This window comes from Brachybacterium saurashtrense (genome assembly GCF_003355475.1).
In the GTDB taxonomy this organism is placed as follows: domain Bacteria; phylum Actinomycetota; class Actinomycetes; order Actinomycetales; family Dermabacteraceae; genus Brachybacterium; species Brachybacterium saurashtrense.
On record NZ_CP031356.1, the window covers coordinates 3,344,258 to 3,399,271 of the forward strand.

A 55,014-nucleotide genomic window follows, 5' to 3' on the forward strand; every position below is an offset into this window, starting at 1 on the left:
GGGCCGGCCGGGGCGCCGCCTCGCGGGTCGGGCCGGCGAAGAAATGTCACGGGACGATCGATGCGCGTGCTCGCATCGATCGTCCCGTGACATTTCTCTGTGCGGGAGGGGGAGGGGCCGCCCGCTGGGCGCCGGCAGCCGGGCCGCCCGCTAGGCCCCGGCAGCCGCGCCACCCCGCCGACCGTGCCGCGCTCCGGAGGCGATGCGCCCTCAGGGCACGATCCACCCTGCGGCGCGGAACAGCTCGTACCACTCGGCGCGGGTGAGCGGCACCTCGGAGCCCGCGGCGGAGTCCGCGACCCGCTGCGGGGTGGTGGTGCCGAGCACTACCTGCATCTGCGCCGGGTGCCGGGTGATCCACGCGGTCGCGATCGCCTCGGGCGCCACCTGGTACTTCGCCGCGAGGCGGTCGATCGCGGCGTTGAGCTCGGCGTGCTCGGGATGTCCGAGGAACACCCCGTCGAAGAAGCCGGCCTGGAACGGGGACCAGGCCTGCACGGTGATGTCGTGCAGGCGGCAGTAGTCGAGGATCCCGCCGCCGTCGCGCACCAGCGACTGGTCCGTGCCCTGCATGTTCGCGGCGATGCCCTGGGCGATGATCGTGGAGTGGGTGATCGACAGCTGCAGCTGGTTGGCCACGATCGGCTGCTGGACGTGCTTGCGCAGCAGGTCGATCTGGCGCGGGGTGTGGTTGGAGACGCCGAAGTGGCGCACCTTGCCCGCGGCGTGCAGCGCGTCGAAGGCCCGCGCCACCTCCTCGGGCTCCACCAGCGCGTCGGGCCGGTGCAGCAGCAGGATGTCGATGCGGTCGGTGCCCAGCGCTCGCAGCGAGCCCTCGACGGACTCGATCAGGTGCTCGTACGAGTAGTCGAAGTACGGGCCGTCGGTGACGATGCCGGCCTTCGTCTGGATCGTCACCTGGTCGCGCTCGGAGGGGCTGAGCTGCAGCGCCTGGGCGAAGCGCTCCTCGCAGCGGTGCAGCTGCCCGCCGTAGATGTCGGCATGGTCGAGGAAGTCGATCCCGGCCTCGCGCGCGGTGCGCACCAAGGTGCGGATCTCCTCGTCGGACTTCTCCGCGATGCGCATCAGGCCGAGCACCACGTTCGGTGCGGCGATGTCGGTGTGCGGCATGGTGAACTGCTTCATGGGGGCCTCGGCTCCGTCGGGGGCGGTCTCCCCGAGAGCGTACGCCGGCCGTGGACCGCCCGTGACGGACGCGCCGGGTGTGCCTACAGTGGAGCGGGTGACCGCTTCCCCGCCCCGCACCCCCGCCGGGGCGTCCCCTGCCGAGCCCCGTCGTGCCGGTGCGCGCCTCACCCTGACCATCGCGTCGCTGGCGATGATCGGCCCGTTCTCCATCGACACCGTCTTCCCCGCGTTCACCCGGATCGGGGCGGAGTTCGCGGCCGACGAGGTGGCGCTGCAGCAGCTGATCTCCGCCTATCTCGCCGCCTTCGCGGTGATGTCCGTGTTCCACGGGCCGCTCTCGGACGCGCTGGGCCGCAAGAAGGTGATGATCGGCGGCCTGGTGATCTACCTGATCGGGATGTTCGGCTGCGTGATCGCGCCGAGCCTGGGATCGCTGGTGCTGCTGCGGGTGCTGCAGGGAATGAGCGCCGGGGCGGCCACGATCGTCTCCCGCGTGGTGATCCGGGACCTGTTCGACGGCGCCGAGGCGCAGCGGCTGATGGCCCGGGTGATGATGATCTTCGCCCTCGCCCCGGCGATCGCCCCGCTGGTGGGCGGCTGGCTGCTCCTGCTGGGGGACTGGCGCTGGGTGTTCGCGGGCGTGGGCCTGTACGGGCTGGCGGTGCTGGCGCTCACCACCGCGCTGCCGGAGACGCTGCCGCCCGCGGACCGCACCCCGCTGCGGCTCCGCTCCCTGCTGGGCTCCCTGGTGCACGTGGGGCGCTCGCCGGTGATGCTGCGGGTCGCGGCCGCGACGGCGTTCGGCTTCGGCTCCCAGTTCCTGTTCATCGCCTCCGCCTCGATCATCGTGGTGCGCCTGCTGGGGCTGGGCGAGCAGGACTTCTGGGTGCTGTTCGCCCCGCTGATCGCCGGTCTCATGGGCGGCTCCTGGATGGTGGGGCGCGCGGCCGAGCGGATGCCGCGCAGCCGGTTGATCACGTTCGGCTTCGTGGGCACGATCGCCTCCACCGCGGTGAACCTGCTGCTGGTCTCCTTCCTCGACGGCGAGCCCGGCGAGCTCGCCCCGGTGCTGCTGCTGGCCGTGACCGGCCCGGCGCTGATCTCCTTCACCGTCTCGCTGTTCTTCGCGCCGATCCAGCTCGAGGCGATGGACCTGTTCCCGCACCAGCGCGGGGCCGCGGCCTCGCTGGGCACCTTCTTCGCCCTGGTGCTCAACGCCCTCCTCGCCGGCGCGATCGCCCCGCTGGTGAGCGACACGCTGGTGACCCTCGGCCTCACCGCCCTCGCCTTCGCGCTGCTGGGCACCGCCTTCTGGACCTGGCACATGCTCACCCGGCCTGCCCGGCTGCGGGGCTGAGCTCAGCTGTCCGAGGGCGAGAGCTCCCGCTGCAGGAACAGGGTGGCCGCGCCGAGGGCGCCCACGCCGTCGCCGAGCCGTGAGGACTCCAGACCCGGCGCGGTCCCGTCCGGGGCGGGGACGGCCGCGCGCCGCTGCACCTCGGGGAGCACGAGCGGGGAGAGCACGTCCCAGGAGGGGCCGCCGATCACCAGGCGATGCGGGTCGTGCAGATCGATCAGCGTGCGCAGCGCCTCGCCGAGCGCGGCGCCGTAGTCACCGACCAGTTCTGCCGCCACGGGATCGCCGGCGGTGGCGGAGGCGACCAGATGGGCGAGGCGCTCCGACGAGGCTCGCCCGGCTCCGCCGAGGGGGAGCCCGCGCGCCTCTGCGGCGGAGAGCATCGTCTCCACGTCGGTGTAGACGCTCAGGCACCCGTCGCGCCCGCAGCCGCAGCGCCGCCCGGTGAGTCCCGTCGGCAGGTGCCCGATCTCCCCGGCCTGCGCCGCCGCCCCGTGGTGGGGACGGCCGCGGATGCTCAGCGCGGAGCCCACGCCGGCCCCCAGGTACACGTACTGCACGGATTCCTCGGCCGGCCCTGCCACCGACCAGGTCTCCGCGGTCAGCGCCGCGTTGGTGTCCTTGTCGAGCACCACCGGCAGCCCGGTCTCGTGCTCCAGCAGGGCGGTCACGGGCACGTGTCGCCAGCCGGGCAGCCACGGCGGGGTCAGCACGATGCCGGCCGCGACGTCCACGCCGCCGGGGCTGGCCACGCCGATGCCGAGCATCGCCTCTGCGGCGCACCGGCCGTCGGGGGTGCGCCAGCCCTCCCTCTGCAGGTCCTCCTGCATCGCGCTCAGCTCGCGGGCGATGCGGGCGATGTCTCCCGGCGGGTCGTCGGTGGGCGGGGCGAGGGAGCGCTGGGCGACGGCCTCTGCGAGCAGGTCCACGATCACCAGCGAGATCCCGGCCGGGTCCAGGTGCACGCCGGCGGCGAGGAGCGCGGTGGGCACGATCCGCAGCACCGTGCGGGGCTTGCCCCGACTGCCCGAGAGGGTGCCGTCGGTCTCGATCAGGCCCCGCTCGCGCAGCCGCCGCGTGATCAGCGAGACGGCCTGCCGGGAGAGGCCGGTGCGGTGGACCACCTCGGACTGCGAGGTGCCGTCGGGGGAGAGGCGCACGGCGGAGAGCACCGTCAGCTCGTTGCGCCGTCCGAGGTCGAGCATCGTCCTGCCCTGCATCCGCGCACCTCCCGGTATGTCCGGTTCTCCGCCCCGGCCTCGAGGCCGGGCTCCGAGTATCTCCCGGGGAGCCCCTTCCATTTTGTCCATCGGTGTGAGTAATGTACGTCACGCCAGGCCGCTCCGGCGGCATCGGCCCGGGCGCGGGAGCTCGGGCCGGGAGGGTGCGAGAGGCGCCCTCCCCTCGGTCCGAGGTCGGGACCGAGCACCTCACCCGGCACGACACCGAGGTCGTGCCCGTCAGTGGAAGGAGGGACCGATGAGCTCATCGCTGGCAGCAGACCCGCGCACGGCGGGCCCCGGCGGCGCAGCCGGCGGGGCCACGGCCGCCGCGGATCCCGCAGGCCCTCGTCCGGGCAGGGCGACGGTGCGCCGCCGCAACCTGCGCACCGGACTGCTGTTCATCTCGCCCTGGATCGTGGGCGTGCTGATCTTCATCGTGTACCCGGTCGCCTACTCGATCGGCCTGAGCTTCACCCGGTACTCCGGGATGGAGGCGCCCACCTGGGTGGGGGTGCAGAACTACGTCACCGCCGCCGCGGATCCGCTGGTGCGCACCGCGGTGGGCAACACCCTCTTCTACGCCGTGATCGCGGTGCCGCTGGGCCTGCTGGTGGCGCTCACCCTCGCGATCGCGATGAACCAGAACGTGCGGGAGGTGGCGCTGTACCGCACGATCTTCTACGCCCCCTCGCTGATCCCCGCCTTCGCAATGTCGTTCATCTTCATCGTGTTCCTCAACCCCCAGTTCGGCGCGTTCAACCAGGTGATCAACCTCTTCGGGGGTCCCAACGTGAACCTGCTGGGCGATCCCACCGGGGTGAAGATCGCGATCATCCTCATGGCGCAGCTCGGCGCCGGCAACGCCGCGCTGATCTTCCTGGCCGGGCTGCGCAACATCCCCCGCACCATCTACGAGGCCGCGCGCGTGGACGGGGCCGGGCCGATCCGGCAGTTCGCCGCGATCACGTTCCCGCTGCTCACCCCGGTGCTGCTGTTCAACCTCATCACCGGCGTCTCCGGCGCGCTGCAGGTGTTCACCGAGGCGTACATCGTCACCAACGGCACCGGCGACCCCGATGCGGGCGCGCTGTTCTACATGATGTACCTCTACAAGAACGCCTTCGGCTTCGCCGAGCTGGGCTACGCCTCGGCGCTCGCGGTGCTGCTGTTCCTGGCGGGCCTCGCCCTCGCCCTTCTCATCTACTGGCTCTCGCGCCGGTTCGTGAACTACGACGTGGAGGCCGGCTGATGAGCAGCATGATGCGCACCGACACCCGCTACGACGTGCCCCGCAAGGCGGCGGACGCCGAGAACTACAACCGACGGGCCGACGGGACCGTCCGGCCCTGGTACTCCACCCTCACCGCGCGGATCGTGATGATCGCGCTGAGCATCCTGTTCCTGCTGCCGCTGTACTGGATGATCGCCTCGGCGCTGAAGAGCGACCAGGAGCTGGCGGAGTTCCCGCCCACCCTGATCCCGCGCAGCTGGGAGTTCGGGAACTTCGTCGAGGCCGTCACGGCCATGCCGTTCCTGACCTTCTTCGCGAACTCCGCGATCATCACCGTCTCCGTGGTGGTGCTCTCGGTGCTCTCGAACTTCGTCATCGCCTACGGCTTCGCCTGCATCGACTGGCCGGGCCGCAACACGATGTTCTACGTGGTGATCGCGACGCTGTTCCTCCCGTTCCCCGTCACGCTCATCCCGATGTTCGACATGTGGGCGCGGCTGGGGCTGGTCAACACCCTGTTCCCGTTGATCATCCCGGCGGCGTTCGGCTCCGCGTTCTACGTGTTCCTGCTGCGCCAGTTCCTGCTGCAGATCCCCCGCGCGATGCTCGACGCGGCCCGGGTGGACGGGGCGAGCGAATGGCGGATCCTGTGGACCATCGCATTCCCCACCTCCCTGCCGGCGCTCACCACGGTCGCGATCTTCGCCGCCGTGGCCTCGTGGAACGACTTCATGGGGCCGCTGATCTACCTGCAGGACGAGAGCGTGCAGACCCTCTCCATCGGCCTGCAGACGTTCCGCTCGGTGAACGCGCAGGACGTCTCCTTCAACCAGCTGATGGCGGCCTCGTTCCTGGTGATCCTGCCGCTGCTGATCCTGTTCTTCGTCTTCCAGCGGTACTTCATCCGCGGCATCACGATCGGAGGCTTCAAGTGATCTCGAGACGATCCTTCCTCACCGGGGCCACGGCCTCGTCCCTCGCACTGGGTCTCGGCTCCTGCGCCTCCTCCCCGGAGGCAGGCCCCGGCGTGATCCGCTACTGGGGCGTCGGCGCCGCGGACAAGGACAAGGACGAGCAGGTGCGCGAGGCCTTTCTCGCCACGGACGCGGGCCGGGACGTGGAGATCTACATCGACCAGGTGCCCTCCTCCGGGGTGGCGGACATGTCCTCGATCATCACGGCGGTGCGCGGCGGGACCGCGCCGGACCTGTGGTGGATGGACCGCTTCAACGCGGTGCAGAACGCGTCCATCGGTCTGCTCGAGCCGCTCGACGAGCTCATCGAGCGCTTCGAGGAGGTCTCCGTGCCGGAGTTCACCTCCCAGTGGATCCAGTTCGCGGTGGACGAGCTGACCTACGACGGTCGCCTGTACGGGCTGCCGTGCACCACCGACGCCCGCGGCCTGATGTACAACGAGGACGTGCTGCGCGACGCCGGCGTGGACCTGGACATGTTCGACCCCGAGCAGCACGTGATCACCTGGGACGAGCTGGGCGAGGCCGTCGAGAAGATCGTGCAGATCGACGACCGCGGCAACTACACGCGCTTCGGCTTCGCCCCCTGGCTGGGCGAGGGCTGGCCCTACACCTGGGCCTTCGGACTGGACGCGCAGGCGTATGACAACGACACCGCCACCGTCACCCTCGACTCGCCCGAGTGGGAGTCGGTGTTCCAGCTGTACGCGGACTGGGCCGAGCGCTTCCCGTACGCCTCGGTGGACGCGTTCTTCGCGACCTATCAGCCGCCGAACGCCCCGCCCACGCAGACGGCGATGTTCAGCGGCCGCCTGGGCATCGACACCACGGGCCCCTGGCAGATCTCCGGCAACGAGAAGTACGCCCCCGATCTGCCGCTGAAGTTCACCTACCTGCCGGTGGCGCAGGACGGCGACCCCACCTACACCTGGTCCGGCGGGCAGTGCCTGGTGATCCCGCGCGGTGCGAACATCACCAAGGCCCTGTGGGAGTTCCTGAAGTTCTACGCCGGCTTCGAGGGCCAGTCGATGGTGGTGCCCCAGTACGGGAACCTGCCCACCAACGTGCGCGCCATCGAGGAGGGGAACTACAACCCCGAGGCGGAGCTGTTCCGCACGATGCTGCCGAACTCGACCTCGCGGCCCCCGCTGCCGGTGGGCTCGGCGATGTGGGACACGCTCACCCGCACCCGCTCCTCGGTGGCGCTGGGGTCGCGCACCCCCGCCGAGGCCGTGGCGGACAACCAGGCGATGATCGCCCCCAAGATGGAGCTGTTCGAGGGCTACCGCATGCCGGACACCTACGGGCAGCCCAGCACCCGACTGGACCCCTGAGAGGACCTCACCCCATGACCCACCCCCTGCGCATCGCCGTGCTCAGCGCCTGGCACGTCCACGCCGAGGAGTACGGCCGCGCCGCGATCGACCACCCGGACACGGAGCTCGTGGCCGTCTGGGACGACGACGAGGGCCGCGGCCGCGCGCTCGCGGACCGCCTCGGCGTTCCCTTCGAGGCGGATCTCGGCGCGCTCCTGGCCCGGGAGGACCTCGACGGCGTCACGAACACCACCGCCACCACCGACCACGACGAGATCCTGGGCCGCGTCCTCGCGGCCGGGAAGCACGTGTTCACCGAGAAGCTGCTCTCGCCCACGGTGGCGGGCTGCGACGCCCTGATCTCCGCGGCCGAGGCCGCGGGCGTGCAGCTCACCGTGTCCCTGCCGCGCCTGGCGCACGGCTACGCCCTCGCCCTGCGCGAGGTGCTCGCCTCGGGCCGGCTGGGCCGCCTCACCTACTCCCGGGTGCGCCTGGCCCACAACGGCTCGACCGCGGACTGGCTGCCCGCGCGCTTCTACGACCCGGCCGAGGCGATCGGCGGCGCCTTCTCCGACCTCGCCGCCCATCCCGTCTACCTCACCCAGCTGATCCTGGGGGAGGAGGTCGCCTCCGTGCGCGCCAGCTACACCGACATGACCGGCCGCGGCGTGGAGGACAACGCCTCGGTCACCATCACCACGCCGGACGGCGCGATCGGCGTGATCGAGACCGGGTTCGTCACCCCTCGCAGCCCGTTCTCGATCGAGGTGCAGGGCACCGAGGGCACGCTGCTGTTCGACGACGCCGAGAACCGGCTGCGCCTGGGCACGGCCGACGGGTGGGAGGACCTCCCCCTGCCGGCCGACGGCCCCGCCCCCTTCGCCCAGTGGGTGGAGGCGATCCGCACCGGCACCCCCACCGCCGAGAACCTCGCCCGCGCCCGCGCGCTGACCGCCCTCACCGTCGCCGCCAACAGCGCCGCGACCGCCTGACCGCCGGCCGGCCGCGCCCGTCGGCCGACGTCCCCGCCCCTCGCCCCGCACACCGCAGTCCACCCCCTCGAAGGAGACCACCCATGACCGTCACCCTCCCCGTCCGCATCGGCCTCATCGGCGGCGGCGGCATCGCGAACGCCCATCTGACGGGCTACGCCGCCATCCCCGACCGTGCCCGCATCACCGCCATCGCGGACGTGAACCCCGAGGCCCTCGCCGCCCGCACCGCGGAGACCGGCGCCACCGGGTACGCCGACTTCCACGAGCTCGTGCAGGACCCCGAGGTCGACGCCGTCGACATCTGCCTGCCCCACCACCTGCACCGCGACGCGATCGTCGCCGCCGCCCGGGCCGGCAAGCACATCCTGTGCGAGAAGCCGCTGTGCCTCAGCGCCGAGGAGGCGACGGAGGTGCGCGAGGCCGTCGAGGCGGCCGGCGTGACCCTGATGTGCGCCCACAACCAGCTGTTCATGCCCGCCGTCGCGGAGGCGAAGAAGGTGATCGACTCCGGTGCGCTGGGCACCGTGTACGAGGTGCGCACCACCGACTCGTTCCACAACGACTTCGACCCCTCCACCATGGGCTGGCGCGCGCACGCCGCGACCAGCGGCGGCGGCGAGTACATCGACACCGGGTACCACCCCACCTACCTGCTCATGCACCTCGCCGGCGGCACCCCGGTGCAGGCCTTCGCGATGATGTCCACCCACCGCCTCACCTTCATGGAGGGCGAGGACTCCGCGCAGGTGCTGGTGCGCTTCGACAACGGCTCGGTGGGCCAGCTGGTCACGTCCTGGGCGTACGACGCCGCCCCCGGCACCGATCGCTTCTCCGTGGTGGGGGAGAAGGGGTCGCTCTCCTCCGACGGCTCCACGCTGCGCGTGAAGCTCCGCGGCGAGGAGGAGCAGGTGATCGCGCACGAGCCGATCGACACCTTCGCCGCCGAGATCGCGGACTTCGTGACCTGCCTGGAGACGGGCCGCCGCCCGCTGAACACCGAGGCCGAGGGCATCGCGGTGCTGGGCATCATCCTCGCCGCCTACGAGAGCGCCCGCAGCGGGAAGGCGGAGGAGGTGCTGTCCGTCTGAGGGAGGCGGCCGCGGCACCTCCGCCGTGCCCCGTCCGGGACGTTCCCGGGCGGGGCACCGGCGGGGTCGGCTAGAGTCGGAGGCGCACGTCAGGCAATGATCGGCCTGTCGCCAGGCAGGCCGCCGACTCCGCAGCCGTTCTCGTCCCGAGGAGCCCTCATGACCAGCCCTGCCCCCGCCGCCCCCGATCGCAACCTCGCCCTCGAGCTGGTGCGCGTCACCGAGGCCGCCGCCATCGCCGGCGCCCGCTGGGTGGGCGCCGGGGACAAGAACCGGGCCGACGGCGCCGCGGTGGACGCGATGCGCTCCTTCATGGACACGGTGCGGATGGACGGCACGGTGGTGATCGGCGAGGGCGAGAAGGACGAGGCCCCGATGCTGTTCAACGGGGAGGCCGTGGGCGACGGCACCGGCCCCTCGGTGGACGTCGCCGTGGATCCGATCGACGGCACTCGCCTCACCGCGCTCGGCTACAACAACGCCCTGGCCGTCCTCGCCGTGGCGGAGAAGGGCAGCATGTACGACCCCTCCGCCGTGTTCTACATGGAGAAGATGGTGGTGGGGCCCGAGGCGGCCGAGTTCGTGGACCTGCGCCTGCCGATCGAGCAGAACATCAAGCTGGTCGCGAAGGCGCTGGGCAAGCCGGTGAACCAGGTGATCGTGTGCGTGCTGGAGAGGCCGCGCCACGAGGCGCTGGTGCGGGAGATCCGTGCGGCCGGGGCGCGCGTCAAGTTCATCATGGACGGCGACGTGGCCGGGGCGATCGCCGCGGCCCGCGGCGCCGGGGTGGACATGCTGCTGGGCATCGGCGGCACCCCGGAGGGCATCATCGCCGCCTGCGCGGTGAAGGCCACCGGCGGCATGCTGCAGGGCCGGCTCGCCCCCACCGACGACGCCGAGCGGCAGAAGGCCCTCGACGCGGGCCTGGACCTCGAGCAGGTGCTCACCACCGACGATCTGGTCGCCTCCGACAACTGCTACTTCGCCGCCACCGGCATCACCGACGGCGACCTCCTGCGCGGGGTGCGCTACCACCAGCACCACATCGTCACCGAGTCGATCGTGATGCGCTCCGCCTCCGGGACCGTGCGCCTGGTGGAGGCCGAGCACCGCGCGGAGAAGTGGGACCGCTGGATCGCCGAGTGAGCCCGACGGATCGCTGGTCGGGGCGCCGGCGGCGTCCCGGTCGGTCGGCCGTCGGTGCCTGCCGGCCGCCCGCCGGACTCCGCGGGCACCTCGACCGTCCCGTCATTACCTGTGAGTCCGTACTCCAAAAGGTGTCACAGTGACCAGAACTCCGCATATCGTGGATGCATGGCCGCCTCACCGTCCGAGACCACCTCGCCCGAGATCCGCGTCGCCGTCGACCTGATCGTCCTCACGCTGCGCGAGGGGGCGCTGAGCGTGCTGCTCATCCAGCGCGACGACGAACCGCACCGCGGGGCCTGGGCGCTCCCGGGCGGCTTCATCGCGCACGGGGAGGACTTGGAGGACGCCGCCTATCGGGTGCTCTCCGACGAGGCCTCGCTGGGCAGCGGTGCCGTCCACCTCGAGCAGGTGCGCACCTTCGGCACCCCCGGTCGCGACCCGCGCGGCCACGTGGTCTCGGTGGCGTTCATGGCGCTGGGGGCGGATCTCCCCGACCCCCGCCGCGGGGAGGATGTCGCGGATGCCCGCTGGTGGCCGCTCTCCGACCTCTGCGCGGTCACCCTCGCCTTCGACCACGCCACCGTGCTCGACAGCGCCGTCGAGCGTGCCCGCAGCAAGCTGGAGTACACCACCCTCGCAGTGACCTTCCTGCCCGAGGAGTTCACCGTCTCCCAGCTGCGCGGGGTCTACGAGAGCGTCTGGGGCACCACGCTGGACGCCGGCAACTTCCATCGCAAGGCCACCCGCACCGAGGGCTTCCTCGAGGAGCTGGACCGCTATGCGGCGCCGACGGGCGGGCGCCCTGCACGCCTGTACCGGGCCGGCGCCGGCACCTCGCTGGTGCCGCCCCTGCTGCGCTCCGGCGACTGACTCCTGCGGCGGTCCCCGGCCGTCGCTTCCGCCTCTTCCTGTCGCTCCGGAGGCCCAGCGCACTCTCCCGATGGTTGAATCGTCAACCAAAGTGAGGCAGAATGGAGCCATCGACCTCCTGACGAAAGGCGCACCATGACCACCTCTCCCGCCCCCGCTCCCGCCGTCGACGACCGGCACTTCTCCGGCGACCTCGCCATGGACGCCGTCACCCTGCGCGTCGGCGACCTCGAGCTGATGAGCTCCTACTACGAGAACGCCCTCGCCCTGCAGCCGATCGAGGAGCGCGCCCGCGTGGGCGGGGAGGTGCACCGCGTGCTGGGCCGCGGCGGCGTGCCCTTCGTGCGCCTGGTCGCCACCCCGGGCCTGCCCGGCGTGGACCCCCGTCAGGCCGGGCTGTTCCACACCGCCTTCCTCTTCGAGGACGAGGCCTCGCTCGCCGGCACCGTGCTGCGCGCCGCGCAGGATCCGCGCTCGCGATTCGCCGGCAGCAGCGACCACCTCGTCTCCGAGGCCTTCTACTTCACCGACCCCGAGGGCAACGGCATCGAGCTGTACCGCGACCGCCCCCGTGACCGGTGGCAGTGGACGAACGGCCAGGTCGCGATGGACACCCTCTACCTCGACCCGAACACGTACCTCACCGAGCACCTCACCGACGAGGTCAGCGCCGACCCGGGCGTGCGCCCGGGCATCGTCGGCCACGTGCATCTGCAGGTGGGCGACGTGGAGACCGCGCGACGCTTCTACATCGACACCCTCGGCTTCGAGACCACCGTGGGCACCCACCCCGGCGCGCTGTTCGCCGCCGCGGGCGGCTACCACCACCACGTCGCGATGAACACCTGGAACAGCCGCGGCGCCGGGCCCCGCGCGGCCGCGCTCGGACTGGCCGACGTCGCCATCACGGTCCCCGGCCGCGAGGACCTCGACGCCCTCGTCGCACGGCTCTCCGGCGCCGGGGTCTCCTACGCGGACTCCGGCCGCTCGGTCTCCGTCCAGGACCCGTGGGGCACCCCGGTCACCGTGAGCCTGCCCGGCACCGGCACCGAGGAGCTCCTGGCCCGCTGACGCCCCTGGTCATCCCCGGCACGCTCTCGTGCCGGGGATGGCCTCAGTCGCAGGTGCCGTCGGCCGCGCAGCTCGCCCCCGTCTCGGGGGCGCTCATGCCCCGCTCCGCACGCGCCTCGTCGGCGATCTGCCGCAGTGCCTGGCGGAACGCCTCCTCCGGCAGAGCGCCCGGGGCGGTGTACTTGTCGTTGAACAGGAAGAACGGCACTCCGCGAGCACCGAGCGACGCGGCTTCGCGCACCTCCGCCTCGACCTGCTCGTCGTGCGTGCGCCCGGCGTGGGCATCGCGGGCGGTCTGCTCCTCGAGCCCCGCCTCGACGGCACGGGAGATCACCGTCTCCGTCTCGAAGGGGTTCGCGGTGCCGGTGAAGTAGCCGCGCTGGAGCTCCAGGAAGAAGGCGGTCGCGGCGTCGACCCCGTGCGCCTCGCCGAGGGCCTGCATCACCCGGTGCACGCCGCGGGTGTTCGCCATCGGGCGCTCCGTGACGTACTCCCGGTCGATCTCGCGGGCCATCTCCTGGATCTGCGACTCCATCTGCCGCACCTGCTCCTCCGCCATCCCCTTGGCCGAGACCAGGTGCTCGAGGTTGCTGCGCACGGTCTCCCGCGGCGAGGTGGGATCCAGCTCGAAGGAGTGGGCGCGAAGATACACCTGGCCGGTCAGGCCCTCGGCCTCGATCGCGTCGTGCAGGCGCGACTCCCCGATGTAGCACCAGGGGCACACCACGTCCGTCCACACGTCGACGGTGATCAGCGGCGCCTCGGGGGTGACCGGGTCTGCGCTCGCGGTCGCCGGTGCGTCGGGGGTGCTCTGCTCTGCGGTCATCGGAATCCTCCACGGTCTGCGCCGGGCGCTCCGGCGACGAGTTCGTTGAAAACTGTACCGGGGGGAGCTGAGCGCCGACAGGGCGCGGCCGGGTGCTCCGCTGTCCGCGGAGCGGCTGCGCCGCCGCACGGCCGTCAGGCCGGCGCGGTCCCGTCGGCCGGGACCTCCGGCTGCGCACCCCCCGTCCGCAGGGCCCGACGGCGCTGCACCACCGCGCCCAGCAGCCCCAGCGCCACGCCGAGGGTCAGCCAGCCGCCCAGCCAGGTGAGATCCCCGGCGGGGTCGATCCAGCCGCCGCCGATCGCGCCGCGGAACGCGTCCACCGCGTGGGTCATCGGCAGGTACGGGTGGATCGCCCGGAAGAAGTCCGGCAGCGTCGCGGTGGGGTAGGTGCCGCCCGCGCCGGAGATCTGCAGCGCCACCAGCACCAGCGCCACGAACTTCCCCACCGGGCCGAACAGCGCCCCGAAGCCGTGGTTCAGCGCCACGAACACCATCGAGGTCAGCGCCGCCAGGCCCAGCATCAGCGGGACGTCGTCGATCGTCACCCCCACCAAGCGGTCCAGGGCGCCGACGGCGATCACCGTCTGCACCAGGCCCAGCGCGAGCGCCGGCACCAGCCCGCCGGCCAGCAGGCGCACCGCCCCGGTGCCGCGCGCCATCGCCTCGGCGGAGAACGGCGGCATCATCAGGAAGATCGCCATGCCGCCCACCCACAGGCTGATTGCGAGGAACAGCGGGGCCAGGCCCTCGCCGAAGCGGCCCAGGTCGTGCTCGCGCACCAGATCCATCCGCACCGGCTCCGCGGCCACCTCGGCCAGGTGCTCTCCCTCGGAGTCCGTGTAGGAGGGCACCTCGCCCTCCGCCTCGACCAGGCCCTCGTGCAGCTCCTCGGCACCGTCCTCGAGCTCGCCCGCGCCGTCGTCGAGCTGCGCGGCGCCGTCCGCGAGCTGCCCGGCCCCGTCGTCCACCTGCGCGGCGCCGGCCGCGAGCTCCTCGGCCCCGGAGGCCAGCTCCGCGGAGCCGTCCGCGAGCTGCCGCGCACCGTCGTCGGCCGCGGCCAGGCCGTCGGCGAGCTCGCCGGAGCCGTCCGCCAGCTGCGAGGTGCCCGCGGCCAGCTCGTCGGCGCCGTCGGCGGCGGTGCCCACCCCGTCGGTGTAGGTGTCCACGCCGCCGGCCAGCTCCGCGGCGCCGGAGTCGGCGCTGGTCACGGCGGAGGCGAGGGAGTCCGCGCCGGAGGAGACCTCCTGCGCGCCCGCGTTCAGACGGTGCACGTCCTCTGCGCCCTGCGCCAGGGTGGAGTAGGCCTCCGGCAGGGCGGCGGCCGCGGTTCGGGCCTGGGCGGCGAGATCCTCCGCGAGGGCGGAGGCGCTCCCGTCCGAGGCGGGGGAGGGGGCGGCGTCCTCGACCTCCTCCCGCAGTGCGGCCAGATCCTCCTCGAGGGCGGTCGCGTCCTCGGCCAACGGGCCGGTGGCGTCGGCCACCGCCGTGCTGCCCTCGGACAGGGCGGTGGTGGTGTCGCCCAGATCCTCCAGGTAGGTGGTCAGCGCGCCCGCGGTCTCGCTCATGCCGGAGGCGACGTCGGAGACGTCCGTGGAGGTCTCGGCGGCGGCAGCGGAGGTCTCCTCCGCCGCGCCCGCATCGGTCTGCGCCTGGTCGGCGTCCTCCCGCACCTGCGCGGAGGTGCCGGCCAGGGCGGTGAGCTCCTCGCAGTAGGCTGGATCCGCGCCGGAGTCCGCGCAGCGGGAGGCGAAGTCGTCCACCTGGTCGGTGTAGTCCCGGGTGCCCTCCGCGGCGGTGGTGGCGCTGCCCGCGGCGGTGGCGGACTGCTCGGCGATCGCCTGCACGTCCTCGTCCAGGGCGGAGACGTCCTCGCCGATCGCGGCGGCGTCCTCGCGCAGGGTGCGCGCATCCTCCGTGCGGTCCGCGGTGGCGTTCTCGAGGTCCTGGGCGGACTGGGCGAGGGAGGAGGCGGCCTCGTCGGCCGCCGCGGCGGTCTCGGCGAGGGTGCCGGCGGCGGAGGTCGGGTCCTCGAGCCGGCCGGGGAGATCTGCGGCGGCGCGTTCGAGGGCGTCGATCGCGGTGAGCAGGTCCTCGCTGGTGGCCTGCACGCTCTCCTCGGTGACGCCCAGCACCTCCGCCCGCTGCTGCGCCGCGGTGACGGTCTCGTCGAGCTGTCGGGTGCCGTCGGCGACCTGCCCAACGCCGTCGGCGAGATCGCCGGCGCCGGTGGCGAGGCGCTCGGTGCCGGCGGCCAGCTGGTCCGCGCCGCTGCGCAGCTCCTGGCTGTTCGCGTCCAGGGTGTCCAGGCCGCCGCTGAGCTGCTGCGCGCCGTCGTCCACGGTGGCGACGCCGTCGCGCAGGGTGACCGCCCCCGCGGTGAGCCGGTCCAGGCCCACCACCAGGTCGAGGGCGCCGCCGTGCAGGGACTCCGCGCCGCCTGCGAGCTCGGCGCCGCCCGCCGCCAGCTCCCCGGTGCCCTCCGCCAGCTCGGCGCTGCCGTCCGCGAGGTCGCCGGCGCCCTCGTGCAGGGAGGCCGCGCCGTCGGCCAGCTCCCCGGAGCCGTCGGCCGCCTCGGCGAGGCCGTCGTGGATCGAGGTGAAGCCCACGTACACCTGCCCCAGGTACTCCTCGAGCACGTTCGTGCGCAGCGCCTCGGTGAGCGCAGCGCCCACGGACTTGGTGAAGTTCCCGCCCACGTAGTTCACCGAGTCGTTCGTGGAGACGGTGAGCAGCGCGGGCGCGGCCTGCTCCGCCTCGTCGCCCAGGGAGGCGATGCTGGCCGAGAAGTCCTCGGGGATCACGATGGTGGCGCCGTAGGTGCCGTCCGCCAGGCCTCGCTGTGCCTGGGCGGGGGAGACCTCCACGAAGCGGTAGAGGTTCTCCTGCTCCTTCTCGAGCAGCGTCTCGGTGAAGTCCGCGCCCACCGTGAGCGTGATGCGCTCGCCGTCCGGGGCGGTGGCGACGGCGCCTGAGTCCTCGTTCACCACGGCGGCCGTGACGTGGTCCAGGCGGTGGCTGGGATCCAGGAACGACCAGGTCATGTTCCCGGAGTAGATCAGCGGCACCAGGGCCAGCCCGGTGACGAACAGCGCCGCGATCGGCTTCTTCCACTCGCCGGGCAGCACGGCCGCCGCCCCGCGGCCCGCGGCGCCGAGCGCGGTGGCGAGGGCGGAGACGAGAGCGGCGAGGGCGGTGGCCAGGGAGGCGGGGAGCGCACGGAGGTATCGCATCACGGCCGCGACGATACACCGGTGTATCGAGTTTTGTTACTGCCGGGTAACAAGTGTGGTGGGAGGAACTCCGCCCGGCCGCTGCAGAGGGGGGCACGGGCGGCGACGGGCGAGGTGGAGCCGCCGCCGGGTCAGTCCGGCAGCTCCACCACCCAGGGCTCGCGCACCAGCGAGGCGGGGTCCCAGCGCGTGAGCACGTCGGCCGCGGTGCCGCAGCCGGGGATCCCCAGCGAGTCGCCGATCCTGCCCATCACCTGCGCCGTGCTCTCGCCGCGGTCGAACCGGTCCCGCAGGGTCACCGCGCCGTCCCGCTTGGCCAGGCGGTCCCCGCGAGCGTTGACCGCGAGCGGCACGTGCGCGTACGACGGGGCGGGCAGGCCCAGCAGGTGCGCGAGATACGCCTGCCGCGGGGCGGAGCTCAGCAGGTCGTCGGCCCGCACCACCTGGTCCACCCCGGCCGCGGCGTCGTCCACCACCACGGCCAGGTTGTAGGCGACCACGCCGTCGCCGCGGCGCAGCACGAGGTCGTCCACCGTGCCGTGCACCTGCCCGGCCCACAGGTCCTGCACGCTCCAGGCGTCGGTGCCAGCGCGCAGGCGCAGCGCGGGCTCGCGGCGCAGCGCGCGCATCCGCTCTCGGCCCGCCTCGCGAGCCGCCGGGGCGAGGTCGCGGCAGGTGCCCGGGTAGGCGCCGGGCGGGGCGTGCGGGGCGCTGGGCGCCTCGAGGATCTCCCGCCGCGTGCAGTAGCACTCGTACACCAGGCCCTGCGCGGTGAGCGCGTCCAGCGCGGCCCGATGCGCCGCGCCGCGTTCCGACTGGCGCACCACCTCGCCGTCCCAGTCGAGACCGAGCGCCGCGAGATCCTCCAGCTGGCGCTGCTCGGCGCCCTCGCGCACCCGGTCGAGGTCCTCGATCCGCAGGTGGAAGGCGCGGGAGCTTCCCCGGGCGAGCGCCCAGGCGAGCACGGCGGTGCGGAGGTTCCCCAGGTGGAGGTCGCCGCTGGGGGAGGGGGCGTAGCGGCCGGCGCCGACGGGCGTGGACATGGCCGCGAGTCTACGGGCGGTCGCGCGAGGGCCCAGCGTCCGGGTGGCTGCGCGAGGGCACTGCGCCCGGGCGGGCGCGCGAGGGTTCTGTGCGCGGGCGGCCGACGGACTGACCGGCCCGGTGCGCGGGCCGGGCGTGCGCCGGCAGCACCAGCAGCACGCCGCCGTCCCGCCCGCCCGGCACCGGGCGCTGCGACGGTGCGGGCTCGAAGCCGAGCCGGGCGGCCAGCGTGCGCGAGGGGGCGTTGCCTCCCGCGGTCACCGCGACCACCTCCTCGTCGCGCCCGCCGAGGCGCGGGTGGGCGAGCACGGCGCGCATCGCCTCCTGCGCGACGCCGCGCCCCGTGAGCGCAGGGTCCAGCCGCCAGTAGGCGCTCAGCAGCCGTCGGCCCTCCGCCTCGAGCGGGGCGAGGCCCACCACGCCCAGCAGTCCCGGCGGCAGGGCCGCCGCGTCGGCCTCCTCGCCCGCCGACCCCTGCAGCGCCCGCATGCCGTGCCTCTCCCGCGCCTGCGCGTGGTGCGGCTCCAGTGGCGGCGCGTCGTGCCGCTCCCGCGCCCGCACGGCGAGGTGGCCCGCCCCGTGCCGCCGCCAGTCCTCGCGCCAGCGCGCGAGAGCCCATTCCATCTGGGCGCGCTCGGTGAGAAGAGCGGTGAGATCCTCCACGAAGGCCCGAGGATCGGCGTGCAGCGCGAACAGCGCCTCGAGATCCTCGGGCGCCACCGGGGTGAGCACCAGGCGCGCCGTGGTCAGCACCGGTCCGGGCAGAGAAGCGGCGCGGCGCCCGCCGTCCGAGGACGGGGGCGCCGCGCCGTCATGCACGGGGTGCTCCGTGACGGGCTCGGGGCTCGCTCAGGCGTCGCCGCGGTGGCTGCCGCGCTTCTCGTCGTCGCCGGAGGCCTCCGGATCCGAGTCCACCTTGACCTCCTTGGGCTCCACGTCGGAGCCGCGGTCCTCACCCTTCAGGGCGGAGGCGACGTCGCCGGCATCGGCCGAGCCGACGGTGTCGGAGACGGTCGAGGAGTCCGAGTCGTCGCCCGCGGAGGCGGGGTAGTGGGCGCGGGCGAAGTCCGCGGGTGGGGCCCACGGATCCTCGACCGGGCGGGTCTTCTGCCACACGATGTAGCCCGCGGCGGCACCGGCGGCGGCCAGGCCCAGCACCAGCAGCACCTTGCCGGCGCGGCCCTTCTTCTGCGGGGTGGGCTCGAGCACGGCGGAGCGGATGTCGTCCTGGCCCTTGTCGAGCTCCTTGCGCGCGGCGTCGACGGCGGCCTTCAGCACGGTGCCGGAGGTCTCCACCGTCTTGCGCGCGCGGGGTAGGTAGTCGTCCTGCACGTCGTGGCGGAGCTTCTCCGCCCGCGGGCCGAGGTTCGCGGAGAGCTTCTCCGACTGCTCGCGCAGCCGCTCCTGCGCCTCCGGGGCGTACTGGTCGTACAGCTCGGTCGCGCGGGCACGCGCCTCGCGGGCGCCCTCGGAGACGACAGGGCCCACCGTGGCGGCGAGCTTCTGCAGCTCCTCGACGGCCTTCTCCGCCTTCTGCGCGGTGCTCCCGGCCGCCTCAGCGGTCACGGCGGCCTGCTTCTTGGCCTTCTTGGCCTCGCGCTTGGTGGTCAGCGCCATGGGTCTCCCCTTTCGGTCGAATCCGCCGGATCGGGCCGACGGTGGTCCCTGGGCCGGAGCAGCGCACGGCTGCCGCGGACCCGTGTGGCACAACTCTAACGCGAGCGGCTCCACCCGCTCACAGCGGATGTCGAGACAGGCGCGTAGCAGGACGGCGGAGCGGTGGTCCCGTCCGGTCGGTCGGGCACCCGTGTGGGAGGATGAGCGCATGTTCGCAACTCTGCACACCAACCATGGGGACATCCGCCTCGAGCTGTTCCCCGACCACGCCCCGAAGACCGTCAAGAACTTCGTGGGCCTCGCCGAGGGCTCCCAGGAGTTCGCCGATCCCGAGACCGGCGAGAAGGTGACCCGCCCGTTCTACGACGGCGTGATCTTCCACCGCATCATCGCGGGCTTCATGCTCCAGGGCGGCGACCCGCTGGGCACCGGCACCGGCGGCCCCGGCTACACCTTCGACGACGAGATCTCGGAGAAGAACTTCAACGAGCCCTACGTGCTGGCCATGGCCAACGCCGGCCAGCGCCGCAACGCGCTCACCGGTCGCCCCTCGGGCACCAACGGCTCGCAGTTCTTCATCACCGTGGGCCCCACCCCGCACCTGCAGGGCAAGCACACCGTGTTCGGCCAGGTCGCCGACGAGGACTCGAAGAAGATCGTCGACCAGATCGAGAACGTCAAGACCGACATGCGCGACCGCCCCCTCGAGGACGTCGTCATCGAGAAGGTCACCATCGAGAAGTGAGCCGACGGGCGCCCTGCGCCCGCCCGGTACGCACAGCGCCGCCGGCGCCGTCGCCCCTGCGACGGCCCGGCGGCGCTCTCGTGCGCGGGGGCTCGTGCCTCGCAGCACGTCGATCAGGCTCTGCCTGTCGTGGTGATCTCCTGCCGCTCGTGCCTCGCAGCACGTCGATCAGGCTCTGCCTGTCGTGCTGATCTCCTGCCGCTCGTGCCTCGCAGCACGTCGATCAGGCTCTGCCTGTCGTGCTGATCTCCTGCCGCTCGTGCCTCGCAGCACGTCGATCAGCTGATGGCCACGCCGAGGGCGGCGCCGATGCCGTAGGTGACCAGCAGTGCCAGCACGCCGCCGATGATCGTGCGGATGGTGGCGGTGCGGGCGTCGGCCTGGCCCAGTCGGGCGCTCACCACGCCCAGCAGCGCCAGCGCGACCACCACCGCCACCAGCGTGGCAGGCAGGCGCCACACGGGCGGGCTGGCGAGGATCGCGGCCAGCGGGATGATCCCGCCGAGGGTGAAGGCCAGCAGGGAGGCGAGCGCCGCCGAGAGCGGCGAGACCACGCTGTCCTGCTCCACGCCGTGGCGGAAACGGGTGTGGGCGGTGAGCGCGTCGTGCCGCTCCAGGGAGTCGGCCACCTCGCCCACCACGTCGCCCGGGATCCCGCTTTCGCCCAGCGCCTCCACCAGGCGATCGTGCTCGCCCGCGGGATCCTCCGCGAGGCCGCGCCGGGTGCGCTCGATGAGCGCGCGGTCCGTGTCGCGCTGGGTGGAGACGGAGACGTACTCGCCCATCGCCATCGACAGCGCGCCGGCGATGAGGGCCGCGAGGCCGGCCACGAGCAGCCACTGGATGTCGGTGGTGGCACCGGCGACGCCCACGGCCAGGCCGGCGACCGAGACGATCCCGTCGTTCGCGCCGAGCACCCCGGCGCGCAGCTGGTTGATGCGATCCGAACGGCTGGTGCGCTCCTCGGCATGCTCTCGGCCCGCGGCCGACGGGGCGGGCGGGCTCGACGGGGTGGGGGCGGCCGTCGGGCGCGGCGGGGCGGTGGGACCGGTGGGAGGCAGATCGACGAGGCTCATGCCCTGAGTCTATTTTTTGGATTCAGTCCAAACAAGGCAGGAAAGGCTACCCTGACCTGCAACGACGGGTGAGGATAGCCTTCCCGAATCAGCCGTGGCGAAGGGCCTTCGGCCCCTCTGCGTCACCTTCGCGCGCCGCTCGGTGCCGTCCTCCCGTGCCGCCCGGGGCAGCGCGTGCGCCCCGCTCCGGCCCAGCTCCCCGTGGTGGAATGGCGCCATGGACAGACCCAGCTACGGCTACAGCGCCGATGACGTCCCTCCGCCGCAGGACGGGCCCGGAGGGCAGGAGCAGGGCCAGCCGGTGTGCCCGCGCCACCCCGACCGCGTGAGCTACGTGCGCTGCAAGCGCTGCGACCGCCCGGCGTGCCCCGAGTGCCAGCGGCCCGCCTCCGTGGGCGTGCTCTGCGCGGACTGCGCACGAGAGGTCTCCCGGCAGCGCGCCTCCACCCGCCCTCGCAACGCGATGGGCGGCGCGATGGGGCGCAGCAGGCCGCTGGTCACCTACACCTTGATCGGCCTGTGCGTGCTGGCGTACCTGGGGCAGATGGCGGCCCCGCAGATCGTCACGCAGCTGGCGATCTTCGCGCCGTTCCGCGCGCTCGCCATGCCGTGGACCTTCTTCACCGCGGGGTTCCTGCACGGCGGCGTGCTCCACCTCGCCCTGAACATGTACGCGCTGTGGGCGGTGGGCCAGTACCTGGAGCGCACCCTCGGCCACGTCCGGTACCTCGCCGTCTACCTGGTCTCCGTGCTGGGCGGGCACACGGCCGTGTACCTGCTGGCCGACGCCACGAGCCAGGAATGGGTCACCGGCACCCTCGGCGCCAGCGGCGGCGTGTTCGGCCTGTTCGCGGCCATGTTCATCGTGAACCGACACCTGGGCGGACAGACGGCCCAGATCCTCGTGCTGATCGGCCTGAACCTGGTCATCACCTTCACCGTCCCCAACATCTCCTGGCAGGGCCACCTGGGCGGCCTCCTGCTCGGCGCGGCCATGACCGCCGGGATGTTCGCCCTGCGCCCGCGCGCCGCACCGGGCGCGGACAGGCAGGCCCTCGCCCGGCGCTCCGCGCTGGTGCATGCAGGCGTGATCACCGCCGGCGTGCTGCTGTGCCTGGCGCTGATCGCGCTCAAGGCGATGATGGTGCTCGCTCTCTGAGCACTCCGCCCCGAGGGGCGTGACATCGGCACCGGGGTGGGCCGGGGTGGCGAGGCGGCCGCCCCGGCCCACCCCTCTACCACGGATCACGAGAAGGTCACGACGGGTCGCGCGAACTACACGGCTGTGCTTTTCCCCAGATGTGGACGGAGATGGGGACAACTCTGCGAATCGTTGGGGACAGAGCGCTCGCGCTGTGGAAAACCGTGGGTCGGGTGTGGACGGACAGTGGGGACGGCGGCGCGCCCCTGCCATGCGATGTGGGAAGTGTCCGATCGGTAGGACGTCTCTCACGCCGGAGACGCGCGGAAGAAGTGCCCGGAGGGCCGACGAGGCTGCCGCAGCACCCCTCTGTGACCTGGGGCGATGAGAGTCTTCGGGGAAGTGTTCACGGGGTGTCCCTCTGCGCGTCGGGCCGCGCGGCTGCGAGGTCACGATCCGTGCGACACGCCCGGGGAGTGCCTCGCACCTGCAGAACTACACCGATGTGATTGGTTCACGGATGTGGAAAACTCTGTGGACAGAAGTGTGCGGGTCGTGCACATCAGCCGCTCGACGGTGTCTGTGGGCCGTTCTGCACCGGTTGTGCACACTGCCGGAGCGTGCGCCGTCCCCAGCACGCCGCCCTGGTTGACAGGGGGCAGGGCGTGCGCGCGTGGCCGAGCGGGAGGCCTCAGTGCTCGGCGCCGCCCGAGACGGCGGCGTCCACCTCGGTGCGCAGCGCCGCCAGCGCCATCCGCGCCAGCTCCCGCCCCGTGGTCCCGACGTCGATCACCTCGTCCGACGGCACGTGGACGAACCCGCCACGGGTCCCGGCGAGGTCCGCGTCCGTGGCGAGCAGGTGCTGGAGCGAGTAGAAGACGTCGTTGCACACGTAGGTCCCGGCGGTCTGCGAGACCGCCGCCGGGGCGTCCTCAGCGGCCGCCACCATCGCCTTGATCGGCAGGGAGCTGAAGTAGCCCACGGGACCGCCCGCGACCACCGGCTCGTCCACCGGGCTCACCCCCGCGTTGTCGGGGATCCGGGTATCGCGCACGTTCACCGCCGTGCGCTCGGGCATGATCCGCGTGCGCCCCGAGGCCAGGCCCACCGCGATCACCACCTTCGGGCGGAGCTCGCGCACGGCCTCGGCGAGCAGCGGGCCGGCCCGATGGAACTCCACTGGCAGCTCGCGGACCTCCACGGAGATGCCCTCGGCGCGCAGCAGCGGCACCGCGACCTGCACCGCCTCCCAGGACTCGTTCGACGCCGCCCCGTCGAAGGGGACGAAGCCTGTCAGCAGGATGTCGGTGCTCATGGAAACCAGCCTACGGAGAATTCAGAGGCGACGGGGGTGCGCCGGCCGTACGCTGGGTCGATGCCCGAGGAGCCCGTCCAGCCCGTCCAGCCCGATCTCGCGACCCTGCACCCGCCCTACGGGCTCGTGCTCCGCGCCGGGGATCTCACCCTGCGCCCGCTCGCGGAGGCGGATCTGCCTGAGTACACCACGCTCATCCGTCGGCCGATCTTCGAGGATCCCCACTCGGCGCACGTCTTCCCCTGGTATCGGGCGGAGCCGGAGACCCGAGTGCGGGAATCGCTGCGCTTCCAGTGGCGGCTGCGCAGCGGACTGGGCCCCGAGCAGTGGACCCTCCCGTTCGGGGTGTGGGCCGACGGGCGGCTGATCGGCTGCCAGGACGTCTCCGCCGAGCGCTTCGCGCAGCGCTGCACCGTCACCTCCGGCTCCTGGCTGACGCTGGACATGCACGGCCGCGGATACGGGCGGCTGATGCGGCAGGCGATGCTGGTGTTCGCCTTCGATCACCTCGGCGCCGTGCGGGCCGAGTCCTCCGCGGTGCTCGGCAACGACCGCTCCACCGGCGTCTCGCGAGCCTGCGGCTACGTGGACAACGGCACGCAGCTCTCGAGCGTCCCCGGCTCGGACGAGCTCGAGCAGCGTTTCCTGGTCACGCCCGAGACGTTCCGTCGGCCCGACGTGCCGGTCGAGGTCGAGGGGCTGACGGCGGCGCTGCGGGAGCTGCTCGGAGCCTGAGAGCGCGCACCTCGCTGAACGCCTGCCGTCCACCGCGCCGAACGCTCACGTCGCAGGGCGTTCCGCTGCCACGCCGCCGCCCACGCCGCCCGCCCGCCCCGTCGTCCACCCCGCCGAGCGCGCCGCGATGTCATGGGGGGTTCGGGCCGTGACCTGCTGTCGAGCGCAGATCGAGTGCGCGCGAGGGACTCCCCTGCGGGGTGCTTGCACGGACGGTCGCATTTAGTACCGTGCACGGTCTGTGCCGCCAGGCGGTGCAGGAGCCGTCTCCGAGGACGACCGGGTGACCGCCCTGCAGATCCGGTCGTCGGCCCGTCTCGGTACGAAAAGCGACCATGCGTGCAAGGGCCGGAGACGAGGGTCCTGTGCCTGCTCATGGGGGGGGCGACGTTCTCTCCGTCTCCGGGGAGGCCGCGCGAGGTCGACGCGGTCGTGCGTACGGACGTGTCAGCAGTAGGCGGTCGTCGAGGTGCTGCGGACGTAGCTCTTCGAAGCAGCCTTTCGCACGCCCTTGTAGCGGCAGGATTCCAGCAGCGTGCCCTTGGCGCTGTACAGACGGGCGGTGTCGCCGGTGTTGTTCCAGATGTAGCTGGACTTGTTCCAGTACAGCGTCGAGGTCGTGTTCCTCCCCTTGCCCGAACGGATCGTGAGGGTCTTCCCGGGGGCGAGTCTCGTGCCCCTCGGGACGGTGAACTTCTGCGGACCGTTGTCGCGGATCACGTAGCCGGACAGCGTCAGAGTCTTCGACCCGGTGTTCTTCACCTGGATGAACTCCTTCACGTACCCGCTGTTCTTGGCGTAGTCCTTCCCGGGCGGGTTGTAGTACACCTTCACGATGTCCAGCGGCTTCTTCACGGCGGCCTGCGCGGCCGGGGGAGCCAGGACCAGCGGAGCGGTGACGAGCATGGCGGCTAGCAGGACGGCCAGGATTCGGGCGCGCGAGATGAGGGCGGTGAGCATGGTGACCTCTGAGGAGAAGAAGATCCGCGGGTGACGGCCGACTCCCGTCGGCTCTCCTCAGGATCGGGAGCACTGTGACAACAGGAAGATAACCGGTGCGGGCCCTTCTTGCGAGGGCTTCTGCACGGTCGTCGTGAATGCGGTGGTCACGCAGCTGGGACGGGGAGCGCTACATCGACTCCTGCCACGCCTGGTAGAGCGCCGCGAAGCGGCCGCCGGCGGCGACCAGCTCGGTGGGGGAGCCGTCCTCCACGACCTCGCCGCCGTGCACCACCAGCACCCTGTCCGCGATCATCACGGTGGTGAGGCGGTGGGCGATGATCAGGGAGGTGCGTCGGCCCAGCAGCTTCGTGAGCCCCTCCTGCACCATCCGCTCGCTGGGGATGTCCAGCGAGCTGGTGGCCTCGTCGAGGATCAGCACCCGCGGATCGGCGAGGAACGCGCGCGCGAACGAGATCAGCTGCCGCTGCCCGGCGCTCACCCGGCCGCCGCGCTTGTTCACGTCGGTGTCGTAGCCGTAGGGGAGCTTCTCGATGAACTCGTCGGCCCCGATCGCCCGTGCCGCCGCCTCGATCTCCTGGCGGCTCGCCCCGGGCTTGCCCAGCGCGATGTTGTCCGCCACCGTGCCGGAGAACAGGTACGCCTCCTGCGTGACCATCACGATGTTGCGGGTGAGGTCCTCCATCGAGATGTCCCGCAGGTCCACGCCGTCCAGCTGCACGCTGCCGGCGGTCGCGTCGTAGAACCGGGCGATCAGCTTCGCCACCGTGGACTTGCCGGCACCGGTCTGGCCCACCAGGGCGATGGTCTGCCCGGCCGGGATGTGCAGGTCCATCGGCTGCAGCACCAGCGGCCCGTCGGCGGTGTACCGGAAGGAGACGTCCTCGAAGTCCACCTGCCCGTCGGAGCTGGGCAGGGGAGTGGGCGCCGCCGCCTCCGCCACGTGCGGCCGCACCGCCAGCAGGTTCGCGATCTTCTCGAGCGCGGAGACGGCGGACTGGAAGGCGTTGTAGAAGTTCGCGATCTCGTCCACCGGCTGGAAGAAGCGCCGCGAGTACAGCACCAGCGCCACCAGCACACCCACCTGCAGGTCACCGCTGAGCACGCGGAACCCGCCCACCACCAGCACCGCGGCGATGGTGACGTTCGCGAGCACGCGCAGCGCCGGCTGGTAGATGCCGAACACGTTGATCGAGCGCATCGACGCGTCGCGGTAGTCCTGGGCCAGGCGATCGAACTCCGCCTGGTTGCGGTCCTCCTTGCGGAACGCCTTCACCGCGCGGATCCCGGCCATGGCCTCCACGAAGTGCACGATCAGCCGCGCCGAGTGGGTGCGGATCGCGCGGTACTCCACGCTGGAGCGCTTCTGGAACCACACCGTCAGCGCCACGCACGGGATCAGCATCAGCAGCATCACCAGGCCCGTCACCGGATCCATGGTCACGATCAGCACGATCGTGAACACCATCGACAGCGAGGCGCCCACCATCACGTTCACGCCCGAGTCCAGCAGCTCGCGCAGCGCCTCCATGTCGGAGGTCTGCCGGGAGACGATCCGCCCCGAGGTGTAGGACTCGTGGAACTCGAGATCCTGCTGCTGGGTGAAGCGGAACACCTTCCGTCGCAGGGCGAGCAGCATCCGCTGCCCCACCACCACGGACTGGCGCACGTAGCCGAAGGTGAGCACGCCGCCGACGATCGCGGCCGCGACGGCCAGCGCCGCCGCCTGGGTGGCCGGCCACGGATCCCCCGCCAGCAATGAGGGCAGGCCGTGGTCGATGCCCCAGGCGATGATCGCCGGGCCCGCGACGACGGCGAGCTGCGCGATCACCACCATCACGGCCATCACGGCGAACTGCCCCTTGACCGGGGAGATCAGCTCGCCGAGCAGGGCGAAGGAGCGCTTGCGGGACTCCCTGGCCTCCGCGGCGGTGAGGGCGCCATTCTCGGCGTCGTCCCTGTCGGTCGGTGCGGTGGCGGTCATCGGCCCTCCTCCTGGATGGCGCGCAGCTCGAGCTCCCCGGTGAGGGTCTCGATGTCCTGGTCGCGGCGGCGCTCCTCCTCCTGGTTCGCGATCACCCAGCGATAGCGCGCCGAGCGCGCCATCAGCTCGGTGTGGGTGCCCACGGCGACCACGCGACCGCCGTCCAGCAGCGCCACCCTGTCCGCCAGCGCGACCGTCGAGGTGCGGTGGGCGACGATCAGCGTGGTGGTGCCCTCGAGCACCTCCCGCAGCCGCTGCGTGACGGTCTCCTCCGTCTTCGTGTCGAGTGCGGAGAGCGGATCGTCCAGCAGCAGCACCGCGGGCTTGGCCGCGATCGCGCGGGCCAGGGCCAGGCGCTGGCGCTGACCGCCGGAGAGGCTCATCCCCTCCTCGCCGATGCGGGTGTCCACCCCCTCGGGCAGCTCGTAGGCGTAAGTCGCATCCGCGGTGCGCAGCGCGAGATGCAGCAGCTCCTCCGCCTGCTCCTCGGAGAGCGAGGGATCCGCGCCCAGCAGCACGTTCTCCCGCACCGAGTCGGAGAACAGCGTCGCCTCCTCGAAGGCGACCGCGGTGAGCGTGCGCAGGTCCATCAGGTCCATCTCCCGCACATCGACCCCGTCGATGCGGACGGTGCCGGAGGTGACGTCGTACAGCCGAGGCACCAGCTGCAGCAGCGTGGACTTGCCGGAGCCGGTCACGCCCACCAGCGCCATCGTCTCGCCGGGGCGGATCTCCAGATCCACGCCGTCGATCACGTCCTCCACGTGGTCCGGGGCGTCCTCGTAGCGGAAGTGCACGCCCTCCAGGCGCACCGCGCCGGTGGCGGCCGAGGTGTCGATCCGCCGCGCATCCTCCGGGGAGGTGATCGCGTTCTCGGAATCCATCACCTCGTAGTGGCGGTCCAGGGCGGTGGAGGCGTTCACGGCCTGCCCCAGCAGCATCCCGAACATCCGCACCGGGCCCACCACCAGGGTGGCCGTGGCGAAGTAGGAGGCCAGCTGGCCGGTGCTGATGTCCCCGTTCGCCGTGAGGTGCAGCCCCACCAGCAGCGCCACGCCGAGCGCGAGCTCGGGGAGCATGAACATGAACATGTCGAAGCGGGCGATGGCGGTGGCCTTGCGCACCTCGGTGCGGCGCAGCTCCTCCGCCTGCTCGGTGAAGCCCTCGAGGGCCGACGGGCCGCGCCCGAACGCCTTGAGCACCCGGATGCCCTGCACCGACTGCTCGATGGTGGTGGCGAGATCGCCGTTCTGATCCTGCGAGAGGCGGGAGAGCACGGAGAAGGAGCGGTGGAAGCGGTAGGCGATGACGGTGACCGGCACCGCGGCGACGAAGAAGATCAGCGCCAGGATCGCGCTGGAGCGCACCAGCAGGGACATGCCCACCACGATCGTGACCACGTTGGTGACCGCCATGATCATGCCGAACGCGATCCAGCGCCGGATCTGGTTGATGTCGCTCATCATCCGCGAGAGCAGCTGGCCGGAGCCCCAGCCGTCGTGGAAGGAGACCGGCATGTGCTGGACCTTCTCGTAGAAGCGCACCCGGATCTGCTTCTCCACCGTGGTGGAGGGGGCGACGGCGAAAGTGCGCCGCAGCCAGATCAGGGACGCCTCGACGATGCCGAGGCCCAGCACGATCGCGCCGCCGGTCCAGATCGTGGCGGCGGTGGCGTCGGTGTCGAGGCGGTTGACGATGAACTCGAGGACCTGCGGGATCATCAGGGCCACGATCGAGGCCGTCATGGCGCTGAGCAGGCCCAGGTAGAGGCGGAATCGGATGGGGCGGACGGTGGTCCAGAGACGGCTCATGGTGCCGAGCATGGGGAGAGAAAACCTCAGGGGTGCGGGGAGGCCCCGGCGGTCGGGACCGAAGGCTTAGCCTAGTCAACTATCCCGACGGGCGAAAGCGGATAAGCGCTCTCCGGCGTGGCGGCGCCGAGGCCGATCGACGTGGCGCCGGGGCTGGCCGACGTGGTGCGGGGCTGAGCGGGGTGCGGCGCCCGAGCGGCTCAGGCCTCCGGCGCGATCTCGCTCCACTCGCTGTACGCGGCATCGGAGAGCAGCGCGGCGGCGCCGGCGGTCGCGGCGGTCACGGACAGCACCGCCGGCCAGGACCCGATCTTCTTCGCCAGCGGGTGCGAGAGGCCGAAGCCGAGCACGTAGGCGGCGCCGAGCACAGCGGTGGTGGCCGGGCCGCGGCGCGCCAGCCAGGTGCGGCCCGCGTAGACGCCGGCCGCGGCGAGCACCACGCCGCCCAGCGGGCGGATGCCCGTCTCCCGGGCGGTGACGTACCCGCCGATCAGGCCCACGGCGACGACGGGGGCGGTGCGGACGGCGGCGGCAGGCTTCAGGGCGGTGCTCATGCCTCCGAGCCTACGCCGGAGGCGGCAGGATCTCGCTCAGGATTCGACCTGGAGGCGCTTCGCCTCCGCGGCGAGATCCGCCTGCCCGGCCACGTCCTCGAGCGATGCCCCGGTGGAGGCCGTCACCGCGGCGCCCACCAGCCCCTCCACGAGCGGGGCGGCGCTGAGGCGCACCCGCTGCGCGAGGTCCGGGTCGAGCATCTCCAGCGCGAGGTGGGCGGACATGATCGCGCTGCCCAGATCCATCAGCACCAGCACGCCCTGCCCGTCGGCCGCTCGTTCGATCGCCGCCGCGATCGCGGCCGCGTCGGTGCCCAGCGCCATCCCGTCGGGCGCGGCGCTGTCCGCGACGCCGGCGGCGATCGCGATCTCGGGGCCGTCGCCGCGCAGCATCTGCCCGGCGAGGTCCACCGCGGCGCGAGCCAGCGGCGCGGAATGGGAGACGACGACGATCCCGGTCACCGCGACTCCTCCCCGGTGACGGTCTCCGCCAGCGCCTGCCACAGCAGGGCTGTGCTCGCCGCCCCCGGATCGATGTGCCCCACCGAGCGCTCGCCCAGGTAGGAGGCGCGGCCCTTGGTGGCCGTCAGAGGGGCGGTGTCCTCCCGGCCCTGTGCGGCGGCGGCCGCGCCGGCGGTCGCGGCGGCGGCGAGGTCGTCCCCGGCGCCGCGGTACGCCTCCAGCGCCGGCGTCCAGGCGTCCAGCATCGTCTTCTCGCCCGGGCTCGCCTTGCCACGGTCGGCGACGCCCTGCACACCGGCGGCGAACGCCTCGCCGAGCGCGGCGGCGTCCAGGGATTCGGCGTCCCCGGCGGCGCTCGCCATGCGCAGCAGCAGCGTCCCGTACAGCGGCCCGGAGGCGCCGCCGACGGTGGAGACCAGCGTCATCCCCGCCTTCTTCAGCAGGGCGGCGGGCCCGCCGGCCGCGGCGTCGTCGGCGATCCCGTCGACCGCGCGGAACCCACGGGACATGTTCGCGCCGTGGTCCGCGTCGCCGATGGCGGCGTCCAGGGAGGTGAGCTCCTCGGCGTGCGCCTCCATCAGCGCGGCGCAGCGGTGCAGCCAGGCGGCGAGGTCCGTGGCGGTGAGGGCGGTGTTCATCGGCTCCTCCTCACAGTCCGCGGCGCAGGGCGGGGGTCGAGACCGGCGCGTCCCACAGGGCGGTGAGCTCCTCGTCCAGGCGCAGCAGCGTGATCGAGGCGCCGGCCATGTCGAGGCTGGTGATGTAGTTGCCGACGAGGTGCCGGGACACCTCCACCCCGGCCTCGGCGAGCACCTCGTGCGCGTCCTTGGCCAGGATGTACAGCTCCAGCAGCGGCGTGCCGCCCATACCGTTGACGAACAGCAGCACCGGGCCCTCGCCCGGCAGCTCGGCGAGGATCGGCTCCAGCAGGCGGCGCGCCACGTCCTTCGCCGGGACCAGCTTCTCGCGGTGGCGGCCGGGCTCGCCGTGGATCCCGATGCCCACCTCGATCTCGTCCTCCCCGAGCTCGAAGGACGGTTTGCCGTTCGCGGGCACGGTCACGGAGGTCAGCGCCACGCCCATGGAGCGGGCGCGCTCGTTGACGCGGGTCGCGATCTCCGTGACCTGCTCCAGGTCGCGGCCCTCCTCGGCGGCGGCGCCGGCGATCTTCTCCACCAGCACGGTGCCGCCCACGCCGCGGCGACCGGCGGTGAAGGTGGAGTCCTCCACGGCGACGTCGTCGTTCGTGATGACGCTGCGCACCTCCGTGCCGGATTCCGCGACCGCGAGCTCCGCGGCCATCTCGAAGTTCATCACGTCGCCGGTGTAGTTCTTGACGACCTGCAGCACCCCGGCGCCGCGGTCCACGGCGGCGATCGCGGCGGCCATCTGATCGGGCACGGGGGAGGTGAACACCTCGCCGGCGCAGGCGGCGTCGAGCATGCCGTGGCCCACGAACCCGCCGTGGAGGGGCTCGTGGCCGCTGCCGCCGCCGGAGAGGATCGCGACGCGGCCCTCGGCCTTGGGCTCGGTGCGCAGCACCAGGCGGTGCTCGAGATCGACGGAGAGGGACTCGGGGTGGGCGAGGGCCATGCCGGCCAGGGCGTCGACGACGACGTCGTCGACGGCATCGATGAGTTTCTTCATGCGCCCCAACCTACCCGCGAATGTGGCGGCCGTCACCAGGACGGAGGTCCTCTCCGCCGTGCGCCTCGACGCCGCCTGCGGCGCCGTTCAGCGCACCAGCGCCGCGCCGTGCGCGGGGACCAGGCCGGGACCGGCGGCGGGCACGCCGTCGAGCATCGCCGCGCCGTCGATCGACTCGAGGATCTCGCCCGGCGCGGGCCGCGGCTCCTCGCCCAGGTTCAGCACCAGGCGCAGCGGCGCCGCCCCGTCGGCCGGATGCAGCGCGATCTCCGCCCACGTGTTCTCCAGCGTCTCCTCCCGCACCTGCACCGTCGCGGTGGCCAGAGAGCCCTCGCGTCGGCGCCGGCCCAGCAGGCGCCGGTGCACCTCGAGGATCCGCGGGGCGGCCTGCCCGGACAGCAGCTGCAGCCGCTCCGGGGTGTCGGCGCGGGCGGCGGCCCCGCTGCCGGAGGGGTCGGCCGACGGGGCCGCGGCGGCCTCGGGCGCGGCGCCGGTGCCCGCGCCGTCGGCCTCCGCGCGGGCGAGCACCTCCTCGGGCGTGCCGGGGAACGCGGGGCGGATCGCGTCGTCCCCGCCGGGCCGCTCCTCCTTCACGCCCACCGCGCCGAACTCGTCCCCGGCGTACACCGCGGGGATGCCTGGCAGCAGCGCCAGCAGCGCGATCGCGGCGGCGAGGTCCCGACCGTCGGGCAGCTGGGAGGCGATGCGGGTGGTGTCGTGGTTGCCGAGGAAGGTGAGCGGCAGACCGCCGCCGGAGGCCTGGAACCGGGCGAGGAAGTCCTGGTGGCGGCCCAGCGCGTGGGTGAGCTCGAACAGGTTCGCGTCCCGCAGCGAGGACCAGATCGCCTTCCACAGCTCGTACTGAGTGAGCGAGTCCGCTCCTGCGTCGCGGGCGAAGGCCGGGTAGTCGCCGTGGATCACCTCGCCCAGGATCCAGGCCTGCGGGTGCGTGGCCCGCACCCTCTCCAGGATCGGCGCCCACGCCTCCGCCCCCGCGGAGTACATCGCATCCAGCCGCCAGCCGTCGACACCGCGCTCCAGCCAGCGCCCCATGATCTCCACGACCCGCTCCTGCACCACCGTGTCGGCCAGATCGATCTCGATCAGGTCCTCGTTGCCCTCGAAGCCGTAGGGGCTGGTGCCCGCCCAGCGGATCCGGTCGCCCTCGGCCGTGCCGGGTCCCGCCGCGATCGCGCTCCGCGCGGTGGGGTGGAGATGGGAGACGTGGTTGAACACCCCGTCGAGCACCACCCGGATGCCGCGCTCGTGGCAGGCCGCGATCAGGGCGTCGATGTCCTCCTCGTCCCCGAGCCGTGGATCGAGCCGGCGGTGCTCGAGGGTGTCGTAGCCGTGGGAGACGGAGTCGAACACCGGGTTCAGCAGCAGCACGTTCGCGCCGAGGCCCACCAGATGGTCGAGCCAGCCGGTCAGGCGCCGCAGGCGGTGCACCACGTTCTCCCCGTCGGCACCGCCGTAGCCCTCGCCGGTGAGGTCCTCCCGGTGCTGCGGCGCACCGCAGAAGCCCAGCGGGTACACCTGCCAGCAGATCGCGTCGCGGATCCAGTCGGGGGCGTGGTGAGAGGGCGCGGACGGAGCGGTCTCGGTCATGGCGCCATCGTAGGCTGGCGGGGCTCAGGTGCGGCCGGGGACGGCGCGCCGCGTCCCATCCCACCCAGGAGAGTCCTCGATGATCCGACTGCGCACCGACTTCTTCGCCGAGTCCCTCGGCATGGGCACCTCGATGGTGGTGCTGATGCCGCAGGCCGCCTCCGGGATCGGGATGGAGGGCGCCGACGCGCCGGGGCCCGGGAGCGGAGGATCGTCGGCCGACGGCTCGGGCGTGCCGGTGCTGTACCTGCTGCACGGCCTCAGCGACGACTGCACCATCTGGGAGCGCCGCACCTCGATCGAGCGCTACGCGACGGAGAAGGGCATCGCCGTGGTGATGCCGGAGGTGCGCCGCTCCTTCTACAGCGACGAGGCGGTGGGGGAGAAGTACTGGACCTTCATCGCGGAGGAGCTGCCCCAGATCGTGGCGCGCACTTTCCACGTCTCCACCGCGCGGGCGGACACCTTCGTGGCCGGGCTGTCGATGGGCGGCTTCGGCGCGTTCAAGCTCGCCCTGCACCACCCCGAGCGCTTCGCCGCCGCCGCGAGCCTCTCCGGCGCGCTGGACACGACCTCGTTCGATCTCTCGTGGACCGGCACCCTCGGGGCGCGGGTGTGGGGCGGGGAGGACGTCGCCGGCTCCGCGGACGATCTGCTGGGCCTGCTGCGCCACGCCGACCCCGCCGCGCTGCCCGCCCTGTTCCTGGACTGCGGCACCGAGGACGAGCTTGTCGACCAGAACCGGCGCTTCCTCGCCGCCGCCGAGGAGGGTCGCGTCGAGATCACGTCCCGCCTCCGCCCCGGCGCGCACACCTGGGAGTTCTGGGACGAGGGCATCCAGGACGTGCTCGACTGGCTGCCGCTGCGCGGCTGAGCCGTCGCACGGGGGACCGCTGCTGCGCCGGACCGGGCGCGGAGCTGAGCGGCTCCGGGCTCGCGACCTGGTCAGCCGGCGACCAGCGCGATCACCACCAGCAGCACCCAGAACAGCCCCTCGCCGATCGTCGAGGTCCGCGAGGGCGGGTCCAGCAGCGCCGCCCTGCGCGGGCTCGGGTCCGTCGGCGGATCCTCCACCAGCAGGCGTCGGGCGGAGACCGCGATCCCCAGCAGGATCCCGAGCGCAAACAGCCAGCTCGCCCACCACAGCGAGCCCGGGAGGGCCCCGGCGATCCCGAGCACGCCCAGCACGGTCGAGGCGCCGACGGCCTGCAGGGCCAGACGCAGCGGATGCTGGTAGCGGCGCCACATCTGCACGATCGTCGTCACCAGTGCGGCCCCGAGCGGGACCGCGACCAGCAGCGGCAGCAGCGTGAGCACGGTGGTCACAGCGCCACCTCCCCGGTCAGCACGCCTACGGCGAGCTCGTCGAGGGAGCGGGCCGTGTCCGTGAGCAGCGCGAGCCCGCGTCCGGTCGACGGATCCCAGCCGACGAAGGACGCATATCCGCCGGTCATGCCGTTGTGCCAGGTGATCGGCCGGGTGCTGCCGAAGTCCTCGAGGAACCAGTTCATCGCGGTGGAGCTGGTCCCGCTCTCCTCGAACAGCACCTTCGTGGCTGCGTCGGCGCCGGGGGCGGAGCCGTCGATCATCCCGGCGAGATAGCGGGCCATGTCCGCGGGGGTGGAGCGGATCCCGCCGGCCGGGGCGGAGCCCGCCATGGTCCAGGCCGCCTGGGGGAGGCCGGTGGCGCCGTGCCCGCGCAGGGCCGTCTCGCGCAGGTTCTCGGCGTTGATCGGTGCGTAGCTCGCGGTCATCCCCAGCGGTTCGAGCACCCGCTCGGCCAGCAGCGCCGCGTAGTCCGTGCCCGCGACGCGTGCGAGCAGCTGCCCTTCGAGGGCGACGCCGAGGTTCGAGTAGGCGTACTCGCCGCGACCGCTCGGGCTGGCGGCGAGGGCGTCCTCGATCACCTGCTGTGCGTCAGCTCCCCGGTAGGGGTCCTTTCTCAGGAACGAGGCGAGCAGGCTCCTGCCCAGGGTGCTCGAGGCGAGCCGTGGCAGGCCCGAGGTGTGGGTGGAGAGCTCGGCCAGGGTGACGTCCGCGATGGCGCTTTCCTCGGACTCCGCGCCCATCACCTCGGCGACGGTGCTGTCCGTGTCGAGCTCCCCGCGCTCGACCGCGATCGCCAGCAGAGCGCCGGTGAAGGTCTTCGAGACCGAGCCGATCTCGAACTCGGAGCCCTCCAGCTCCGCGCCGTCCCCGGTGCCGAAGCCGCCCAGGCGCACCTGCCCGCCCTCGACGAGCACGGCGGCGACCCGTCGGTGACCGCGCAGGTGCGGGGCGAGGGCGGTGGTGAGCTGCTCGTCCCCGGCGGGCTCGCCGAGCGGGGCCGGTCGAGGGGCGGTCAGCGCGGTCAGGCCCACGACGGCCGCCGCCGCGGGGACGGCAGCGGCCAGGACGGTGCGCCGGCCCGGGCGAGCGCGGGCGGGCCCGGTGACGGGGTCCGCGTCGCCATGGGGCGGGGGCTCCGGCAGGTCCACCATGGTCAGCCTTTCTCGAGAGCGGTGATGATCGCGAGCAGCGGCACGACGCGGCTCGGCGGGATGGCCCAGCTGCCGCGGCGCGGCGAGCTCACCCAGCCGCCGGCCTGCAGAGCGGAGAGGTGGTGGTAGGCGACGCCGGTCGAGGCGAGGTCGAGCTCGTCGACCAGCTGGGCGACGGTGTGCTCGCCGTCGACGAGACGCCGCAGGATCGCCAGCCGCAGCGGATGGCCGAGTGCTGCGACGGACTCGGCGTGCTCGGCCCAGTCGACGTCCAACAGATGCCCCGTCGGCCGGCCCCACTGGTACTCCAGGTGACCCGCACCGACGTCGACGCTGCCGGCGAAGACCACCGCGCCCGGCGTCGGGACCTGCTCCTTCAGAAGGGTGAGGGCCCAGAACGGGTCCTCGTCGCGCGGCGGAGGCGAGGGGGCGCACGTCTCCTCGTCCCCCGACCCCGGCTCCGCGGTGCCGCGTCCTTCGAGCTCCGCGATCCTCTGCTCGAGGGCATCCAGCCGTCGCAGGGCCTCGGGATCCTCGTCCATCTCGCGCCTCCTCCGGTGCTCGGGGCCGACTCGTCGAGCGGCCATCGCCCTCAATCTATCCGGAAGTACGGAATTATGGAATCGCTGGCGTCGGAGCGGACCTGGCCCCGGACGTCCCGTCGGCCGTGGCGGGCGGTGCGGCAGGATGGGTCGGGAGGCCGTCGGCCGACGGAGCCCTCGTCGGCCGCCGCCCGCCGGGCGTCGAGCCCGCTGCGTCCATCGCACAGCACACGCCGTCCACTGCACTCACCGAGGGGAACCCATGGCCGTCTTCGCCGTCCACTACACCTACGTCGACGATGCTGAGCGGCTCGCGACCTTCCGCCCCGAGCACCGCGCGCACCTCGCCGAGCTGCACCGCGAGGGCACGCTGCTGCTGTCCGGGCCGCTGGACGACGGCTCGACCGCACTGCTGGTGCTGGTCGCGGACAGCGCCGAGGACGCGCTGGCGCGGCTGGACGGCGACCCCTTCACGCGCGAGCGCGTGATCGTGGAGCGCACCGCGCAGGAGTGGACCGTGGTGATCGGGGAGATCCCCGGCGCCTGAGCGACCGCCGCGGGCCGACGGCGCGACGAGCCCCGAGCGGGGTCCGTGCCGACGGCGTGCCGAGAGCGGCGCGGCGGCGTCAGTCCTCCCGGCGCTGCCGCACCGCGTCCTGCAGGTCGAGCAGCCCGCCCGCGCTGGCGTTGGCCAGGATCTCCTCGCCCACCAGCACCAGCGGCAGGGCCGAGCGCCCGCCGTGGGCGTCCAGCACCTCCTGCGCCTGCGCGTCGAGGTGCACGTTCACCCAGGCCACGTCCTCGCGCGGGGCCCGGATCGCGGCCTGCAGGCGGGCCGAGAGCGGATCCCCCGGCGCCCACAGGATGATCGCGACCGCATCACCGGGCCGCTGGCGCGCCTCGTCCAGCGGCGTGTGCGGGCCCGAGCGCAGCGGGCTGGTCCAGTACGCCATGAACACGGAGAACAGCACCACCGCGACCGCGGCGAGGCGCTGTTCGGCGAGGACCAGCAGGGCGGCGAGCAGCAGCCCGCCCCCGAGCAGCGCCGCGGGCCGCAGCCATGCCCGCGCCGGCGGGCGTCGGTCGGCGGCGCTCAGATCATCACCGCCGTGGCCAGGCGCTCGGTGGTCTGCGCCACCAGCGCGTCCTTCAGCGCGGCGACCGCCGGGATCGACAGCGCCCCGCGCCGGTTGAGCAGCCCGATCATGCGGTCGTCGAGATCCGGCAGGTGCCGCACCACCAGGTCGTCCCGGGGCGGGGCGGCCTCGAGGGTGGTCTCCGGCATCAGCGCCACCCCGCCGCCGTGCGTGATCAGCCGTTGCACCACGATCGAGTCGTCGGTGGAGTGGCGCACCTTCGGGGTGAACCCGGCCCGGCGCGCGCTGGAGAGCAGGTTCGCCCGGCACCGCTCGCAGCCGGCGATCCACGGCTCCTCGGCGAGGTCGCCGAGCACGAGCTCCGGGTCCTGGGCGCGGGGATGCTCCGCCGGGAGCACCACCATCACGCGGTCCTCCATCAGCGGCGTCCACTCCAGGGTGCCCTCGTCGCCGATGTCGCTGCAGGGGTAGCGGAACACGAGCGCGAGGTCCAGCTCGCCCTCGCGCACGGCGGGGATCGCATCCGGCGGCTCGAGCTCCTCGAAGGTCACGTCGAGATCCGGGGCGGTCTCCGCCAGGCGCGCGAGCACCGGCGGCAGCAGCACCGCGGCGGCCGACGGGAACGTCCCGAACTTCACCGTCCCGCGGCGCAGGGCGGTGATGTCCGCCAGCTCCTCCTCCGCGGCGTGCAGCTGGGCGGAGATCGCCTCCGCATGCAGGGCCAGGCGCGCCCCCGCCTCGGTGGGGGTGATGCCGGAGGAGGAGCGCAGCAGCAGCTGCGTGCCCACCTCCTTCTCCAGGGCGGCGAGGTGCTGCGAGACCGCGGGCTGGGTCCAACCCAGCTCGCGGGCCCCGGCGCCGATCGAGCCGTTGCGCACCACGGTGCGGAAGATGAGAAGCCTGCGCGGATCCATGTCAACCATGATAGACGTCAGTGGCAAGCCTGACTTATGGCTTCGCGCCCGGCGATCAGCGGGTCTGCGGCTCGCCGGGTCGGCGGCCCGGCTGCGCGGCGGCCCAGCGCCCGGGCGTTCCGGCGGCGGAGTTTTGTCAGCCCACGATCGATGCGGCGCCCGGCATCGATCGTGGGCTGACATTTCTGGGTTGGCTGCGACGCCCGGGCTGGCTGCGGCGTCCGGGCCGTCCCGGCCCCGCCCCGCCCCGCCGGTCACACCGGCGGCAGGCCCAGGTTCTCCCGCAGCGTGGAGCCCGCGTACTCGGCGGGGTACACGCCCCGCTCCTGCAGCCGGGGCACGAGGTGGTCCACGATGTCGTCGATCCCCGAGGGGACCAGCCAGGGCGTGATGTTCAGGCCGTCGATCGCGCCCATCCGTGCGAACTCCGCCAGGCGATCCGCCACGGCGTCGTAGCTGCCGGTGAACTCCCCGCGGCGCGCCCCGGACTTCGCCCGGGCGAACTCGAGGATCGAGAGCCCCTTGGCCGCGGCCTCCTCCCGCCAGGAGCGCGTGAGCTCCTCCGCCTTCGCGAACTGGAAGCCGGCCCCGCGGGTCACCCCCGACTCGCTCACCTCCGGCGGCACGTCCGGCAGCGGACCGTCCGGGTCGAAGGCGGAGAGGTCACGGCCCCAGTACTGCTCCAGCAGCGCGATCGCCTGCTCCGGGCCGATCTGCAGGTCCCGCACCCAGCGCACCTTCTCCTCCGCCTCCGCCTCGGTGGCGGCGAGGATGATCTCGGCGCCGGGCAGGATCTTCACGCTGCCCGGGTCGCGGCCCGCCGCCACCGTGCGCTCCACGATCGCGCGGCGGAACTCGCTGGCCGCCTCCAGCGTGCCGTGCGGCGAGAAGATCACGTCCGCGGTGCGGGCGGCGAAGTCCTGCCCGGCGGGGGAGGCCCCGGCCTGGAACAGCACCGGCCGGCCCTGCGCGGAGCGCGGCAGCTCGCCCTGGGCGCGCACCGAGTAGTGGGCGCCGTCGTGCGCGATCGGTGCGCCGCGCCAGTACTGCTCGGCGACCTGCACGAACGCCTCGGCGTGGACGTACCTGTCCGCGTGGTCGAGGTAGCCGCCGCGGCGGAAGTTCTCCCCGGTCCAGGCGTTGTCGGTGGTGACCACGTTCCACCCGGCCCGGCCGCCGGAGAGCAGATCGAGGGTCTGCAGGCGGCGGGCGAGGTCGACGGGGTCGTTGTAGGTGGTGTTCTGCGTGGCGACCAGGCCGATGTGCTCGGTGACGCCGGCGAGCGCCGCGAGCAGCGTCTGCGCGTCGGGCCGGCCGGCCACGTCGAGCTCGAAGGGCACGCCCCGGTGCTCCCGCAGCCGCAGCCCCTCGCCGAGGAAGAACGCCGCGAAGCGTCCCCGCTCCGCGGTGCGGGCCAGGGTCTCGAAGGACTCGAAGGCCACCTGGTCGCCGCTCTCGGGAAGGCGCCAGATGGTCGAGGAGTTCACGCCCTGGAAGAACACTCCGAAGGCGAGCTGCCCGGTGGGGGTGTGCGCCGGGTGCAGGGGATGCTTGGCCGGGCCCGTGGTCGGGGACGAGAGCTGTGCGGTGGTCATGCGGCCTCCTCGCGGGAGAGACGAGCGCGGTCGGCGCGCCGTGCGGGATCGGGCTGGAACGGTGCGGCGGGCAGGCCCAGCCGGGTGCGGAGCGTGCTGCCGTGGGAGGGCGCCTCGGCGATCAGCCCCCGGCCGCGCAGGGCGCCGACGAGCTGGGCGACGGTGCCGAGCGGGTCGGCCTCCAGGTCCAGACCCACCAGGCGCACGAGCCCGACAGGCCCGGCCGCGGCGATCTGCGCCGCGATCCGCTCCGGGCGGGCGCCGACGGAGACGTCCACGTCCAGCGCCCGGGCGTCGGCGAGCTCGCCGGCGACGCGCTCGCCGGCCGCCGCCCGGTCGGTGTCCGCGACCAGCACGGGCAGCAGCCCCTGCGGGGAGCGGGGCGTGATCGCCGGGCCGCGCACCGCGAAGGTCTCGGCCTCCACGTCGGCGTACTGGAGCCGGGATGCGTCCACGTAGACGCCGCGCTCGGTGTCGCGCACCACGGCGTCCGGGGCCCAGGAGTCCCACACCGCACGCACCGCGCCCAGCACGTCGGCCGCCTCACGGGCGGAGGCCTCCAGGCCCAGCACTTCGCGGCCCACGGCGGCGGGCACCGCCGGATCGGTCTCGGCCTGCAGCAGCCAGCCGGCCCGCCCGTCGCTGAGGTGGTCCAGGCTCATCAGCTGCGTGGCCAGGTGGAACGGCTCGACGTACAGCGCGTCGGTGCGCGGCAGCAGCGCGATCTGCTCGGTGAGCGGGGCGAGATGCGCCGCGAGGTGGATCGGGTGCAGGCCGCCGTCGCTCAGGGTGAGTGCGCCGGCGCCGGCGCTCTCCAGGCCGCGGGCCAGCTCGGCCAGGCCCTCCAGCAGGGACGGCGCGGTCACCAGGTCCACCGCGAGGACGGGCGGGCCCGCCTCGGGGCCGGCGCCGTCCGGGGCGCCGCCGGTCTCGGCAGGCGCGGTCGTCGCCGTGGGGGCGGTCTCGGCCGCGGGGGCGGGACGGGGGGCGGGGGCGGTCACGGGGTCTCCTTCGTGTGGACGCGGGATTCGGTGAGGGCCTCGTCGGTGATCTGCCACCGCTCGAGGACCTGCGCGTAGGTGCCGTCGGCGATCACGGCGTTCAGCGCCGCCGCGTACGGCGCGGCCAGCCCGCTGCCGCGGGCGAAGGTGGCGGCGACCAGCGTCTCGTCCGGCCAGCCGGCGTTGATCCGGCCCTGCAGCTCCACGTCGTCGCGGCGCGCGGCGATGAAGCTGAGCGAGGCGTAAGGGGAGAGGTAGCCGTCCACGCGGCCCGCCCCCAGCGCCAGCAGCGTGTCCGCATCGGTGGAGTAGTGCTTCAGCGCGGCGGGCTCCTGCCCGGCGGCCTCCAGCTCCGCGTTCCAGTCGGTGAGGATCCGCTCCTGGTTGGTGTTGGCGCCCACGGCGATGATCCGCCCGCTGAGCGACTCGGCGTCCTCCAGCCAGAAGTCCGCACCGGAGCGGACCAGGAAGGACATGTAGGCGGCGCGGTAGGAGGCGAAGTCGAACTTCTCCAGCCTCTCCGCGTTGACGCCGATGTTCGAGTGGACCACGTCGAAGTCCCCGGACTCGAGCTTCAAGGGCCAGTTCTCCCAGGTGGTGAGCTTCAGCTCCAGCTCGAGGCCCAGCGCGTCGGCGACGATCCGGGCGATGTCGATCTCGGAGCCGATGTAGGTCTCGTTGTCGTCGGCGAGGAAGGAGAGCGGGGCGCTGCTGGTGCCGTTGATGCCCACGCGCAGCACGCCGGAGTCGGCGATCTCCCGGGGCAGCTGGGAGGCGGCGGCCTCGTCGAGGCTCGAGCGGATCAGCTCCTGCGTGCCGGTGGTGTCGATCCCGCCGGCGGTCGCCCCGCCCCCGTCGGACGCCCCGGAGGCGGAGTCCCCGCTGCCGCCGGTCGCGGCGGGGGCGGGATCGGAGCAGGCGGCGAGCAGCGCGGCGGGCAGCAGCAGGCCGGAGGCCGCCAGGCGGCGGCGGGTGAGGGAGAAGGAGGTCATGTGCGGTCCTCGGGCTGGGGGTGGGTGGAGTTGTGGGCGGAGGCGCCGGCGGTGTGTCCGGCCGGCGACTCCTCGGGGCGCACGCGCTGCAGGAACGCGCGGGTGCGGGGGTGGCGGGGCGCGTCGAGCACCTCGCCGGGAGGGCCCTGTTCGACGATCTGTCCCTGGTCCATGAACACCACCGTGTCGGCGACGTCGCGGGCGAAGGAGATCTCGTGGGTGACGATCACGAGCGTGGTCCCGGCGCGGGCGAGGGAGCGGATCACCGCGAGCACCTCCTCGACCAGCTCGGGGTCCAGGGCGCTGGTGGGCTCGTCGAACAGCAGCACCTTGGGGCGCAGGGCGAGGGCGCGGGCGATCGCGACCCGCTGCTGCTGCCCGCCGGAGAGCTGCCGCGGGTACACCGCGGCCTTGTCCGCGAGCCCCACCAGCTCCAGCAGCTCCCGCGCCCGGGCCTCGGCCTGACGCCTCGGCACCCCGAGAGCCCGCCGCGGCGCCTCGGCGACGTTCGCCAGCGCCGTCATGTGGGCGAAGAGGTTGAAGCTCTGGAACACCATCCCGATCGCGGTGCGCTGGCGGAGCACCTCGTGCTCGTGCAGCTCGTGCAGCAGGTTCCCCTCGCGGCGATAGCCGATCACCTCGCCGTCCACGGTGATCAGGCCGGCATCGATCGTCTCCAGGTGGTTGATGGTGCGCAGCAGCGTGGACTTGCCGGAGCCGGAGGGCCCCAGCACGGCGGTGACCTCGCCGGGCTCGACGCGCAGGTCGATGCCGCGCAGCACCTCGAGATCGCCGAAGGACTTGCGCACGGCGCGGATCTCGACGAGGCCCCCGCGGGCGGGGGCGTCGGCCGGGGCGGGACCGGAACCCTCCGGGGCGGTCGCGGTGCCGGCGGCGGTCCCGGCGCCCGGGGCGGGGCGGGCGGCAGGGCCGGCCGGGCGGCGCGAGCGGTGCAGCAGGGCGGTGAGGGCGCTCATGCGGGGACTCCTGCGGCGGTGGGACGGCGGCGGGCGAAGCGGGCGCGCAGCGCCTGCAGCGGGGTGGGCGGCAGGGTGCGCAGCGCGCCCTTGGAGTAGTGCCGCTCGATGTAGTACTGGCCGATCGAGAGCGCCGAGGTGATCACCACGTACCAGAGCGTGGCGACCAGCAGCATCGGCAGCACCTCCTGGGTGCGCCCGTAGATCAGCTGGACGGTGAAGAACAGCTCGGCGTGGGCGAGCACGTACACGATCGAGGTGCCCTTGACCAGGCCGATGATCTCGTTGAAGGCGGGCGGGAGGATGGCCCGCATCGCCTGGGGCAGCACGATCCGCAGCGAGCGGTCGCGGGCGGGGATGCCCAGTGCGCCGGCGGCCTCGAGCTGGCCCTGGTCCACCGAGAGGATGCCGCCGCGGATGAGCTCGGCCGCGTAGGCGGCCTGGTGCAGGCCCAGGCCCAGGATCGCCGCGAGCATCGGGGTCATCAGATCGCTGGTGCGGGCGTCGACGAGGGTGACGTCCGTCAGCGGGATCCCCAGCGTGATGCGCTCGTAGAGGTAGCCGAGGTTGTACCAGAGCAGCAGCTGCACCAGCAGCGGCGTGGAGCGGAAGATCCAGGAGAAGGTCCAGCTCACGCCGGAGACGATCCCGGACTTCGACAGCCGCATGAGGGCGAGCACGAGCCCCAGCCCGAAGCCGACGGCGCCGGCGGCGACCGTGAGCTTCAGCGTCTCCAGCAGCCCGTCGACGATGGATTCGGCCAGGAACCAGCGTGCCACCACGCCCCACTCCCAGCGCGGGTTGGTGACGAAGGAGAACAGCACCGCGGCGACCACGAGGCCGACGAGGACGGCCAGCGCGACCCGGCCGGGGTGCCTGGCCGGCACCACGCGCAGGGCGGAGAGGTCCTCGGCCTCGGGCCGCTCCTGCGGGCACGACGTCCCCGGCGCGGCCGAGGGCGTGGGACGCGTGGACCCGGGAGTGAGCAGCGAGGAGGTCATGGGTGCCTTCCGTGACGGGGTGTGAATCGACCGGCGGTCATCACTTGCGAGGCCCGACGATATAAGCGAATCTAATGGACATGCAAGGTGACGACTATGGGTTGTCGTCCTGCGACACAGACGCACCTCAGAAGGGATCCCCCACGGATGACCTCCCGGATCACGGCCCCGAGCACCCGGCTCGTCCTCGTCGGCGGCGGCCCCCGCGCGATCGGCGTGCTCGAGCGGCTCGCCGCGAGCGCCGCGCAGCCCCCGCAGGCCGCCCGCCTCCAGCGCACCCCGCTGCACGTGGACGTGATCGACCCGCACATGCCCGGCGCCGGCCGCATCTGGCGGGCCGAGGAGAGCCCGCTGCTGCTGATGAACTCCCGCGCCGCGGACGTCTCCATCCACACCGACCCCACCGTCGAGATCGAGGGCCCCGTGCGCGCCGGCCCCTCGCTCGCCGAATGGGCCGAGGGGATCCGGCGCGGCACCATCGAGGCCCCCACCTCCGGCACCGCCCGCCTCGCCGAGATCGAGGCGCTGCAGCCCGAGCACTTCGCCAGCCGCCGCGTGCAGGCCCTCTACCTCGAGTGGTTCTTCGGCCAGGTGCTCGCCGCCCTGCCCACCGCCGTCACCGTCACCGTGCACCGCACCACCGCCACCGCCGTGCGCCGCGCGGGGGAGGGGTGGAGCGTCGAGCTCGAGGACCGCGACGCCCTGTCCGCGGACCTGCTGCTGCTGGCCGCCGGCCACACCGATGCCCGCCCCTCCGCCGCCCGCCACCGGCTGGCGGCCTTCGCCCGGCGGCACGGCGGCACCTACCTCGCCCCCGCCCAGGCCTCCGACGTGCCGCTCGCGCAGCTCGCGCCCGGGCAGGACGTGATCGTGCGCGGGATGGGGCTCGCCTTCGTGGACCTCATGGCGCTGCTCACCGAGGGCCGCGGCGGCGAGTTCGTCGCCGACCCGCAGCCGGGGGAGCCGGACCGTCTCGCCTACCGCCCCTCGGGCCGCGAGCCGCGCCTGTGGGCGGGATCGCGCCGCGGCGTGCCCTACCACTCCAAGGTGCGCGACGAGGGCGCCGACGCCGGCCTCGGCGAGCTCGCGCACGTCACCCCGGCGGCGCTGGCGGCCCGGGAGGACGCCGACGGCCTGCTCGACTTCCGCTCCGACGTGGTGCCGCTGATCGCCGCCGAGATCCACCGCCAGGTGCCCGGGGCGCCGCTCGCCGCGCCCGGCGAGGAGCCCCTGGCCTGGCTGGACGATCCGCTGGCCTGGCTCGAGGGGGAGGCGCATCCGCAGGTCACCCGCGACGCGGTGGTGCGCCACATCGAGCAGGACCTGCACGCGCGCACCCGGGGGGACGTCACCCCCGCCCGCGCCCTGTTCCAGCTGCTGCTGCGCCTGCACGGCGTGCTCGTGGACCAGCTGCCCGCCACCCGCCTGCGCGGAGGGGCGGGCGGGGCCTACCCCCGCTGGTGGCACTCCCTGTTCAGCTTCGTGGACTCCGGCCCGCCGCCGCACCGCCTGCACCAGATGCTCGCCCTCGAGCGCGCCGGCGTGCTGCGATTCCTGGGCCCGCGCGTGCACGTCACCGCCGAGGAGACCACCGGTCGGTTCACCGCCCGCGGCGCCGCCGGCGTGCAGGTCACCGCCGACGCGCTGGTCGATGCCTTTCTGCCCGAGCCCTCGCTGGCCGAGTCCACCAATCCGCTGCTGCGCAACCTCGTCGCCGGGGGCGAGGACGCCGTGGGCCGGGAGTCCGCCGCGACGCCCGGGGCGCTCGAGGTCGACGCCGGGCACCGGGTGATCGCCCCCGACGGCACGGCGCGGCCGTCCCTGTGGGCGGTGGGTCCCTGGACCTCCGAGCTGCCGATCGGCGCCTTCGCGCGCCCGCACACCAATGCGCCCTGCCACCGCCGCAACGACGCCCTCGCACGCGTGCTGCTGGAGGCGGCGCTGCACCGGGGGGAGGCGCGGCTCTCGCCGGCATCGGGGCACGACGGTGCTGTGACCGCTGCGACCACCGCGACCGCCGCGACTGCCGCGGCCGCCCTGACCGCGGTGACCACGGTGCGGGAGGACGCCGCGGAGCCCGAGCGGGCGACGGACCGCAGCCCGCGCAGCCCGCGGGCGCCGCGGCTGGGCGTGCTCGGGCCGGGGAAGATCGGCCGCGCCCTGGCCCGCACCGCACTGCGCCGCGGTGTCGAGGTGCAGGTCACCGGCCGGGCACCGGCCGCCGCGCTGTCCGCGACGCTGCCGGGCGCCCGGGCCGTCGACCTCGCGGAGCTCACCGCCGCCAGCGACGTCGTCGCCCTCACGGTGCCCCTGCACGTGGCGCTGTCCCTCGACCCGTCGGCCCTGGACGGCGCCGTGGTGATCGATGCGACCAATCCCTGGGGCGAGGCGGACGCCGCGGCGGTCGCCGCCGCCCGCGAGACCCTCGGCGACACGGAGGCGGAGCTCTCCACCAGCGAGCTGCTGGCCGCCCACCTCCCCGGCGCACGGCTGGTCAAGACCCTCAACCACATCGGCTACCACGATGTGGAGGAGCACGGACGCCCCGACGGCGACACCGTGCGGCGGGCGATCGCGCTCGCCGCCGACGACCCGCAGGCGGCCGCCGCCGTCGCACAGCTGCTGCACCGCATCGGCTACGAGCCCGTGCGCGTGGGCACCCTCGCCGAGGGCCGGGAGCTCGAGCCGGGGGCCGGTCTGTTCAGCGGGTGGTGCACCCGGGAGGAGCTGGGCCTGCGCCGCGCCGCGCAGGTGCGCGCGGCCTGAGCGGCGGCGACGACCTCCCCGGCGCGTGCCGGGGGTGGGGATGAACGCCCGACCTCGGGCCTGCGGGGTCTGAGGGGCGTTGCTCGACCGGCGCTCTCGCGTGCGCCATGCGCCCCCGCTGCAGTGCCATCATGTGGCCATGCCCGCCGCTGGACTGGACCGACTGCTGCCTCTGCTCGGCGGGGACACGGTGCTCGGCCTCGGCGAGCCCACCCACGGCAGTGCGAACGCCTTCGCCTGGAAGCTCGAGATCATCCAGGAGCTCGCGCGGCGTGGGCTGCTGGGCGCACTCGCGATCGAGGACTCTCTCGTGGCCGGTCGGCACCTGGACCGGGCACTCCGGCACGGAGGACCGATCGATGACTATCTGGCGGCCGCCAGCTCGCTCTGGCGCACCGCGACGATCAGCGAAGGGCTCGGCCGCCTGGCGGTTCTCGCCTCGACCATCGCGCCGGACCGTCGCCCCCGAGGCCTGGGGATCGACATCTCCGCGCCGTACCGCACCGCCGGCGGCCTGCTCGACCTCGGGCACGACCACCCACTGATCCGCGACGTCGCCGACCGCCGTCCGCTCACCGCCGAGGCGGTCAGCACCCTCGACGCCCTCTGCGCCGCTCTCGAGCACGAGAGCGACACCCGGACGGTCGACCTGGCGAGGAACCTGCATCGACATCTCGACACCTACTGGGCGGCGCCGGACCTCGAGCGCCTGCACCGTCGCGATACGCACATGGCTCACAACCTGCTCGAGACGCTGCCCGAGCGAGGGATCACCGTCGTGTGGGCGCACAACGAGCACATCGCGCGCGTTCCGGACAACTTCGGTGGCCCGAGCATGGGGCGGGTGCTCGCGGACGTGCTCGGCGCTCGATACCTCCCTGTCGGGGTGATGTGCGGTGAGGGGACGGCGCGGGCGGTCGATCCCTCGACAGGGGACACCGGCTACCGCGCCGTCCGGCTGCCGATGCTCCGTCCGGGCACCACCGATGCGACCCTGCACGCCCTCGGCGCCGATTTCGTGACCACGGCAGAGTTCACACATGCAGGGCCGCGACGATTCCTCGGCTGGCAGATCGACACTTCTGTGTTCTCCGATCCGGCGCAGGTGCGCGCGACCTTCGAGGTGCAGCGGCCCAGCAGTGACTTCGACGCTCTCGCGATGCTGCCCGAGTCCACGGCCGACGTCACCGCAGGAGGTGCTTCTCCATCCACTCGCTCGTCTCGGTGGCGGCGCGGGTGACGCCGCAGGCGTCGACGTAGTCGTACGTGGTGGTCTGCAGTTCGCCCGTCGGCCGATAGCCCAGTCGCTCGTAGAGGCGTCGGGCCGCGGGGTTGTCCAGCCCGACGTTCAGCCGCAGTCTGTCGGCGGGCCGTGCTCGGCGCTCCGCCTCCGCCATCAGCGCGGTGCCGACCCCGTGCCCCCGGCGACTCTCCAGCACGCCGACGTTGCAGACCTCGGGAACGTCGGCGTGGACCAGCTGCGCGACGCCGACCGCGGAGGGCCGGGTCGTCGAGGGGGTGCCGTGCCGGGCGTCGACGGGGCGGTCGCGTGCGAGTGCGACCAGCAGGGTGCTGCGCCCCGTCATCATGCTCGTGCGCCAGGCAGGGAGGGCCGCGGCCCAGGTGGGGGAGGCCCTGGTCAGCAGCGCTGCGGTGTCTTCGTCGAGCGGGACGATGCGGAGTTCGGTCACGAGTGGACGGTACTCCGCTGCCGGGCCGCTCGGAGTTCGACCGTTCCGAGCAACGTGACCCAGTGCCCCCGGGGCGACGTCGCTACCATGGCCCCATGGCATCGCGATGGGGGAACGACGATCACGGGCCGGGTGGGGACCCGAGCTGGCTGGGCGGCACGGACCGCGGCGGCGGTGACTCTTCCGCGCGTTCGACGTCCTCGTCCGATTTCTCCTCCGACTTCTCGACGCAGCCGTCCTCGGACTTCGCCTCCGACGGCGCGCCGTCAGCGCCGCAGGGCCGCTCCGCGAGGCCGCTGGATGCCGAGGGCATGGCGCCCGAGTTCAGCCGGGAGACGATGAGCGACTCCGACGGTCGGGGTTCCTCCTCTGCCGACGAGGACGGCATCAAGGGGCCGCTCCTGCAGATCGTGAAGCTGGCGGTTCCGGTGCTCGTGATGCTCGTCGTCATCGGGATGATCTTCCGGGACGGATTCGGCGGGGGCTTCCCCTGGTTCTTCCTGTTCTTCATCATCCCGATGATCCTGCGGCCGCTGCGCATCCTGCTGAGGAACCTCGGGCGCTGAACCGCGGCGCGCGCGGGGCCCGTCGGCCGCCGGATCGTCAGGCGAGCCGGTAGGCGGTCCCGTCGGCAGTGCGGGCCAGCACCCCGGCATCGACGGCATCCCGCCGCACCAGCGCGACGTCCGCGGCGAACATCGCGATCGCCGCGTTCAGCTCCGCCTCGGTGAGCACACGCTCCCGGCCCACCCTCTCGAAGACGATCCGCGCGATCCGTCCGCTGACCTCGCGTGACTCCTCGGTCTTCACCGGGATCCCGTCCAGCCGGCCCACCTCGAGGATCGCCTCCGAGGAGCGCATCAGCGTGAGCGCGTCGGTGACCTCCTGCAGCGCCGGGAGGTCCACCTCACCGTCCGCCCCCAGCCAGTCCAGGCGCGACAGCGGCCCCGCCACGTCCGGCGACTGCGCACCGCCCGTCCCGAGGAGACGCGCCCCGAGCCCCTCGCGGAGCTTCGGGACCGAGAGCATCGCGAACAGCATCCGAGCACGGCCCAGGGGCGTGCTCAGATCGCGGGGCGTGGACATGGAGGACCTGCTTCCGTCGTCGAGGGGGAGTGCCCAGGATGGCACGCGGCGCGTCGGACCACAGGGCGCCACGGACTGCAGGGCGCGACGGACCGCACGGCGTGGCCACAGGTCCCGGCCCGACGTTCCGCATATGCCGCTGACCGTGGCAGGGCCGTCGACGATCTGGTCAACCCCTCTGGAACGGAACATCGACGACGTCGACGATGACGGCAGGTTGATCGACGAGAAGTACCACCATTCTGGTACTTCTCGTCGATCAACAGGGGCGGGCGGTGCCCCTCAGCGCTTCCGCGCCCGCATCAGGTGCCGCGTGGAGTGGGCGACGAACGCGCCGTCGCGGCGGATGATCCGGTCTACCTCGAGCAGCTGCGCCCGGTGGGTCTCGACCGAGAAGCCCGGCACCCACCACGGGCACTTGCGCAGGATCCAGGTGACGGCGCCGATGTCGAAGAACTCCATCCGCAGCCTCGCCTCCCGCAGCTCGAGGATCTCCAGCCCTGCCGCCTCCGCCGCCGCGGCCTCGTCGGCCGGGTGGCGGCCGCGGCGCTGCGCGGCCGTGGTCGGCCCGTGCACCGCCTCGATCAGCGCGAACGCGGAGGAGGGGCCCACGTGCTGGGCGAGGTACTGCCCGCCCGGGGCGAGCACCCGCGCGATCTGGGGGAAGTCCGGGGCGACCGGGTGGCGGGAGGTGACCAGGTCCGCCGCAGCGTCCGCGAGCGGGAGCGGGGCACCCGGCGCGGTGTCGTGCACGGTGACCCCGCGGGGGCCGAGCAGTTCCCGGGCGCGCCGCACGTTCGGCGGCCACCCCTCGGTGACGTGCTGGTCCCGCGCCAGGCGCGGGCACCCGCCCAGCACCTCCCCGCCGCCGGTGTCCAGGTCGAGCGCGACCTCGGCGCCGGCCACCGCCTCGGCGAGCAGGCCGGCGTAGCCCCATCCCGGACGCTCCTCGGTGGCGCGGCCCTCGAGCCAGTCGAAGCCCCAGCCGTCCACGTCGGCGACCGCGGCCTCGGCGATCAGCGCCTCGGCCGGGCGGTCCCGGTCCGCCCGCTGCAGGCGCACGCGCAGCGCCTCCCGCTCCTGGTGCGGCCACGGCCCCGACTCCGCGAGGGGGATCTCCGTGAGGTGCCGGCGCTGCTCCGGCGGGAGCGTGGTGACGAAGCGTGCCGGGGCCTCGTGCGCCATCTCGTACAGGGCTGGGCCGTCGGCGTAGAACGGATCGGTCAGGACGAGCTCCCCGTCGCCCCGGCGCCGCACGTTCGAGGGGTTGGTGTCCAGCGGCCCGCACCAGGGCAGCTCCGCGCGGGCCGCGGCGTGGATCCGGTGGACGGCGGCGGAGAGCGCGTCGAGCTCTCCCACCCCGCGGGCCACCTGCTCCAGGAACCTCGCCGCCTCCGCCCCGCCGACGGGATGCAGGAACTCCATGATCTGCAGATCCGCACCGCCGGCGAGCCGACGATGCAGGTCCAGGCGGGGTACGGCCCCGCTCGCGGCCGCCTCCTCGTAGAGCCGCGCGGTGTACGGGCCCACGGGGTCGAAGGGACTGATCCGCGCCGCGAGCGCGCCGTCCGGGGAGGCGAGGGCGACGGCCCAGTCCCCGGCGCCGGCATCGGACCAGCCCGCGGCGCGCAGCAGCTGCTCGACCTCGGTGTACGTGGCGGTGGGGGCGAGCCGTGCGACGGCGGCCGGCAGGGCGGCGGTGCTCATGGCGAGACGGTACCTGCCCGACCCGCCCCTCACCGCGCCCGTGCCGGCGCCTGTCACGTCCGGCTGCCGTGCCGCGTCGAGGAGGCAGGAGCCGCAGGCATGACGGCCGGCGGCGCGCAGGGAAGGATGGGCCCATGGAGTCCCCGCATTCGCAGTCCCCGTCGGCGCCGCCCGCGTCGCGGGACGCGCTCGCCGGCCGCCTCGAGGAAGAGCGGCCCCGCCTGCTCGCCCTCGCCACCAGGATCCTGGGCGACCCCGACGAGGCGCAGGACATCGTCCAGCAGGCCTGGCTGCGGCTGGACTCCACCGCCCAGGAGGTGGAGAACCTCCCCGCCTGGCTCACCACCGTCACCACCCGGCTGTGCCTTGACCGGCTGCGCCGGCGCGTGCCCGAGCCCGAGCCCGAGGAGGAGAGCGTCGCGGACGCGGCCGAGCCGGACCCGGCAGAGCAGCTCGCCCTCGCCGAGACGGTGGGCGTGGCCCTGCAGGCGGTGCTGGACCGCCTCACCCCGAACGAACGGGTCGCCTTCGTGATGCACGACAGCTTCGGGTTCGAGTTCGCCACCATCGCCGCGGCGCTGGGCACCAGCGTGCAGAACGCGCGCAAGCTCGCCTCCCGCGCCCGGGCGAAGGTCTCCCAGCCCCGCCCCGAGGATCCGCTGGCGGACTGGGAGGTGGTGGACGCCTTCATGGCCGCGTCGCGCGGCGGCGACCTCACCCGCCTGCTGGCCCTGCTCACGCCGGACGCCGTGGTGCGGGCGGACGCCGCCGCGATCGCGGCCGGCACCCCCGAGGCGCTCGACGGCCGCACCGACATCGCCGCGTTCTTCGACGGCGCGGCCCATGCGGCGCTCGCCGTGAGCGTGGACGGACGCCCGGGCGCGGCCTGGTTCCATCGCGGGCAGGCGCGGGTGCTGTTCGACGTCACCGTGGCGGGCGGACGGGTGGCGAGCATCGTGTTCCGCGCCGATCCCGCCGTCCTCGACCGGGTGGTGCGGCGCGACGGGCCCTCCCCGCGCTGAGACCGGCCGGTGCGGCGCCCGGACCGCGCCGCATCGGACCCGCGCCGCTGTCACACTCCCGCGCCGCCGGGCGTCGAGAGGGTGACCGCAGCAGTTCCCGCGACACCGATGGCACCGACCAGAAGGACGATCCGATGAAGACCATGACCTGCCGCCAGCTGGGCGGCCCCTGCGAGCTCGGCCACCGCGGCGCCACCGCCGACGAGGTGATCCAGGCCCAGGACGGGCACCTCAAGGAGGCCGTCAAGGCCGGGGACGAGACCCACCGCGAGGCCCGCCAGGAGATGAAGTTCCGGTGGCTGCACCCCAAGCAGTCGCTGGGCTGGTACCACGACACGAAGGCCGCCTTCGCCGCCCTGCCGGAGGACTGACGGAGCGCCCCGAGAGCGGTGCTCAGGCGGCGGAGACGTTCACCTGCCACATCACCCCGAAGCGATCGGTGACCTGGCCGTAGTGATCGCCCCAGGGCGCCTGCTCGAAGGGCATCCCGCGGGTGCCGCCGTCGGCCTCGATCCGCTCGATCAGCGTCCGCGCCGCCTCGACGGACTCCGGCATCACCAGCAGCGAGTACGCCGAATCGGACAGCGGCCGCGGCGCCCCGCCGAGGTCGTCGCCGCCGGCGAGGGTGACCAGGCCGCCATGCAGCTGGGCGTGGGCCACCACTCCAGGCGGCGGCGTGAAGGGCAGGCCCTCCATCCCGTCGTAGGTCATGAGGTCGAGCGTGCCGCCGAACACGTCCCGGTAGTACTCGAGCGCCTCGCGGGCGTTGCCGGGGAATGCGATGTAGGGGGTGGAGCTGAACATGCCGTCTCCTCGAGGGGTGGGGCCCCGGGGCGAGGCCGCTGTGACCACCATCCTGGCACCGGGGTGCGACCCGCGGAACCCCTGCCGTGCCCGCTGGTCCGGCCCCGCTCCCGCGGGCGCCGCACTGGCCTGGACGGCGCCCTGACCGGCACCCTCTAGAGTTGAGCACGCCATGAGCACTCACACCGACACCCCCGCCCAGCGGTCCGTCCCCTTCCACCGTCTCGCGACGGTGCGACCCGCCTGGGCGAGGTGGCACACGCCGCTGCTGACCCTCGGCGCGGCGTTCCTCGCCTACCTCGTGCTGATCTCCGTGGTGCTGGTGCTGGCGATCCTGGTGCTGGCTCTCGTGCCCGGTGAGAACGTCACCCTCGGTGTGGCCAGCGGCGACCCGACCAGCCCTCTCGACGTCACGCTGGCGCTCGCGATGGGGGCGGCATGGGTGCCCGCCGGGATGATCGGGGTGCGTTTCGGCGGGTGGCGTCCGCTGGGCACGATCTGGTCCGTCGCGGCGCGCGTGCGGAGAGAGCTGCTGGGCCCCTACGGGGCCTGGGGCGCCGCGATGGGCGCAGCGGTGGTCGCGGTCGCCGCGGTCGCCGGGGCGCTCGCGGGGACAGGCGGCGGCTCCGCCGCTGCGGGGGCCTCGGTGCCGCAGCTGCTGCTGGTCACGGTGGTGGTGCTGGTCCTCGCCCCGCTGCAGGCGATCGGTCTGGAGATGACCCTGCGCGGCGCGGTGATGCAGGCCGTCGGCACCTGGCTGCGCTCCCCCGTGCCGGCGTTCCTCGCCGCCACCGCGGTGGTGCTGATCGGTCGTGAGCTCACCGCCGCCGTGGTGGTGCCGGCCCTCGCTCTCGCCCTCACCGCCGCGGTGCTGGCCTGGAAGACCGGTGGCCTGGAGCTGCCGATCGTGCTGAGCGCGACCGTCATGATCGCCTCCCACCTGGTCTCCGCCGTCGGCGCCGGGACCGGGGCCGGCGCGGGGGCCGCCGCGCTGAACGCCGCGGCCGCCGCCCCCGGCACCTCCTCGGCCGCGCTCACCGAGACCGCCGCACAGGCCGGGGGCGCCGCGCTCGCCGGTGGGGTCGGCGCGGCGGTGGCGCTGCTGGTGCTGGCCGGAGCGAGCCTTCTGTGGATCAGCTCCCGGGAGGGCATCGGGCTGCTGCAGCCCGTCTCTCGCGGCACGGACCAGCCGGCCCCGGAGCCCGTCCCGTTCTGACGGCCTCCGAGGCGGGGCCTCCTCAGCTGCGGATCGCGTCGATCACCCGGATGCGGGTGGCGATCAGCGCGGGCAGGGCGCCCGCGAGCACGCCCACTGCGGTCGCCGCGGCGAGGCCCGTGATCACCGCGCCCACCGGGAACGGTGGCAGGTCCACCAGGCCGGCCCGGGTGAAGACGTCGGTCACGAACGGTGCCTTCACCAGCGCCACCGCCGCCGCCACGCCGACCGCTCCGGCGATCACCGTGGCGACCACGGACTCCATCAGCACTCCGACGAAGATCCGCCCGCCGGTGGCGCCGTAGGAGCGGCGGATCCCGATCTCCCGCACCCGGTAGCGCACCGTCACCAGGGAGATGTTCACCAGGCCCATCGCGCCCAGCAGCAGGATCACCACGGCCACCCCCGCGATCGCGTAGCCGAACATCGAGAACACCTGCATCTGCTCCATGCCGAACGAGGTCGGGTGCACCTCGAAGGATCCGGCCGCCGTGTCCGAGAGCCGCTGGGCGAGGTGCTGGCGCACCTCCTCGCCCTGCTCGGGCGGGACCCAGGCGAGGTACTGCGATGTCGTCGACACGCTCGGATCGACCCCCGGCACCGCGGCGATCCCGCCCACGGCGAGGTACGCCTGCGGGGCCCAGTCCGTGGAGGGATCCGCGACCATCACGCCCACCACGGTCGCGATCTCCTTCTCGCGGGTGCCGCTCTGGCCGTACAGCGTGATGGTCTCGGTGCCGAGGTCGGGGCGGCCCAGCTGCTCGTACAGCGGCTGGTTCACCACGAGCGCGGGTGCCAGGCGTCGGTGATCGGAGTCCGCGAGCCAGCGCCCCTCGGCGATCTGGACGCGGTACATCGCCCCGTAGGCGGGATCCACCCCGGTCAGCTCGGTGCTCACCACGCCCTGCGGGGTCTGGATGCGGGTGCTCACGTAGGCCTGGC

At 73.4% G+C, this 55,014-nt stretch carries 52 protein-coding genes (1 of these 52 running past the window's edge); 20 read left to right on the plus strand and 32 right to left on the minus strand.

Annotation, left to right across the window (positions count from 1 at the left end; translation table 11 throughout):
* Positions 1-210: 210 nt before the first annotated feature.
* Positions 211-1,146 (minus strand): aldo/keto reductase, encoded by a 936-nt coding sequence (locus DWV08_RS15030; RefSeq protein ID WP_115414541.1) that lies wholly within the window; start codon positions 1,144-1,146, stop codon positions 211-213.
* Between the two features lie 97 nt (positions 1,147-1,243).
* Here DWV08_RS15030 and DWV08_RS15035 point away from each other — a divergent pair, with 97 nt between their 5' ends.
* Positions 1,244-2,506: an MFS transporter gene (locus DWV08_RS15035; RefSeq protein ID WP_241237333.1), complete on the plus strand. Its 1,263-nt coding sequence runs from the start codon at positions 1,244-1,246 to the stop codon at positions 2,504-2,506.
* Between the two features lie 2 nt (positions 2,507-2,508).
* On the opposite strand, the gene DWV08_RS15040 is transcribed toward DWV08_RS15035, so the two are convergent.
* Positions 2,509-3,726 (minus strand): ROK family transcriptional regulator, encoded by a 1,218-nt coding sequence (locus DWV08_RS15040; RefSeq protein WP_115414543.1) that lies wholly within the window; start codon positions 3,724-3,726, stop codon positions 2,509-2,511.
* A 259-nt stretch (positions 3,727-3,985) separates the two neighbouring features.
* Here DWV08_RS15040 and DWV08_RS15045 point away from each other — a divergent pair, with 259 nt between their 5' ends.
* From DWV08_RS15045 to DWV08_RS15080, 8 genes are all read left to right on the plus strand, one after another.
* Entirely contained in the window at positions 3,986-4,978 is a 993-nt protein-coding gene (locus tag DWV08_RS15045; RefSeq protein ID WP_115414544.1) for a carbohydrate ABC transporter permease, read from the plus strand.
* Complete coding sequence (locus DWV08_RS15050) at positions 4,978-5,895, plus strand: carbohydrate ABC transporter permease (protein WP_115414545.1); 918 nt, start codon at positions 4,978-4,980, stop codon at positions 5,893-5,895. Before DWV08_RS15045 ends, DWV08_RS15050 begins: the two co-directional genes overlap by 1 nt.
* Positions 5,892-7,268 carry a substrate-binding domain-containing protein gene (locus DWV08_RS15055; RefSeq protein WP_115414546.1) on the plus strand — a complete coding sequence of 459 codons (1,377 nt, stop codon included), beginning with the start codon at positions 5,892-5,894 and terminating at the stop codon, positions 7,266-7,268. The genes DWV08_RS15050 and DWV08_RS15055 overlap by 4 nt, the downstream gene beginning before the upstream one ends.
* A 14-nt stretch (positions 7,269-7,282) precedes the next feature.
* Positions 7,283-8,242 (plus strand): Gfo/Idh/MocA family protein, encoded by a 960-nt coding sequence (locus DWV08_RS15060; protein ID WP_115414547.1) that lies wholly within the window; start codon positions 7,283-7,285, stop codon positions 8,240-8,242.
* 83 nt (positions 8,243-8,325) lie between these two features.
* On the plus strand, positions 8,326-9,333 hold the full coding sequence (locus tag DWV08_RS15065; RefSeq protein WP_115414548.1) for a Gfo/Idh/MocA family protein: 1,008 nt from the start codon (positions 8,326-8,328) through the stop codon (positions 9,331-9,333).
* Between the two features lie 159 nt (positions 9,334-9,492).
* Positions 9,493-10,479 carry a class II fructose-bisphosphatase gene (gene glpX, locus DWV08_RS15070; RefSeq protein ID WP_115414549.1) on the plus strand — a complete coding sequence of 329 codons (987 nt, stop codon included), beginning with the start codon at positions 9,493-9,495 and terminating at the stop codon, positions 10,477-10,479.
* 168 nt (positions 10,480-10,647) lie between these two features.
* Positions 10,648-11,352 (plus strand): NUDIX hydrolase, encoded by a 705-nt coding sequence (locus tag DWV08_RS15075; protein ID WP_115414550.1) that lies wholly within the window; start codon positions 10,648-10,650, stop codon positions 11,350-11,352.
* A 135-nt stretch (positions 11,353-11,487) separates the two neighbouring features.
* Positions 11,488-12,423, plus strand: a complete 936-nt coding sequence (locus DWV08_RS15080) for a VOC family protein (RefSeq protein WP_115414551.1) — start codon at positions 11,488-11,490, stop codon at positions 12,421-12,423.
* Between the two features lie 43 nt (positions 12,424-12,466).
* Here DWV08_RS15080 and DWV08_RS15085 read toward each other — a convergent pair whose 3' ends face one another.
* The 5 genes from DWV08_RS15085 to DWV08_RS15105 all read right to left on the minus strand — a co-directional run bounded on the left by DWV08_RS15085 (position 12,467) and on the right by DWV08_RS15105 (position 19,143).
* Positions 12,467-13,249, minus strand: a complete 783-nt coding sequence (locus tag DWV08_RS15085) for a DsbA family oxidoreductase (protein WP_115414552.1) — start codon at positions 13,247-13,249, stop codon at positions 12,467-12,469.
* A 134-nt stretch (positions 13,250-13,383) separates the two neighbouring features.
* Positions 13,384-16,482: a YhgE/Pip domain-containing protein gene (locus DWV08_RS15090; protein WP_115414553.1), complete on the minus strand. Its 3,099-nt coding sequence runs from the start codon at positions 16,480-16,482 to the stop codon at positions 13,384-13,386.
* A 131-nt stretch (positions 16,483-16,613) separates the two neighbouring features.
* Positions 16,614-17,525, minus strand: a complete 912-nt coding sequence (gene gluQRS / locus DWV08_RS15095) for a tRNA glutamyl-Q(34) synthetase GluQRS (protein WP_115414554.1) — start codon at positions 17,523-17,525, stop codon at positions 16,614-16,616.
* A gap of 10 nt (positions 17,526-17,535) precedes the next feature.
* Positions 17,536-18,345: a GNAT family N-acetyltransferase gene (locus DWV08_RS15100; RefSeq protein WP_115414555.1), complete on the minus strand. Its 810-nt coding sequence runs from the start codon at positions 18,343-18,345 to the stop codon at positions 17,536-17,538.
* Positions 18,346-18,375: 30 nt separating this feature from the next.
* Positions 18,376-19,143, minus strand: a complete 768-nt coding sequence (locus tag DWV08_RS15105; RefSeq protein WP_115414556.1) for a hypothetical protein — start codon at positions 19,141-19,143, stop codon at positions 18,376-18,378.
* Between the two features lie 208 nt (positions 19,144-19,351).
* Here DWV08_RS15105 and DWV08_RS15110 point away from each other — a divergent pair, with 208 nt between their 5' ends.
* Positions 19,352-19,888, plus strand: a complete 537-nt coding sequence (locus DWV08_RS15110) for a peptidylprolyl isomerase (RefSeq protein ID WP_162801591.1) — start codon at positions 19,352-19,354, stop codon at positions 19,886-19,888.
* A gap of 278 nt (positions 19,889-20,166) precedes the next feature.
* On the opposite strand, the gene DWV08_RS15115 is transcribed toward DWV08_RS15110, so the two are convergent.
* The gene (locus DWV08_RS15115; RefSeq protein WP_115414558.1) at positions 20,167-20,964 is read right to left on the minus strand and encodes a VIT1/CCC1 transporter family protein; all 798 of its coding nucleotides are present in this window, start codon (positions 20,962-20,964) and stop codon (positions 20,167-20,169) included.
* A gap of 217 nt (positions 20,965-21,181) precedes the next feature.
* Between DWV08_RS15115 and DWV08_RS15120 the strand changes: the two genes are divergently transcribed.
* Positions 21,182-22,123: a rhomboid family intramembrane serine protease gene (locus tag DWV08_RS15120; protein WP_115414559.1), complete on the plus strand. Its 942-nt coding sequence runs from the start codon at positions 21,182-21,184 to the stop codon at positions 22,121-22,123.
* Positions 22,124-22,796: 673 nt separating this feature from the next.
* Here DWV08_RS15120 and DWV08_RS15125 read toward each other — a convergent pair.
* Positions 22,797-23,420, minus strand: a complete 624-nt coding sequence (locus DWV08_RS15125) for a pyroglutamyl-peptidase I (RefSeq protein ID WP_115414560.1) — start codon at positions 23,418-23,420, stop codon at positions 22,797-22,799.
* 60 nt (positions 23,421-23,480) lie between these two features.
* Here DWV08_RS15125 and DWV08_RS15130 point away from each other — a divergent pair, with 60 nt between their 5' ends.
* Positions 23,481-24,155, plus strand: coding sequence for a GNAT family N-acetyltransferase (locus tag DWV08_RS15130; RefSeq protein WP_115414561.1), 675 nt, complete (start codon positions 23,481-23,483; stop codon positions 24,153-24,155).
* Positions 24,156-24,602: 447 nt separating this feature from the next.
* Here DWV08_RS15130 and DWV08_RS15135 read toward each other — a convergent pair whose 3' ends face one another.
* The 8 genes from DWV08_RS15135 to DWV08_RS15170 form a co-directional block, all read right to left on the minus strand.
* A complete protein-coding gene (locus DWV08_RS15135) occupies positions 24,603-25,061 on the minus strand; it encodes a lamin tail domain-containing protein (RefSeq protein ID WP_241237334.1) in 459 nt (152 codons plus the stop codon).
* Between the two features lie 223 nt (positions 25,062-25,284).
* Positions 25,285-27,099, minus strand: a complete 1,815-nt coding sequence (locus DWV08_RS15140) for an ABC transporter ATP-binding protein (protein WP_115414563.1) — start codon at positions 27,097-27,099, stop codon at positions 25,285-25,287.
* Positions 27,096-28,922, minus strand: coding sequence for an ABC transporter ATP-binding protein (locus tag DWV08_RS15145; protein ID WP_115414564.1), 1,827 nt, complete (start codon positions 28,920-28,922; stop codon positions 27,096-27,098). The genes DWV08_RS15140 and DWV08_RS15145 overlap by 4 nt, the downstream gene beginning before the upstream one ends.
* A 188-nt stretch (positions 28,923-29,110) precedes the next feature.
* The gene (locus DWV08_RS15150; protein WP_115414565.1) at positions 29,111-29,464 is read right to left on the minus strand and encodes a hypothetical protein; all 354 of its coding nucleotides are present in this window, start codon (positions 29,462-29,464) and stop codon (positions 29,111-29,113) included.
* 36 nt (positions 29,465-29,500) lie between these two features.
* Positions 29,501-29,926, minus strand: a complete 426-nt coding sequence (gene dhaM / locus DWV08_RS15155) for a dihydroxyacetone kinase phosphoryl donor subunit DhaM (protein WP_115414566.1) — start codon at positions 29,924-29,926, stop codon at positions 29,501-29,503.
* Complete coding sequence (gene dhaL, locus DWV08_RS15160; RefSeq protein ID WP_115414567.1) at positions 29,923-30,564, minus strand: dihydroxyacetone kinase subunit DhaL; 642 nt, start codon at positions 30,562-30,564, stop codon at positions 29,923-29,925. The genes dhaM and dhaL overlap by 4 nt, the downstream gene beginning before the upstream one ends.
* Positions 30,565-30,574: 10 nt before the next feature.
* Complete coding sequence (gene dhaK, locus DWV08_RS15165; RefSeq protein WP_115414568.1) at positions 30,575-31,573, minus strand: dihydroxyacetone kinase subunit DhaK; 999 nt, start codon at positions 31,571-31,573, stop codon at positions 30,575-30,577.
* Between the two features lie 87 nt (positions 31,574-31,660).
* Entirely contained in the window at positions 31,661-33,181 is a 1,521-nt protein-coding gene (locus DWV08_RS15170) for an alpha-amylase family glycosyl hydrolase (RefSeq protein ID WP_115414569.1), read from the minus strand.
* A gap of 79 nt (positions 33,182-33,260) precedes the next feature.
* On the opposite strand from DWV08_RS15170, the gene DWV08_RS15175 reads away from it, so the two are divergent.
* A complete protein-coding gene (locus tag DWV08_RS15175) occupies positions 33,261-34,055 on the plus strand; it encodes an alpha/beta hydrolase (RefSeq protein ID WP_115414570.1) in 795 nt (264 codons plus the stop codon).
* Positions 34,056-34,126: 71 nt separating this feature from the next.
* On the opposite strand, the gene DWV08_RS15180 is transcribed toward DWV08_RS15175, so the two are convergent.
* The 3 genes from DWV08_RS15180 to DWV08_RS15190 are packed head-to-tail and all read right to left on the minus strand — an operon-like array spanning position 34,127 to position 36,203.
* A complete protein-coding gene (locus DWV08_RS15180; RefSeq protein WP_115414571.1) occupies positions 34,127-34,507 on the minus strand; it encodes a hypothetical protein in 381 nt (126 codons plus the stop codon).
* Positions 34,504-35,661 carry a serine hydrolase domain-containing protein gene (locus tag DWV08_RS15185; RefSeq protein ID WP_115414572.1) on the minus strand — a complete coding sequence of 386 codons (1,158 nt, stop codon included), beginning with the start codon at positions 35,659-35,661 and terminating at the stop codon, positions 34,504-34,506. Before DWV08_RS15185 ends, DWV08_RS15180 begins: the two co-directional genes overlap by 4 nt.
* Before the next feature lie 2 nt (positions 35,662-35,663).
* Positions 35,664-36,203 carry an ArsR/SmtB family transcription factor gene (locus DWV08_RS15190; protein ID WP_115414573.1) on the minus strand — a complete coding sequence of 180 codons (540 nt, stop codon included), beginning with the start codon at positions 36,201-36,203 and terminating at the stop codon, positions 35,664-35,666.
* Positions 36,204-36,465: 262 nt separating this feature from the next.
* On the opposite strand from DWV08_RS15190, the gene DWV08_RS15195 reads away from it, so the two are divergent.
* The gene (locus DWV08_RS15195; protein WP_115414574.1) at positions 36,466-36,750 is read left to right on the plus strand and encodes a YciI family protein; all 285 of its coding nucleotides are present in this window, start codon (positions 36,466-36,468) and stop codon (positions 36,748-36,750) included.
* A 79-nt stretch (positions 36,751-36,829) separates the two neighbouring features.
* Here the strand turns inward: DWV08_RS15195 and DWV08_RS15200 are convergent, their stop codons facing one another.
* The 7 genes from DWV08_RS15200 to DWV08_RS15230 all read right to left on the minus strand — a co-directional run bounded on the left by DWV08_RS15200 (position 36,830) and on the right by DWV08_RS15230 (position 43,780).
* Positions 36,830-37,177 (minus strand): hypothetical protein, encoded by a 348-nt coding sequence (locus tag DWV08_RS15200; RefSeq protein ID WP_244923649.1) that lies wholly within the window; start codon positions 37,175-37,177, stop codon positions 36,830-36,832.
* Between the two features lie 119 nt (positions 37,178-37,296).
* Positions 37,297-38,214: a LysR family transcriptional regulator gene (locus tag DWV08_RS15205; protein ID WP_115414575.1), complete on the minus strand. Its 918-nt coding sequence runs from the start codon at positions 38,212-38,214 to the stop codon at positions 37,297-37,299.
* A 254-nt stretch (positions 38,215-38,468) separates the two neighbouring features.
* Positions 38,469-39,809, minus strand: a complete 1,341-nt coding sequence (locus DWV08_RS15210; RefSeq protein WP_241237336.1) for an LLM class flavin-dependent oxidoreductase — start codon at positions 39,807-39,809, stop codon at positions 38,469-38,471.
* Complete coding sequence (locus DWV08_RS15215) at positions 39,806-40,810, minus strand: LLM class flavin-dependent oxidoreductase (protein ID WP_115414576.1); 1,005 nt, start codon at positions 40,808-40,810, stop codon at positions 39,806-39,808. Before DWV08_RS15215 ends, DWV08_RS15210 begins: the two co-directional genes overlap by 4 nt.
* A complete protein-coding gene (locus DWV08_RS15220; protein WP_115414577.1) occupies positions 40,807-41,802 on the minus strand; it encodes a transporter substrate-binding domain-containing protein in 996 nt (331 codons plus the stop codon). Before DWV08_RS15220 ends, DWV08_RS15215 begins: the two co-directional genes overlap by 4 nt.
* The gene (locus DWV08_RS15225) at positions 41,799-42,779 is read right to left on the minus strand and encodes an amino acid ABC transporter ATP-binding protein (protein ID WP_115414578.1); all 981 of its coding nucleotides are present in this window, start codon (positions 42,777-42,779) and stop codon (positions 41,799-41,801) included. Before DWV08_RS15225 ends, DWV08_RS15220 begins: the two co-directional genes overlap by 4 nt.
* Complete coding sequence (locus DWV08_RS15230) at positions 42,776-43,780, minus strand: amino acid ABC transporter permease (protein WP_115414579.1); 1,005 nt, start codon at positions 43,778-43,780, stop codon at positions 42,776-42,778. Before DWV08_RS15230 ends, DWV08_RS15225 begins: the two co-directional genes overlap by 4 nt.
* 147 nt (positions 43,781-43,927) lie before the next feature.
* Between DWV08_RS15230 and DWV08_RS15235 the strand changes: the two genes are divergently transcribed.
* On the plus strand, positions 43,928-46,546 hold the full coding sequence (locus DWV08_RS15235) for an FAD/NAD(P)-binding protein (protein ID WP_115414580.1): 2,619 nt from the start codon (positions 43,928-43,930) through the stop codon (positions 46,544-46,546).
* Between the two features lie 139 nt (positions 46,547-46,685).
* Positions 46,686-47,786 (plus strand): erythromycin esterase family protein, encoded by a 1,101-nt coding sequence (locus tag DWV08_RS15240; RefSeq protein ID WP_115414581.1) that lies wholly within the window; start codon positions 46,686-46,688, stop codon positions 47,784-47,786.
* Here DWV08_RS15240 and DWV08_RS15245 read toward each other — a convergent pair.
* Positions 47,731-48,237 carry a GNAT family N-acetyltransferase gene (locus tag DWV08_RS15245; RefSeq protein WP_241237337.1) on the minus strand — a complete coding sequence of 169 codons (507 nt, stop codon included), beginning with the start codon at positions 48,235-48,237 and terminating at the stop codon, positions 47,731-47,733. The genes DWV08_RS15240 and DWV08_RS15245 overlap by 56 nt on opposite strands.
* A gap of 95 nt (positions 48,238-48,332) precedes the next feature.
* Here DWV08_RS15245 and DWV08_RS16845 point away from each other — a divergent pair, with 95 nt between their 5' ends.
* Positions 48,333-48,803 carry a hypothetical protein gene (locus DWV08_RS16845; protein ID WP_127097500.1) on the plus strand — a complete coding sequence of 157 codons (471 nt, stop codon included), beginning with the start codon at positions 48,333-48,335 and terminating at the stop codon, positions 48,801-48,803.
* A 37-nt stretch (positions 48,804-48,840) separates the two neighbouring features.
* Here DWV08_RS16845 and DWV08_RS15255 read toward each other — a convergent pair whose 3' ends face one another.
* Both DWV08_RS15255 and DWV08_RS17375 read right to left on the minus strand, forming a co-directional pair.
* Positions 48,841-49,323, minus strand: a complete 483-nt coding sequence (locus DWV08_RS15255) for a DUF2087 domain-containing protein (protein ID WP_115414583.1) — start codon at positions 49,321-49,323, stop codon at positions 48,841-48,843.
* A 282-nt stretch (positions 49,324-49,605) separates the two neighbouring features.
* On the minus strand, positions 49,606-51,030 hold the full coding sequence (locus DWV08_RS17375; RefSeq protein WP_338142900.1) for a hypothetical protein: 1,425 nt from the start codon (positions 51,028-51,030) through the stop codon (positions 49,606-49,608).
* Between the two features lie 134 nt (positions 51,031-51,164).
* Between DWV08_RS17375 and DWV08_RS15265 the strand changes: the two genes are divergently transcribed.
* On the plus strand, positions 51,165-52,052 hold the full coding sequence (locus DWV08_RS15265; protein WP_115414584.1) for a sigma-70 family RNA polymerase sigma factor: 888 nt from the start codon (positions 51,165-51,167) through the stop codon (positions 52,050-52,052).
* 134 nt (positions 52,053-52,186) lie between these two features.
* Entirely contained in the window at positions 52,187-52,423 is a 237-nt protein-coding gene (locus DWV08_RS15270; protein ID WP_115414585.1) for a hypothetical protein, read from the plus strand.
* Positions 52,424-52,445: 22 nt separating this feature from the next.
* On the opposite strand, the gene DWV08_RS15275 is transcribed toward DWV08_RS15270, so the two are convergent.
* A complete protein-coding gene (locus tag DWV08_RS15275; protein WP_115414586.1) occupies positions 52,446-52,856 on the minus strand; it encodes a VOC family protein in 411 nt (136 codons plus the stop codon).
* Between the two features lie 172 nt (positions 52,857-53,028).
* On the opposite strand from DWV08_RS15275, the gene DWV08_RS15280 reads away from it, so the two are divergent.
* Positions 53,029-54,072, plus strand: coding sequence for a CAAX protease (locus tag DWV08_RS15280; protein WP_115414587.1), 1,044 nt, complete (start codon positions 53,029-53,031; stop codon positions 54,070-54,072).
* 22 nt (positions 54,073-54,094) lie between these two features.
* On the opposite strand, the gene DWV08_RS15285 is transcribed toward DWV08_RS15280, so the two are convergent.
* Positions 54,095-55,014, minus strand: the 3' portion of a protein-coding gene (locus DWV08_RS15285; RefSeq protein ID WP_115414588.1) for an ABC transporter permease. 346 nt of this gene lie beyond the right edge of the window; the window shows 920 of its 1,266 coding nt (coding positions 347-1,266); the start codon falls outside the window, past its right edge; it ends in the stop codon at positions 54,095-54,097.

Excerpts from the sequence above, each read along its gene's own strand:
- DWV08_RS15190 (WP_115414573.1), bottom strand. The coding sequence starts at position 36,203 with ATGGACGAGGATCCCGAGGCCCTGCGACGGCTGGATGCCCTCGAGCAG.
- DWV08_RS15150 (WP_115414565.1), bottom strand. The coding sequence starts at position 29,464 with ATGAGCACCGCCCTGAAGCCTGCCGCCGCCGTCCGCACCGCCCCCGTC.
- DWV08_RS15065 (WP_115414548.1), top strand. The coding sequence starts at position 8,326 with ATGACCGTCACCCTCCCCGTCCGCATCGGCCTCATCGGCGGCGGCGGC.
- DWV08_RS15270 (WP_115414585.1), top strand. The coding sequence starts at position 52,187 with ATGAAGACCATGACCTGCCGCCAGCTGGGCGGCCCCTGCGAGCTCGGC.
- DWV08_RS15125 (WP_115414560.1), bottom strand. The coding sequence starts at position 23,420 with ATGAGCACCGACATCCTGCTGACAGGCTTCGTCCCCTTCGACGGGGCG.
- gluQRS (WP_115414554.1), bottom strand. The coding sequence starts at position 17,525 with ATGTCCACGCCCGTCGGCGCCGGCCGCTACGCCCCCTCCCCCAGCGGC.
- DWV08_RS15050 (WP_115414545.1), top strand. The coding sequence starts at position 4,978 with ATGAGCAGCATGATGCGCACCGACACCCGCTACGACGTGCCCCGCAAG.
- DWV08_RS15115 (WP_115414558.1), bottom strand. The coding sequence starts at position 20,964 with ATGAGCCTCGTCGATCTGCCTCCCACCGGTCCCACCGCCCCGCCGCGC.
- DWV08_RS15170 (WP_115414569.1), bottom strand. The coding sequence starts at position 33,181 with ATGACCGAGACCGCTCCGTCCGCGCCCTCTCACCACGCCCCCGACTGG.
- DWV08_RS15275 (WP_115414586.1), bottom strand. The coding sequence starts at position 52,856 with ATGTTCAGCTCCACCCCCTACATCGCATTCCCCGGCAACGCCCGCGAG.
- DWV08_RS15120 (WP_115414559.1), top strand. The coding sequence starts at position 21,182 with ATGGACAGACCCAGCTACGGCTACAGCGCCGATGACGTCCCTCCGCCG.
- DWV08_RS15175 (WP_115414570.1), top strand. The coding sequence starts at position 33,261 with ATGATCCGACTGCGCACCGACTTCTTCGCCGAGTCCCTCGGCATGGGC.
- DWV08_RS15140 (WP_115414563.1), bottom strand. The coding sequence starts at position 27,099 with ATGACCGCCACCGCACCGACCGACAGGGACGACGCCGAGAATGGCGCC.
- DWV08_RS15030 (WP_115414541.1), bottom strand. The coding sequence starts at position 1,146 with ATGAAGCAGTTCACCATGCCGCACACCGACATCGCCGCACCGAACGTG.
- DWV08_RS15235 (WP_115414580.1), top strand. The coding sequence starts at position 43,928 with ATGACCTCCCGGATCACGGCCCCGAGCACCCGGCTCGTCCTCGTCGGC.
- DWV08_RS15210 (WP_241237336.1), bottom strand. The coding sequence starts at position 39,809 with ATGACCACCGCACAGCTCTCGTCCCCGACCACGGGCCCGGCCAAGCAT.
- DWV08_RS15265 (WP_115414584.1), top strand. The coding sequence starts at position 51,165 with ATGGAGTCCCCGCATTCGCAGTCCCCGTCGGCGCCGCCCGCGTCGCGG.
- DWV08_RS16845 (WP_127097500.1), top strand. The coding sequence starts at position 48,333 with ATGGCATCGCGATGGGGGAACGACGATCACGGGCCGGGTGGGGACCCG.
- DWV08_RS15135 (WP_241237334.1), bottom strand. The coding sequence starts at position 25,061 with ATGCTCGTCACCGCTCCGCTGGTCCTGGCTCCCCCGGCCGCGCAGGCC.
- DWV08_RS15110 (WP_162801591.1), top strand. The coding sequence starts at position 19,352 with ATGTTCGCAACTCTGCACACCAACCATGGGGACATCCGCCTCGAGCTG.
- DWV08_RS15225 (WP_115414578.1), bottom strand. The coding sequence starts at position 42,779 with ATGAGCGCCCTCACCGCCCTGCTGCACCGCTCGCGCCGCCCGGCCGGC.
- glpX (WP_115414549.1), top strand. The coding sequence starts at position 9,493 with ATGACCAGCCCTGCCCCCGCCGCCCCCGATCGCAACCTCGCCCTCGAG.
- DWV08_RS15240 (WP_115414581.1), top strand. The coding sequence starts at position 46,686 with ATGCCCGCCGCTGGACTGGACCGACTGCTGCCTCTGCTCGGCGGGGAC.
- DWV08_RS15105 (WP_115414556.1), bottom strand. The coding sequence starts at position 19,143 with ATGGCGCTGACCACCAAGCGCGAGGCCAAGAAGGCCAAGAAGCAGGCC.
- dhaL (WP_115414567.1), bottom strand. The coding sequence starts at position 30,564 with ATGAACACCGCCCTCACCGCCACGGACCTCGCCGCCTGGCTGCACCGC.
- DWV08_RS15145 (WP_115414564.1), bottom strand. The coding sequence starts at position 28,922 with ATGCTCGGCACCATGAGCCGTCTCTGGACCACCGTCCGCCCCATCCGA.
- DWV08_RS15075 (WP_115414550.1), top strand. The coding sequence starts at position 10,648 with ATGGCCGCCTCACCGTCCGAGACCACCTCGCCCGAGATCCGCGTCGCC.
- DWV08_RS15040 (WP_115414543.1), bottom strand. The coding sequence starts at position 3,726 with ATGCAGGGCAGGACGATGCTCGACCTCGGACGGCGCAACGAGCTGACG.
- DWV08_RS15045 (WP_115414544.1), top strand. The coding sequence starts at position 3,986 with ATGAGCTCATCGCTGGCAGCAGACCCGCGCACGGCGGGCCCCGGCGGC.
- DWV08_RS15185 (WP_115414572.1), bottom strand. The coding sequence starts at position 35,661 with ATGGTGGACCTGCCGGAGCCCCCGCCCCATGGCGACGCGGACCCCGTC.
- DWV08_RS15080 (WP_115414551.1), top strand. The coding sequence starts at position 11,488 with ATGACCACCTCTCCCGCCCCCGCTCCCGCCGTCGACGACCGGCACTTC.
- DWV08_RS15085 (WP_115414552.1), bottom strand. The coding sequence starts at position 13,249 with ATGACCGCAGAGCAGAGCACCCCCGACGCACCGGCGACCGCGAGCGCA.
- dhaK (WP_115414568.1), bottom strand. The coding sequence starts at position 31,573 with ATGAAGAAACTCATCGATGCCGTCGACGACGTCGTCGTCGACGCCCTG.
- DWV08_RS15060 (WP_115414547.1), top strand. The coding sequence starts at position 7,283 with ATGACCCACCCCCTGCGCATCGCCGTGCTCAGCGCCTGGCACGTCCAC.
- DWV08_RS15220 (WP_115414577.1), bottom strand. The coding sequence starts at position 41,802 with ATGACCTCCTTCTCCCTCACCCGCCGCCGCCTGGCGGCCTCCGGCCTG.
- DWV08_RS15195 (WP_115414574.1), top strand. The coding sequence starts at position 36,466 with ATGGCCGTCTTCGCCGTCCACTACACCTACGTCGACGATGCTGAGCGG.
- DWV08_RS15130 (WP_115414561.1), top strand. The coding sequence starts at position 23,481 with ATGCCCGAGGAGCCCGTCCAGCCCGTCCAGCCCGATCTCGCGACCCTG.
- DWV08_RS15090 (WP_115414553.1), bottom strand. The coding sequence starts at position 16,482 with ATGCGATACCTCCGTGCGCTCCCCGCCTCCCTGGCCACCGCCCTCGCC.
- DWV08_RS17375 (WP_338142900.1), bottom strand. The coding sequence starts at position 51,030 with ATGAGCACCGCCGCCCTGCCGGCCGCCGTCGCACGGCTCGCCCCCACC.
- DWV08_RS15280 (WP_115414587.1), top strand. The coding sequence starts at position 53,029 with ATGAGCACTCACACCGACACCCCCGCCCAGCGGTCCGTCCCCTTCCAC.
- DWV08_RS15255 (WP_115414583.1), bottom strand. The coding sequence starts at position 49,323 with ATGTCCACGCCCCGCGATCTGAGCACGCCCCTGGGCCGTGCTCGGATG.
- DWV08_RS15205 (WP_115414575.1), bottom strand. The coding sequence starts at position 38,214 with ATGGATCCGCGCAGGCTTCTCATCTTCCGCACCGTGGTGCGCAACGGC.
- DWV08_RS15230 (WP_115414579.1), bottom strand. The coding sequence starts at position 43,780 with ATGACCTCCTCGCTGCTCACTCCCGGGTCCACGCGTCCCACGCCCTCG.